The organism is Halomonas lysinitropha (genome assembly GCF_902500215.1).
Taxonomy (GTDB): domain Bacteria; phylum Pseudomonadota; class Gammaproteobacteria; order Pseudomonadales; family Halomonadaceae; genus Halomonas; species Halomonas lysinitropha.
The window spans coordinates 112284-169152 of sequence record NZ_CABVOU010000027.1 but is presented as its reverse complement, the minus strand read 5'-3'; the positions used below and the strand labels follow the sequence as shown (position 1 = coordinate 169152).

The window sequence follows — 56869 nt, the reverse complement described above, 5'->3', positions numbered from 1 at the left end:
TGCCCGCCGCACCGGGGTTGAACAGCAGCCGGTCTGCCTGCCATTCGTTAAGCGGCTTGTGGGAGTGGCCGTGGAGCACCGCATCGCAGGGAGTGGCCGGGTCGAACTCGGCCAGGATATGCACCAGGTGCAGGCGCCAGCCGTTGACGGTGAGGTCGCGGGTCATCGGCAGCGCCTCGGCCCAGGACGCGGTGTCGATGTTACCGCGCACCGCCGCCACCGGGGCCAGTGTGCCCAGCCGCTCGAGGAGGGCGGCGTCTTCCTGCTTGCTGCCCACATCGCCCAGATGCAGGATCAGCCCGCAGTCCTCCAGCAGCGTCAGCGCCTCGGGGCGCAGCAGCCCGTGGGTGTCGCTGATGACGCCGACCGGCTGCTCTATCGTGATGGCCTGCATGGCAACGGTCCTCAGGGCAAGACCTAGGCGACCGATGATAGCCGCTGGCAGCGATCACCACATCAAGAAAGCCGACAGAACGCATTGTCTGTCGGCTTTTCCGGTCACTGGCTTCAGGCCTGGCGTCTCAGAGGCTGGTCATGCTTGCATCGATCAGCGGGGTGATCCGCCGGACGCTGGCGCGTCGGTTGACCTGGCTGGGCCCCTGCGTATCCAGTTTCAGGAAGCGTTCACCATAGCCCTGCACGATCAGGTTTTCCGGAGGAATGGCGAAGTATTCGGTCAGTGCCAGGGCAACGGCCTCCGCTCGCCGATCGGACAGCCCGAGATTCATCAGGTCCGATCCAACCGCATCGGAATGGCCTTCAACCAGGAAGATTTCACTCGGATTCGCTTCGATGACCTCGGCCATGGTCCTCCCGATCAGCCTCAACGCTTCGGCCTCGGAAGACTGGATGGCCGACGAACCGGTAGCGAACTGGACAACGTCGAGATCGATACGCGGCATCATGGCGCGAACGCGAGAGCTTTCGCGTACCTGGCGGAGCGTGAAGGCCTGTTCAAACTCCTGTACCGGCGGCGCCAGCAGTGTCTCGCGCAGGACCTCCTCATCGGCACGGCGGTAATCGACCACGTAGCGATCTTCCGGCAGGTCATAGTAGACGGGAGGCAGGGATTCCTCGATGTCGACGGAAGAGGTCCAGCTATCGGCCTTGCTCGTTTCGTCGATCAGCACGATAGCGGTGTCATCGGGTAGATAGCGTGTGCGCTTGAGCACGAAGCCACCGGAATCGCGAACGGTGACGACCCGGCTGCCATTGTCGCGGGTAATGGTGGAGCGGGTGATGCCATCGTCAAACGCTTCGGTCGTCTCGGTGACCCCGGGACGACGCAGCAGGAGATTCTCGTCCTTGCGCACATGCAACTCGCCGTCGCGCTCGACGATCATGCGGTCGCCTTGATCCGCGACGACCCGTCCACCGAGTTGGGGAACCAGGACCCCGACGACGGCACCCGCCGCCGCGGCTCCCAGGTATTTCCATATCTGGTTGTCGTCATCGTCTGCTTCGTCTGAGGACGTGGCCTTGACCTCCTCGTCGCTGGTCCGGGTGGATTCCGAGGTCACGACCGTTTCGGATGACATGCTGGCTTGCTTGGTATCGAGGGCGGCGACTGCCGCCAGGGCATCCGCCTCGGCCTCGGCCAGGGCCTTCGCGTCGGCCTTGTCGCTGGCCTGCTGCTCGGCGAGGGCTTCTGCCTCGGCCTTGTCGATGGCTTCCTGCTCGGCGACGGTGTTTGCCGCGGCCTGTTCGATGGCTTCCTGCTTGGCCAGGGCGTCGGCCTCGGCCTGATCGGCGGCCTCCTGCTCGGCGAGGGCGTCAGCCTCAGCCTGGGCAACGGCTTCCTCTTCGGCCAGGGCCTCTGCCTCAGCCTTATCGGCGGCTTCCTCCTCGGCCAGGGCCTCTGCCTCGGCTTTCTCGATGGCTTCCTGCTCAGCCTGGGCGTCAGCTTCAGCCTGAGCCTCTGCCTGGGCGATAGCTTCTTGATCGGCTACGGCGTCTGCCTCAGCCTGGGCAACGGCTTCCTCTTCGGCCAGGGCCTCTGCCTCGGCTTTCTCGATAGCTTCCTGCTCAGCCTGGACGTCTGCTTCAGCCTGAGCCTCTGCCTCGGCCTGAGCGATGGCTTCCTCCTCGGCCAGGGCCTCTGCTTCGGCCTGGGCAACGGCTTCCTGCTCGGCGAGGATTTCTTCCTCTGTTTTGTCAGCAGGTTCCGTAAGCTGAGTAAGTAACATGACCTCCGTGTCGGCAGTCGACGGCAGGGACGTCTGGGCAAAGCCCGGGCTCATCAATGAGAGCGAGGCCAGAATGACCGCGGGCTTCCTGAAAAGGCGCATGCGATGTTTCATATCGATTCTCCAGAATCGGAACTGCCCGGACAAGATGCCGGCTGTCTGCCATCAACGGCGCCAGCGCAGTTTCCTTCACGATGTTGATGATTGAGGAAAACCCGGCGGGATAGCTCGTGCGCTAGCTGTTCTCGGGAATGGTTTTGGCCAGGAAGAGTGGCGTGATCCTTGTTGAACAACGCCTTATCGTTAAAGGGTCGATACGGCGAACCGTAATGGGAGGGTTCCGACTTCCCGACAGGTGACGTCAGTGTGGCCAATAACCTCCCCGCCATCTGTACGACAGCACACAGAGGCGTCCGATTTTCAGTTTTTTTGGCCTTGCTTATCGCGGAATACTGGCCGGCATGCCATGCAGGAATTCTTTGGGTACCCCGCTGCCTGCGCGGGCTTTGGCTTTCTCGGGGCTTTGGGTAAGTCTCCCGACGGGGCGTTCTGGTCAAGGCGGGCAGCCGGCAGCACCACCATGGCATCTCCGATGCAGCAATATAAGCATATACTGACAATATAACCTGGAAATAAAGTCACTTTCTTCTGAAAAACAACCAGATAAGCCTCAGGATAAAATACTCACTCCTGAATGAAATATTTAAAAAATAATCCGCTTGTGGAAAGTTTTCCCTTCAGTCAGTATGGCATCGGGCCAGCTCTCCGAAGGGTGATACGGCCTCCGACAGACTGAAGGTTTTCCCGGCTTGTCGGAACAAAAGTGTAAAGAAGAAGAAGTTAGTAAGAAAGAAAAAGGCAAACCCGCTGAAAAGCGGGGACGCAAAGTCACCGGTCTACGGGGCGTAACAACCCTAAGACAGCGGGACCGCCTACATCTCCCTAGGGTTCGAGCACGATTTCTTCATGCCTTCCCATCGCAGTGTTAACGGTTCCCCTAACTGGTTTCAAATCAAACGATTGTCGACGGTACACTACCGCGGCAATGGCTTATAGGGGATTGAAAATGAACTCATCTGCTTTCATTCGCAAGAATTTCCGCCTTACCGTACTGGCCTCCGTCGTCGCACTCGGGGCGTTCGGGGCATCCAGCAGCTTTGCTGCAAGCGCTACCACCAACGTTTCAAGCACGGTGATCGAGCCCATCGCCATCACAAAGTCGGCGGACCTGGTTTTTGGCAAGTTCGCCCCTGGTGCCGGCGGCAGCGTGACGGTTGACACAGCCGGTACCCGTTCCGCTACAGGTGCCATTCTATCAACCGTCGGTTCCTCTCCGACCGCCGCCAAGTTCGACGTCACCGGTGATAATGACGCCACCTATAGTATTACCTGGGGCGGCGTTACCGAACTGACCGATTCGGAGAGTACTGAAACCATGGCACTGACAAAAATCAGTGATCTCACCGCTGGCGGTGCCACCACGGGTGAAGTGGACGCAGGTGTTCTCAGCGCCACGGGTGCCCAATCCATCTACTTGGGCGGCACACTGACGGTGGGTGGAACTCAGGCAGCCGGGACCTATACCGGCGATGTGACGGCAACGGTAGAGTACAACTAAGCGTTAACCGACATGTCGAGCCGGGTGCTATGCCGGCGATGACCAGGGTGGAGTGATGAAAGGACCTTTCAGAGGCTCCACCCTGATTTAGCGCTGACTAATGTCAGCGCTACTTTGCGCTTCAACTAGACCCGCATTACCAGAATCCAGGGATATTGCGATGAACCATCAATGGGCAGCGATCACGGCTGGCGCCTTATTGGCCACTCTGGTGGCTTCCCATGGCTGGGCGCAGGAGATCGCGATACAGAACACCCGGGGTTTGTCATTCGGCAGCTTCGTGGCCGGCAGTGGTGGTTCGGTCGCGGTCAGCCCCAGCGGCCTGCGCAGTGCCGGCGGCGATGTGCTCTTGCTCCGCTCGGGCGAGGGCTTCGCCGCCGAATTTACGGTAACGGGCGATACCCAGGCGACCTATACGATCCAGCTGCCCGGGGACGATTTCGTGACACTGACGGGTCCGGGCAGCGGTATGGTCATCAACGCCTTTACCAGTGCCCCCTCCGGGGCCGGCGGTCAGCTCAGCGCGGGCGGGACCCAAACTCTGACGGTCGGGGGGGCACTCAATGTCGGTTCCGCACAGACACCGGGTGTTTATGCCGGCACCTTCAGCGTGATCCTGAACTACAACTGATACCTCTCGAGCGCCATGACCGGGTGGCGCTGGTCGTCTAACGTGCTCTCCGGTACCCACGAAACAAACGAACAATGGATTCCACCATGATCCCCAAGACCTTGACCCAGAAAGCGCGTGGCATGACGCTCCTCTTCCGCTCCCTCCTTTTCGCCCTGCTGTTCATGTTACCGGCGAGCCAAGCACTCGCGCAGTTGATGCTTTATCCGACCCGCGTCGTCTTCGAGGGCAACCAGCGCTCGGCCCAGCTGGAGCTGATCAATAACGGCAGCGAGAGTGCCACCTATCGCATTTCCCTGGTCAACCGTCGCATGAGTGAAACCGGTGCATTTTCTGACATCACCGCGCCTCTGCCGGGTGAACAGTTTGCCGATTCGTTGCTGCAGTACTCGCCGCGCCAGGTGACCCTCGAGCCTGGTGCCGGTCAGGCGGTGCGTATCATGGTACGCAAGCCTGCCGATCTGGCGGCCGGCGAATACCGATCGCACCTGCTGTTCGCGCAACAGCCGGATACCAGTGGACGTCGGAGCATCGAGTCTGGCTCTGCCGCCGAGGGCGAGATAGGCATTCAGCTGACGGCACTGGTCGGCGCCTCCGTTCCGGTGATCGTGCGTCATGGCGCGACAGACGCCAATGTGGCCTTGACCCAGCTCGAGCTGAAGCGAGCCTCTAACGGCGCGCCGCTGCTGGCCCTGCAGATGCAGCGTAGCGGTACCCAGTCTGTCTATGGCGATCTGACCGTCAGCTTTACCCCGCGAAGTGGCACCGAGCAGGTCATCGGCCGCGCCAACGGCGTAGCGGTCTATACGCCCAACCCCCTGCGCAACGCACGAATTGCACTGCAACCGCCGAGTGGCCTGACCCTCACCAACGGCACCCTGCATATCACCTATCGCGAACAGGCAGAGGACGGTGGCAGGCTGCTGGCCGAGTCTGAGCTATCGCTATAGCTGCCTGGTTCTACCGAACTGGTACGATATTCACTGCCAAGCACCGGTCCAGTCCGTTGGAGGTGCTGGCGTTAGGGTTCTTGCTGCTGGCCTGCGTGCTGGTCTACGCCCCGGCACTTTCGGCCCAGGAACCAGCCGGGGAACCGGAGCTGCTGATCCTGGAAGTGCGCCTGGACCAGTCGGTACTGTCAGGCGCCATTCCGGCCTATGAGGTGGGGGAGCATACCCTGCTGCCGCTGGGCGAGTTGGCCAGGCTATTGACCATCGCGATCCAGGCTCAGCCGGCAAAAGGCGTCGCCAGCGGTTTTGTCCTCAGCGAAGAGCGCGGCTTCAGCCTGAACCTGGACAATGCCAGCGTTACCCTGGCCGGGAAGACCGAGTCCTTCGATCCGGCGCTGGTGCTGGCGGAGCCGGACGATATCTATGTGGCGGTGTCCCTGCTCGAAGAGTGGCTACCGCTGGCACTCGAGATCGACCGTGCCGGCCTCTCCCTGAACGTTACTGCCCTCGAGGCACTGCCCCTGCAGGCCCGCCTGGCTCGGGAAGGCCTCGGGGATCGTGCCGGAACGCCTGGTGGCTATGAGGATCCCGGCTATCCCCACCACGAGCAGCCGTACCGGCTGTGGAGCATGCCGTTCATCGATCAGACATTGACCACCGAGCTGCAGCACAAGAATGGCCGTACCCAGGGCGACGCGGCCTATACCGCTTTCCTCACCGGGGATCTGCTGGGCATGGAGTCCTCGCTCTACTTCTCCAGCAGCCAACAGGCCCCTTCGCCGGACATACGCGCCACGCTCGGGCGCCACGACCCCGACGGAAACCTGCTGGGCCCGCTGCATGCCCGCTCTTTCCAGTTCGGCAGTCTCTCGACGCCCAGCGTCGAGAACATTTCCCGCGGTATCAGCGGCGAGGGGGTGACGTTGAGCAATCGCCCCCTGACACGGCCCACCAGCTTCGACCGCCAGACGTTCGAGGGCGACCTGCCGCCGGGATGGGACGTGGAGCTCTATTACAATGGGGCCCTGCTGGGTTTCACCCAGGCCGATGCCGATGGCCGCTATCGTTTCGAGGACCAGCCCCTGAGCTATGGCCGCAATGACTTCCGGCTGATTTTCCATGGTCCACTGGGCGAGACACGGGTAGAGCAATACAGCTTTCCCCTTGATCAATCCATGGTCCTCCCCGGCGACTTCCAGTACAGCGTGACCGAGCACCGGGACGAGGACGGGCAATCCCGAACCATCGCCCAGTTCGACCTGGGTATCGCCCGCGCGCTGACCGCCTCGGCCGGGCTGATCCGGGCACCGGTAGACGGTGACGAGACACTCTATTCCACCCTGGGGGTACGCACCTTCTGGCAGTCGCTGAGCCTCGGCGGGGGCCTTGTCCAGGCGAAGGACGGTGGCTCACTGGCCGAGTTCGATGTCCAGACCCGTATCGGCGGCGTGGCCGTGGACGCGAGTCGCCTTCTGCTGACCGACTTCACCAGCGAGCTGTTTCCTGCCAGCAGCGATCCCATTGTCACCCAGGACACGCTTCGACTCACCGGCTCCCTTCCGTTGACGTCGCGCTCCCGCATCCCCGTCACCCTCGAGGCCACGCGGGACGAACGGGAGTCCGGCAGGACCAGAACCGATGTCAGCGCCCGCGTTTCCGCTTATGTGTATCGCACCTCCCTCACCAATACACTGCGTTGGCGTGACTCCGGTGACCTCGAGCACACGACCGGCAGCCTGCAGGTCAGCCGCCGTGTTCGCGACATGAGTTTGCGCGGCCAGGTCGACTACCAGCTAGGCTCCGAGGGTGATATTTCCTCGTTGGCGCTCTCCGCCGAGAAGACCCTGACAGACGGCTATCGCGGGACCCTGGGCATCGCCCACACCTTCGCGTCCCCCGAAACCCGTTATTCCGCCGGCTTTACCAAAAACCTGGGCCGCTTCGGGCTGGGCGTTAATGCCGGCTATGCCGACACCGGCGATATCGCTCTCGGGGCACAATTGTTCATTGCCATGGGCCGGGATGACCGGCGCGCCGATTGGCGTTTCGATGCCAAACCCATGGCGAACACCGGCGCCGCTTCCGTGCGCGTGTTCCTGGACGAGGACAACGATGGCGTCATGGGCGCCAATGAGGAGCCGCTGCAGGGGGCTGGATTCACGGTCAACGGCGGCAGGCACCGGGCCCGCACGGATGCGGAAGGTATCGCCTATGTCGATCACCTGCCGGTAAAGCAGCATCTCGACATCGGGATAGACAACGCGACGCTGGCAGACCCGCAATGGGCGCCGGCGATCGCAGGCTTGAGGCTGGTGCCGCGCCCGGGCAGCGTGACCCGCCTGGAGATCCCGGTGCGCATGACCACGGAAATCGATGGCACGGTCTATCTGCAGGAGGAGGGTGTCGAGCGTGGTGTCGGTGATATCGAGCTGGAATTGCTCAACGACCAGCAAGAGATAGTGGCCCGCACGACAAGCAGCTGGGACGGTTTCTATATTGTGCCAGGCGTCATCACCGGGGATTACCGCTTGAGAATCTCGCCGGAGCAGCTGCAACGCCTGAACCTGAGCGATAGTGGCTCAATAGAGCTGAGCGTGTCGGGCGATGGCGCCTTCATCAGCGGCATCAACATGACGGTATCACCAGCATCGCCATAGCGGCGTGATAGCATGGCACCCCACCTATCTTCACCCGACAGCGGAAGTCCCCATGGAAGATCTCGGCCTGAGATGGCTGCTGGGCCAGGGCGTCAGCCTGGTGGCCCTGGCCCTCTGCCTCGTGGCCTTCGCCAGCAAGCGCGACGACAAGCTGTTCGTGCTGCTGCTGTTTGCCAATGTCGCCTTCGCTGCGCAATTCGCCCTGTTCGAGAGCTGGGTGGCGGCCGGCATCTCGGCGCTGATCGTGCTGCGCATCGCCCTGGTGCGACGCTTTCCTCGCCACCTCGTGCTCATGCTGGTCATGCTGGCCGCCACTCTGGCGGTGGCGGCGCTGACCTGGAGCGGCCTGCGGGACATCCCGGCCCTGGCAGCGGGCCTGCTGGGCACCTGGGGCATGTTCATGCTGCGCGGGATCGCCATGCGCGCCGCCCTGGCCGTGGCGGCGCTGTGCTGGGTGATCAGCAACCTCCTGGCCGGCTCGATCGGTGGCACCATCGCCGAGAGCCTGATCTTCCTGACCAACGTGATCACCATGTTGCGAATGCGCCGCGATGCTCGCCTGCGCTACATCCACGGCTGAAGCCGCAGTTCACTTCATCTCGAAGCCACGTTTGACCAGGAACTCGCGCATGTGGGGGCGCAGCTTGGTATCGAACAGCGGAGTGAGGTTCTGCGACCAATTGGTGTCCTTGGGACCGCCCTTCCGCGACTGGTAGTAGGCGCGCATGGTCTCGTCGAAATCCTCCACCAGTTCACGATCGTCGCTGTAGGTATCTTCCTTGAGGATGGCCGCCACCGGCAGGCGCGGTTTCACGTCGGGGTCGTGAGCCGGATAGCCGAGGCACATGCCGAATACCGGGAAGACGTGATCAGGCAGGCCCAGCAGGTCACTGATCTGCTGGGGGTTGTTGCGCACCCCGCCGATGTAGCAGATGCCCAGCCCTTCCGATTCCGCGGCAATCGCCACATTCTGGGCCATCAGGGCAGTATCCACGCTGGCCACCAGCAGCTGTTCGGTCATGCCGCGCACCACCCGGGCACCGGTACGCTCGGCGGCCTCGGTGGGGCGCTTCATGTCGGCGCAGAACAGCAGGAAGGCGCCGCCGGTGGCCACATACGACTGGCCGCCGGCCAGCTCGGCGATGGTCTCGCGGTTGGTGGGATTCTTGACATGAATGACCGTGTAGGCCTGGACGTGGCTGGAGGTGGCTGCAGCCTGGCCGGCCTCGATCAGCGTTTCCAGCCGTTCACGGGAAAGCGGCTGATCGGTGAACTTGCGGATGGAGCGGTGGGACTTGAGCAGTTCGATGGTGGAGTTCATGGGACCTCGTTGCAGGGTACCGGTCAGCGCTGCCAAGGCGGGCGCCGAACTTCAGAAAACGTCACATTCTCCATCACTCGGCGACGCTTTGCACCGCCCGGGGCCGCTCCCTTCGCTTCCGGGTGGCGTGTCGGTGTGGCATCGCTTCCTTCGTATCAAGCTGAGCTGTACCTTGTACGTCACCGAATCACGATGACAGGGATGACACTCCATGCTGCCGAGACACACCACGCTTCCCGACCCTCGCGTCTGGCGGTTTGCCCTTGTGCTGATCATGGCGATGCTGTTGACGGGTTGTGGCGTCAATAACATCCCCACCTATGACGAACAGGTGAAATCGGCCTGGGCTCAGGTGGAGAACCAGTACCAGCGCCGCGCAGACCTGGTCCCCAACCTGGTGGAGACGGTCAAGGGATTTGCCCGACAGGAGCAGGAGACCCTGACCGCCGTGGTGGAGGCACGGGCCAAGGCCACCTCCATCCAGATCGACGCGGAATCGCTGGACGACCCGGAAAAGATGCGCCAGTTCGAACAGGCCCAGCAGCAGCTCAGCGGGGCACTGAGCCGACTGATGGCGGTGTCCGAGCGCTATCCCGAGCTGAAGTCGAACCAGAACTTCCTGACCCTGCAGTCACAGCTGGAAGGCACGGAAAACCGCATCGCCGTGGCGCGGCGCGACTTCATCACCGCGGTCGAGCGCTACAACACCGAGATTCGTACCTTCCCGGGCCGCCTGTGGCACAGCATCCTCTACAGCGACATGCCGCTGCGCGAGACCTTCGAAGCCACGACCGAGAACGCGGACCAGGCCCCCCAGGTGGAGTTTGAATGAGCGCTTTTCTACGTATTCCGCTATTGGCGTTGCTGATGACGGCTGCCCTGGGTCTTCAGGCCCAGGAACTTGAAGCCCAAGAACGTGAAGGACAGCAACTCGACTTTCCCGAACTGACCGGTCGCGTGGTGGATCAGGCCGAACTGCTGGATGAGGCCACCGAATCCCGACTGAGCGAGAGGCTTGCAGCTCACGAAGAGGCGACCACCGAGCAACTGGTGGTGGCGACCCTGCCGGACCTGCAGGGCGTCACCATCGAGGAGTACGGCTATCAGCTGGGGCGGCACTGGGGTATCGGCCAGGCAGAGGAGGACAACGGCGCCCTGCTGATCGTCGCGCCGAATGAGCGCAAGGTACGCATCGAGGTCGGCTATGGCCTCGAGGGTCGGCTGACCGACGCCCAGTCCTCGGTGATCATCAACCAGACCCTCACCCCGGCCTTCCGCGAGGGCGACTACGCCCGTGGCATCACCGAGGGCGTGGAGGCGATGCTCCGGGTGCTGGGAGGCGAGCCCCTGGATACCAGCGCCACGTCCAGCCCCCCGGCTCGTGACCAGGGACCCGAAGGACCGGCCTCGATTCTCTTCTTCGTGATATTCGCCATCGTCATGGCGCTGGTAAGGGGCGGTCGCGGCGGCCTGCTGGCCGGCATGTTGCTGGGCGGTGCGCTCGGCGGCCGGTCGCGCGGCGGTGGCGGCTTCGGCGGCGGCGGTGGTTTCGGCGGCGGAGGCGGCGGCTTCGGTGGCGGCGGCGCGTCCGGCGGCTGGTAAGCCAGCCTTCCGACCGGTGGAGACACCGACAAGACAATCAGGATTCGGAGATCACGACCCCCATGGCTTTATTGAGTGAAGACGAGCAGCGACAGGTCGCCGAGGCGATTCATCGGGTCGAGCGCGACACCGATGCCGAGCTGGTCACCGTGCTGGCGCCGCGAGCGGACAACTATGCCTATATCCCGCTGCTCTGGGCCGGCCTGCTGGCCCTGGTGGTGCCCGGTGCGATCAATTACTTTCCCGGCTGGTTGACGGCCTGGGAACTGACACTGGTGCAGTGGGCGACTTTCATCGTGCTGGGTCTGGTGTTCCGCATACCGACGGTCACCACCCGGCTGATACCCGGGCCGGTTCGCCATTGGCGGGCAGCCAACCTCGCCCGGCGTCAGTTCCTGGAACAGGACCTGCACCACACCGAGGGAGGAACGGGGATGCTGATCTTCGTTTCCGAAGCCGAACGCTACGTGGAGATCCTGGTCGACCGAGGCATTTCACAGCGGATCAGCGACGAGACCTGGCAATCCATCGTGGCGGCCTTCACCCGGCGCGTGAAGGAAGGCGAGACCCTGCAGGGCTTCCTGGAATGCATCGAGGCCTGCGGCGAACAGCTGAAGGAGCAGGTGCCGGCCACCCACGAGCGCAACGAACTGCCCAATCATCTGATCGTGCTGGATTGACCCTTTCCTGCCCATGCACCCTGGCATGACGTACGCTTCTCTCTGCAAAGTGCGATAATCCGCACGTGCCGGCGTCCGACACGGGCTGGCCGATTCAAGGAACTGGCATGACACAAGACCGCATGACATCCGGATATCGAGGCCGGGGACTGGCCTTCAAGCTGGCGCTGGCGGGAGGCATCCTGGCGCTGCTGGCGGCACTGTCCATGGCCGGCGCAGGGCCAGCCTATCGCACCGAGCTGCTGTCGCTGGGTGATGCCTTCAGCATGCTGCGCTACGGCGCCTACACCGCCCTCGCTGCCGCCGGGCTGGGTCTGGTGGGATTGCTTATCGCCGCCTTCACCCGCCGAACTCTCGCGGCGTTGCTCGGCGGGCTGGTGATACTGACCAGCCTGATGCTGATTGCAGTGCCCTGGATGCAGCTGCAGCAAGCCCATTCGGTGCCACCCATCCACGATATCACCACCGACATGCAGGACCCGCCGGCCTTCGAGGCCCTGGTGGAGGCTCGTGAGGCCGCTCCCAATGCCGTGGAGTATCCCGGTGAGGCGACCGCACGCCAGCAGCGCGAGGCCTACCCGGCGATCCAGCCGCTGGTGCTGGATGCCCCCCTCCCCGAGGTGCTGGCCGCCGTCGAGGCCGAGGCACGCGACGCTGGCTGGGAGATCGCCGAGGTGGGCGATGCCCGTCTAGAGGCCACGGCCACCACCACCTGGTTCGGTTTCAAGGACGATGTGGTGATCCGTCTGACCGAGACATCGGACGGCGTGCGAGTCGACATGCGCTCCGCCTCACGGCTCGGCCGCAGCGATGTAGGCACCAACGCAGCGCGCATTCGGGCCTTCCTGGAGGCGCTGGAACAACGCCTGACGTCGTAATGGCAGGCCAGGCCCAGGGAGTGGGACGATCGCGCTCCCTGTTGCGTCCTCCGAAGTGCCGCGGCGGATTGATCCACGGCAAGCCCAATGGCTAATTCAGGTGAAGCGCAGGAAGGCATAGGGTAGTGTCCCACTATGGCACCCCTGGACCAGCGAGATAACACCATGTCCGATCAAGACCCATTGCCGCCCCTGGAGTGGGATCCACAGGGCGTGCAGATCCAGGGGTTCTCCGCTGGCCTCTATCAGATCGAGTGGCTGCTGGTCACCGTTGTCATCCTCTACCTGGTCATCATCGGCCTTCCCGACGAGGGGGCCCTGGGCGTGCTGGCGGCAACTTTCGGCTATTTCATTTTCAGCCTGCTGGCCAGCCGACTGCGCTTCTTCGGGGAAAGGCAGCGCTGGCTGCTGGCCCTGCACACCTGGGCCATGATCGGTTTCATCACCTGGTTTCTCTACAGCACGGATGGTGTGACCGGCCCGCTGGCGAGTCTCTACCTGCTGGCGGTGGTCACCAGCGCCCTGACCCTGGGGGTCGTGGTTACCATGCTGGAGGTGGCCGCGATCGCGGCCTGCCAGCTGCTGCTGCTCCATCTCCTGGGGACCGAGCTCCTGACCACCGCCAACCTGGCACCGGTCGGCACCAGCATCATCGCGCTGCTGATCGTCGGCTATCTCACCGCATCACTGGTCCATGCCATTCACGTCTCCAACCGCACCTTGCTCAAGATGGCCAGTCGGGATTCCTTGACCGGCCTGTACAATCGACGCGCCTTCGACGATCTGGCCAGGCCGATCCACGAAATGGCCAGGCGCTCGGGGCGTCCCTACTGCTTGATCACCATGGACATGGACGGCCTGAAGCGCATCAACGATACCGACGGACATGGCGCCGGCGATCAAGCCATCCTGGGTCTGACGGAATGGCTACAGGCTTGCAAGCGCAGCAGCGACGTCCTGGCTCGCTACGGCGGGGATGAGTTCGTGATGCTGCTTCCCGAAACCAATGCGTCCGGCGGCAAGCACATGATGGAGCGCCTCATCGATGCCGTGAAGGACGACAAGCTATCCATCAGCGTCGGCATCGCATCCTATCCCGAACAGGGCGGCTCTCTCGAAGAGCTCTTCGGCCACGCCGACAGCGCCATGTACGTCAGCAAGGCCTCTGGTGGTAATCGCGTATCGATCCAGTCCGTGGCCTGAGCAGGGTCTCGGAGCCAGAGAGCGGTGACCTGCCGCATAAGCCGCATCCAGCGACGGCAGCGGGGAACGAGAGTGCGGCAGGAATCGAGGGAGACTTTTTACGCGAAAGATATGCCATTCGATTAATGTTTCTTGACGCGCTGGATCCGCCAGGCCAGCAGGCCGATGATCCCCAGGCTCAGCGGCCCCAGCACGGCGGCAGCGACTACCGGTTCGATCACCACGCCGAGGGCATGCAGGCTCTGCAACCCCAGCTTGAACAGGCTGAAGAGATAGTAGCTGATGACGATGACCGACAGCCCCTCGACGGCCTTCTGGATCTTCAGCTGGCTGCTGGTGCGCTCGTTGAGGCTCTGCAGGATCCCGGAGTTCTGCGCCTCGATCTCCACCTGGGCACGGGTCCTCAGCAGGTCGTTGAGCCGTGCGACACTCTCCGCCAGGCTCTGCTGGCGCTGATTGATCGCGGCGCAGTAGTGCACCGTGGGCCGGAAGCGGCGCAGGATGAAGGTTCCCAGCCGAGGCCGGTCGCCGAGGCGCTCCTCGCGCAGCTCGTCGATGCGATTGAAGACGATCCGCGCATAGGCCTCGGTGGCACTGAAGCGCTGGCGCGATCGTGCACCGGAGCGCTCGAGCCGTGCCGAGAGCGCGGAGATGGCCGCCAGCAGCGGTCGGGAGTTCTCCTCCCCGCTCTCGGTATTGCGCTCCGAGAGCTCGCTGAGCTCGAGCTCATGGTCGCGCAGCTCGAGGCTCATCTGCTTGGCCACCGGCAGGGCCAGCGAGGCCATCATGCGGTAGGTCTCGATCTCCAGGAGTCGGCGGGTCATGCGTCCCAGGCGGAAGGCGTTGAGGCCGCGATTGACCAACAGCAGGCGGTTGACGCCGGCCGCCGTGAGCCGGAAATCGCTCCACACGGTGGCGTCGCCATCGCCCACACTGGACCCGGCGGGATCGCGAAAGCCGTAGCCCTCGGCGTCGCCACCCCAGGAGGCCTCGGCTTCCACCAGGATGAGGCTGGCACTGATCAGCGCCCGGCTGTGTTCGGCGGCGACCTCCGCCAATAGTGGCGGAGGCGAAGGCCAGGGCTCGCCTCGGTCGGGCCTCGGTACCACCAGGGTCAGGGTGAAGAACTCGGTGTGACGCTCCCATTTCAGGGTCTGGTCGCCGAGTTCGAGAATCTCCTGTGCCGCCTCGATGTCCGGGGTCCTGCCGGATACCTCGGCGACCCGCCCGAGGATGTCCGCGGCGATGCCGTCGTCGTCGAGGAAGGCGTAGTGGTGAAGGTGCGCCGGCTCCTCGAAGTAGATCGAGGGCCGGGCGTGGAGTTCGTTGTGCAGTCGGGCGCGTTGTGGATGCATGTCAGGGCCAGAGAAAGGGAAAGTCCCACGAGACTAGAGGCTGGCCTCGCCCGGGCCAAGTGCGCAACGTCAACGTGCTGCCTTGACGTCATGATTTATAGGCGAGCTCCGGCATGTGCGGGACATTCATGCCATAGACGCCAGCGATGAGGGTGAGAGGCAGCAAGATGTCATCGGGAAGCCGCAGACCTACCCCTGGAGACCAGCTGTCGATACAGTGCCTGCATGTCCAGGGTTGAAGACCGGGGAGGAGATAGCGATGAGTGAGCCGATCTCGCTGGTGATCGTGCCCGTCGATGGATCACCGTCGTCGCAGGCGGCGACGCGTCATGCCAGCCTGCTCGCCAGGCTGCTCGAGACGCCGCTGCAGTTGTTGCACGTGATGCCGCTGAACCCGGCGGAACTCAGCGATATCCCCGCCAACCGCAAGGCGGAAGCCGATCACGACCGGGCACGGAACCAGCACCGGGCCGCCGAGGCCTTCGCTCAGGCTCGCCAGGTGCTGGACCCGGAGCTGGCGCGGGCGCCTGACGAGATATTGCTCGAGGATTCCACCTTTGTCCGCCATCCCGACCGCGCCATTCTCGAGCATGCAGCCCGGCATGCCGGATGCCTGCTGGTGCTGGGGGCCCGACAACTGAGTGATGTCGGCAAGTTCATGCAGGGCAGCATCAGCAACGAGGTGGTACACCGGGCCCGGTGTCCTGTAACCATCGTGCATGCCGCGGCCGGCCTGTCCGACGCGTCGCGCCTGGGACAAGTGCTGCTGCCGGTGGATGGCTCCAGGCACTGCCTGAAGGCAGCCGTCCTGGCAGGCGAGCTGGCCCGCCGCGCCGACGTGCCGGTGGAGCTGGTCTTCTGCCGGGCGGACGGCAGCTCGGCGACCGTCGAGAGCGCTGACGGCAGCCCGGCCAGCGACGCCTTTCGCCGGGCCAGGGAGGCGCTGGGCGAGGTTCCTCGAGGCGTCGAGGAGATAGTGAGCGAGGGGAAACGCATCCCCGAAGCCATCGTCGCCCGAGCCAGGCATCACGGCGAGGCGGCGCCGATGGTCATCATGGGCCGCCGTGGCCTGGGCAAGTGGCAGTCATCCCTGCTGGGCAGTGTCAGCCACCGGGTCATCGACCTGGCCCCCTGCCCGGTCACCGTGGTGGCCTGAGCCCGGGCGAGGCTTGAAGCGATACCGCTGCCGCCTCAAGACCCGGCCTCGTGGGCAGCCTTCAGGCGGTAGAACTCGGCGACCACCTCGTCCATGGCCGCGGCGTCATAGTCACATAGCCCACTGACCACCAGCTTCTTGGAGCCGGTGCCAATGCTCTGGTCGCCTGCCAGGATGCGGAACTCGAGCCGTGCTTCGCCTCGCTTGCCGGTCACCTCCAGCGAGGAATCGACGAACTCCAGGCTCGGTGCCGGCGCATCCAGGCGATCCAGGCAGAAGCCCATGCTGTCGTAGATCACCAGCGGTCGGCGTGGGTTGAACATCACCCCCTTCTCCTCCATCAGCGGCTTGAGATAGTGGGGGAAATTCTTGCCCGAGAAGGCCACGTAGCTGCGGGTGAAGGCCTCCACCACCGACTCGTCATGGGTCGCCCCACCGCTGCGCTCGACCTCCAGATAGCACTTGCCGCTCTCGTCGCAGACCCGAATCTTGCCATCATCCTGCTCGCTAAAGCAGAGCGGCGTGCCGTCCCCGACCATGCTCAGGAAGCGGAAGGTCATGCGCTGCGAGAGGCCGAAGCGCGCCAGCACCAGGGCAAAGAGCAGGTCACCGGGCACGCAGAAACGTCGTGCATCGGGATTGTGGATGGGATTGTAGTCGCCAGCGATGCGCTTCGCGAACTGGCTGGCCTGCTGCGCGGAAATGCGGATACGCCCGTCCGTAAGCGTATGGAAATCATCGAGAAACATGCCCTATATGCCTGCGTCGTTGGCGGTCAGTACCCTGCCGGCGGTTGCCGGGAAGGCAGATGATGCCACAAAACCTCTCGACAACGCAGGACGACAGGCCGTGTAACATGACCCAGGACACCGCAGGTCGAGGAAGTCCCATGCAACGTCCGGTTCCCGATACCGCAAGAGGTCGTCGCCTGCCCTGGCTGATGGCCCTGCCCCTGCTGGCCCTCGCCCTCTACCTGATCGTGACGAACGGGCTGATCAACACTCCATACGCTCAGACATGGCTGGCCGAGAAGGCCGGCGTGTCGATCCGCTGGACATCGGGATGGAGCGGCTTTCCGGGGCACCTTGCTCTCGAGGGGCTGCAGGTCGAGAGTGACGACCCGCCCCTGGAGCTGGCGATGGATCGGGCCCGCCTTCGGATCTCGCTGCCGGCGCTGCTTGAACGCCGGATGGTGATTTCCAGCTTTACGGCACAGGGGCTTCGCCGCTTCGGCCTCAACGATCATCGCCTGGAGGGAGACGGTGAGGTTTCAGTGTCCAAGCTGACGCTGAACGATGGCCGGATATCGATCCAGGGCCTCGAGCTCGGCATGGAGAAGGCCCTTGTCAGGCGCGGCGAGACGGTACTGGCCAACGACATTCGCCTGTCGACCGACCTGCAGGTAGCCCCCTTCCGGCTGCATGAGCACCCGGGCCTGGCAGCGGCCGGCTTCGTCTCGGGCACGCTGTCGCTGGATGCCACGGCCGATGCCTGGGACGTCTTCAATCCCTACCTGCGCCAATTGGGTTGGCTCGACCTGGCCGGCCACGGCGAGCTGAGCGGCGAGCTGTCCCTCGAACATGGTGCAATCGCGCCGGGAAGCAGCCTCCGGCTGGATTCGCCTTCACTGCTGGTAGCACTGGACGAGCGCGTGCTGCTGACGCCGCTCGCGGAGCCGGAAGAGGGAGTTCGGCATGGCCAGGAACTGGTAGAGGCCAGGCATGACCGCCACCGCCTCAGTGGCGGCGGAAGCGTCACCGGCCGAGTGGTGGAGGGTGAAGAGGGGCCGATCATGGATCTCGGCGTGACCCTCGAGGAGATGGAAATGCAGCGGGCAGGACTGTCAGCCCCCTTCCTGACCAGCCGCCGCTTTCATCTCTCCGCCCGAGTACTCGGTACCGGCCTCGACGATGCTTCGCGGCGACTGACGTCCGCCCGACTCGAGTGGGAAGATGCCCGGCTGCCTGACGTGGGTGCCCTGACGGCTTACCTGCCCGAGGGCGGCCCGTTGACGCTGCAAAGCGGCAGTGCCCGACTCGAGGGTCACCTGGCGTACCGGGATGGCCTGTTCGAGGGCGATTTCCGCCTGGCCGGCGAGCAGGTGGCCCTGACCCTTGCCGGACGGCCGCTGCAAGGTAGCGTGACGATGGTCCTGGCCCTGCCCGAAGTCGACCCACGCCAACGGCGGCTGAATCTGTCGGGCACCCGTCTCGAGATCTCGGCGCGAGGCGAGGAAGACGAGCGGCCGTTGACCACCGAGCTCACCCTGGAAGAGGCCAGCCTGACGTCGTTGGTCCCCCTGGCGAGACTGGTCGACGGTGATGGACCGCCACCCCTGGATGGCCGAGTCGTCATCAGGGGTCATGTGGCCCGGCTCGATGTCCTCGATGACTTCCTGATCCACGCCGTCGACGGTGGCCTGACGCTGGAAGGCAGCGGCGATCTGGCGGCCAGCCTGACGCTGGCGCAGGGCCAGGTAGCGGCCGGCAGCCGCCTGGCAGTGACTACCGAGTCGTTGCTGGCCCGCTTGTTCGACCTGGAAGCCGTGGGACGGGGCAGCGTCACGGCCAGCTGGCAGGAGGCCCCGAACGGGCCCAGGGCCCGGCTGGACGCCAGTCTGGAGACGGCACGGGTATCGAGATCCTCCGATGGCGCCCTGCTGATGCGCGATGGTCGACTGGCCATGACGGCCGAGAGCGATATCTCGATAGCCGGTGACCGACTACCAAACCCGCGGCTGTCGCTCTCCTGGCAAGACGCCACGATGCCCGATGTCTCGGTACTGCAGGCCTACCTGCCCGCGGCCGTACCCGGGACGTTGCGGTCCGGACGGGCCATCACTCGCGGCCGCATCGACATCGAGAACGGGCGGGCACGTGGGCAGATCGCCCTGACCGGGCAGCGTATCGTCGGCCGACTGCTCGGCAGCGAAGTGGAGGGGGAGCTGTCACTGGACCTGGAAGTGCGCGAGGCCAACCTGGGCAACGGTCGCCTGGACCTCTCCGGGTCACGCCTGTCGATGCAGGCGGCAACGACGGCGTCGGGCCCACGCTTGCGCACCCGGGTCGTGGCACGCGAGGCCCGCCTCGGGCCGATGTCGGGGCAGGACGGGCAAGCAGCGGGACTGGATGGAGACCTGGTGCTCGAAGGAATGGTCGCCAACCTGGGCTTTCTCGACGACTTTCTGCCTGCTGCTCACGGCCTGACCCTGGCCGGTAACGGCCGTTTCAGGGCCAGCCTCCACCTCACGGATGGTCGCTTGCGTCCGGGCAGCCAGCTCCTGGTCGAGGCAGACGACCTGGCGGTCGGCTTTCTCGAGTTCACGGCCAACGGCCGAGGCCGGCTCGAGGCCGAGATAGACGGCGAGCATGAGGCGCCGGGAGCCCGGCTGCGGCTGACGCTGCCCCGTTTCAGTCTGCACCGCACCGGCGAAGCGAAAGCCTACGTCGAGGGCCGCCACTTCAGCCTCGAGACCGAGACTCCGCACTTCAGTCTCGATCCCGGGGACCGTTCGCTGCAGAACTTCACCACGCGCGTTCAGCTGCCCATCGCCGAGGTGGACGATCTTTCACGCTACAACGCTTACCTCCCGGAAGGCGCGGGGGTAGCGTTGCTGGGCGGCCGAGCCGGGCTGGAAGTCGACCTGCACCTCGAAGGAGTGCGGGCACGCGGCGACGTTACCCTGCAGGCCTTCGACACGACCATCCGGTTCGGCGCGCAGCGTCTGGATGGCGACCTGCGACTCGAGGCCCGCCTGAGGGATGGCGACCTCCTCAGCCGCCGCTTTGATGCCTCCGGATCCCTGCTGCGGCTGGACAATATCCAGCGCCAGGATGAGCAGACACGCGGCGAGGCCGGCTGGTGGGCTCGGCTCGAGATCACCGAGGGCCGGCTTGACTGGACCCGCCCCCTGCAGCTGGATGCACGGCTCGACCTGGCCATGCGCGACAGTGGTCTGCTCGCGCACCTGTTCCTGTCCCGTGCCCGAGATTGGGAGTGGCTGGGTCGGCGCCTGACGGTGAACGACATACGTGGCAGCGCCCGGCTCCACCTCGACGACGACACCCTGCAGCTGCGCGAAGCGCGCCTGACAGGCGACTCCCTGGAAATGCTCGCGGATCTGGTCTTTCGTGACGATGTGCCGAATGGCTCGCTCTATGCACGCCTGGGCATGCTCGCCGCCGGCGTTTCCCTCGAGAAGGGGCGTCCCGAGGTTCGCCTGCTGCGCCCACGCCGCTGGTATGAACGTCGCCAGGCCTCGGGGGAAGAGGACCTTCCGGAAGAGGAACTGGAGGAAGTCACCGTTGACCAGTGGCAGCAGGCTCTGGACACCCGGGCTCGGTCCTCCGGGAATACCGACTGACGTCTCTCCTGCCAAAGTATCGAGAAGAATAAATAAGTGGGCATACTGCATCGCAGCACGCTGTGATAAGATTCGACCGCTTTTTCACCCTTCCCCCACCTCCTGCCTCAGGATGATCGCAGCCATGCTGACAACCTGTCGTATATCTCTCCGGCCACGACAACCCTCCCGTTGGCCGGGCATGCTCGTGCTCGCCATGCTCGCGCTACTGGCCAGCAGCCCCGCTCTCGCCGTAACCGGCGAGCTGGACCTGACCAGCTCGTTCGTGGGCTTTCTCGCCGTCGCCGTCTTCGTGCTGGCCTATGCCCTGGTCATGGCCGAAGAGAAGATTCACATGCGCAAGTCGAAGCCGGTGCTGGTTGCGGCCGGCATCATCTGGGCGCTGATCGGTTGGGTCTATGTCAAGGCGGGCATGCCCACCGAGTCGGAGCAGGCCTTCCGCGTGACCCTGCTCGAATTCACCGAGCTGATGCTGTTCCTGCTGGTGGCGATGACCTATATCAACGCCATGGACGAACGCCGGGTATTCGATGCCCTGCGCTCCTGGATGGTCCGCAAGGGCTTCAGCTATCGCTCATTGTTCTGGATCACCGGCGTGCTGGCCTTCGTGATCTCGCCAATTGCCGACAACCTGACCACCGCCCTGCTGATGTGTGCGGTGGTCACCAAGGTCGCCGAAGGCGACAAGCGCTTCATCAACCTCTGCTGCGTCAACATCGTGGTAGCGGCAAACGCCGGCGGCGCCTTCAGCCCCTTCGGCGACATCACCACCCTGATGGTCTGGCAGGCCGGCATCGTCCAGTTCTACGAGTTCTTCGAACTGCTGATTCCGTCGTTCATCAATTTCATCATCCCGGCCGTGGTGATGAGCTTCTTCATCAAGAACCGCAAGCCGGCCAGCATGGAGGAGGACGTCTGGCTCAAGCGCGGTGCGCGTCGCATCATCGCCCTCTTCCTGCTCACCGTGGCCACCGCCGTGGCCTGCCACACCCTGCTGCATCTGCCACCGGTGCTGGGCATGATGACGGGCCTTGGCTATCTGCAGTTCTTCGGTTACTACCTGCGCCGCACCCTGCCCCACTCCCTGGAGCGCAAGCGCACCCGCTACAGCCAGCGCGGTGACTGGAAGAAGCTCGAGAGCCTGGGCAGCGTGGTGCCCTTCGACGTCTTCAACCGCGTGGCACGGGCCGAGTGGGACACCCTGCTGTTCTTCTACGGCGTGGTGATGTGCGTGGGTGGCCTCGGCTTCATGGGCTATCTGGGCCTGCTCTCCGAGGCCCTCTACACCGGCTGGAACGCCACCGGCGCCAACATTGCCCTGGGGGTGATCTCCGCGGTGGTCGACAACATCCCGGTGATGTTCGCCGTGCTCACCATGGAACCGGACATGTCCCATGGCCACTGGCTGCTGATCACCCTGACCGCCGGCGTGGGCGGCAGCCTGCTGTCGATCGGCTCAGCGGCCGGCGTCGCCCTGATGGGCCAGGCCCGCGGCAACTACACCTTCATGGGGCACCTGCGCTGGACGCCGGTGATCGCCCTGGGCTACGTCGCCAGCGTGATGGCCCACCTGTGGCTCAATGCCGAGAGCTTTCACGTCTTCAACTGACCCAGCTTTCCGGCGGCCATCGGCCGCCGGATTCTCTCCGATACGTTGATACGCCGACCTGTAAATCTCCTTAAAGTGATGTAGCGTACAAGCATGTCCCGAGTGGAAATGGCACGTTGCCCTTGTCAAGTGCCTTTCGCGAGCAACCACTGGTACGCAACGGACACAAGACAACAATGCCCCAGCGGCTGAAAGGAGAAGGCGTCATCGACCCATACACGCGAGAGAGGCAGGCCGCGCCAGCATGGCGCATGAATCTGGCGTTCATCAGACAACGGGACCATTACCCCCGATGCTACCGCTTGTCCTGACCCGCACGCCGGGGCCAGAAACCGCCCGTGTCAGCCAACCGGAGTGGGGCGCTAAATGCCTCGCCTGAAGCTCCTGGCGCTGGCGATAGCCACCGTGATGCTGGCCAGTCTCTCGCTGGCCAGTACACTGGCCATTGCCCGGGAGGTACCGATCCTGCTGGTGGCACATCCCGATGTGAATACCCGCCAACTGAAACGCGATACCACCCGCGCCATCTTCGCCATGAGACAGCGCACCTGGCCCGAGGGACAGGCCGTGCGTGTCTTTGTGCTCGACAATAGCCACCCCGTGCATGCGCGCTTTGCCAAGGAGCAACTGGCCGTCTACCCGCACCAGCTGCAGTTGGCCTGGGATCGTATGGTGTTCTCGGGCACCGGGCAGGCACCCAACCGTGTTAGCGACCAGGCGGCAATGCGTGAGCGGATCGCCACCACCCCTGGCGCCCTAGGATATCTTGAAAGGGAGTATCTGGATGATCGTGTCCAAGTCATTTCGATGGAGTGACCCCCGCTCCATCATCGCCATGGCCGCTGCACTGACTCTGGGCTTGTCTGCACAGGCCCGCAGCGACGAAGGCATAATGGATACCCTCCAGGTGCACGGCTTCTTGAGCCAGGCATTGATCATCACCGACGACAACAACTTCTTCGGCCCCAGCAGTGATGACGAAGGCAGTTTCAAGTTCACCGAGATTGGGGCCAATGCCTCTCTGCGGCCCCATGAAGACGTGCTACTGGCGGCTCAGGTGCTGAGCCGGCGCGCCGGAGGTGATGGCAGCGGTGCCACCCCGAAACTGGACTATGGGTTGATCGATTACCAGATGCTTTCCGACCAGCAGCGCACTTTCGGCATCCAACTCGGCCGGATCAAGAACCCCTTTGGATTCTACAACCAGACCCGCGATGTAGCCTTTACCCGCCCCAGCATCCTGCTTCCCCAGTCCATCTACTTTGACCGAACTCGCTCATTGGCCCTGGCCGGCGATGGCGTCACGCTCTACCACGAGGAGCGGCTCGACACCGGCGCTCTGCGACTTCAGGCAGGCTTTGGGCAGATACGCATCGAGGATGATGTGGAACGAACTCTGGGTCTTGACAGGTTTCCTGGCTCCCTTGACCCCGACACGTCTGCTATCGGACAGATTCGCTATGAGCATGACGGAGGTCGAATCGTCACAGCTCTCAGCGCTGCCAGCGCTAACGCTGAATACAACTCCACTTCCGGTGTGCCAGGAAATGGCAAATTTCACTTTGACCCCTGGGTTCTCTCGTTTCAATACAATCAGGAACTCTGGAGCCTGACCGCCGAATATGCCATCAGGAAGCTGGAGCTCGAGGGCTTCAATGCCATTGCCGATTCAGAAAGGAACGGGGAGAGCTGGTACATACAGTACACGCGCCGCTTCCAGAATGACTGGCAATGGCTGGTTCGCTACGACAGCTTGGTAAATGATCGCAGCGACCCTTCAGGGAAGAAATTTGCAGCCAGGACAGGCGGCTCGATCCCTGGACACACACAATTTGCCGATGACATCACCCTGGGACTTCAATGGACTCCTCACCCTCGGGTCATGCTGGCAGGCGAATATCACCATGTCGACGGAACTGCCTGGCTGCCGACTCAGGACAACCAGGACGCTTCCGAAACCGAGCAAAAGTGGAACATGTTGCTATTCCAGCTATCGTTGCGCTTCTAAGGTCTCCATGCTCCTAGCCAGGACACCGCAGAGATGACACTTCCCGCGTCCCTCCGGACTCGTCACCGACTCAGCCTGACATGGCGTGTCATAGCACTGAGCAGCCTGCTGCTGGTCGGTCTCGTGGCGCTGTTCACCTGGTTGGGCCATGACAACCTGACCCGCCAGTTCCAGGAGAGCCGCAACCAGCACCACGAACGCCAGCAGCGAGAGATCCGCCTGGCTCTCCAGCGCTCGGCAGAGAACCTTCGCCAGCTGGCGGGCCTGGCCGCGGCATCGCCACGCCTCGGGTCGCCCCTCGAGGCAGGTAACGCGGCAGAGGTCGAGGAGGCACTGGCATCCCAGTGGCCGACCCTGCAGCTCGAGGCTGGCATCGACGAGATACTGGTGGTGGATACACGAGGAAGACCCATGGGTCGCTGGGGCTCAAGCCAGCAGGAGGGCAGGTTGCCGATCCAGGCCTGGGTGCAGCGGATCATGGACACCGAGATGCCCATCACGGCGCTGCGCTGCACGACCGACTGCCAGCAGTATGCCGCCGTTCCAGTGCTGGTCAGCGGTGAAAGCGTCGGCCTGGTAGTGCTCTCCCGCTCATTGGCCGATGTGACCCGCCAGGCCAGAGAGGTCTCCAACGCCGAAGTGGCACTGATGGTGACCGGCTCGCTGGAAAGCGGTGACCTTTCCGAGAAACGCCATCTCACCCCCTGGAATGGCTCTCTGTTGGCCCTGACACGCCAGGAGGAGAGCCTACCCGTCCTGCAGCGGGCATCAGGACTAAGTTCCATAAGCGGCTTGCTACAAGCTCCTCTGCAGCTGCAGCACCAGGGCCGGCATCTCGAGCTCAGCGCGGTCCGCATGGACGAGGACGCGGATCGACGCAACACCGGTTACTTCCTGCTGATATCCGACATCTCGAGCCAGATCAGAGCCATCAACGAGGATACTCGAATCCTGCTGGGGGTTGGCCTGGTGGGCTGGATCGCAGCGGAACTTGTGCTGTTGCTGATACTCTTGCGCCCCATGTCACGCCTGCGCCGGATCGCCGGCTTGTTACCCACACTGGCCAGCGGCGGATTCGAGGATGTCCGGAGCGCAATTCCCTCTGTCCGCCACCGCCTGCCGGACGAGATCGACGTGCTGGAAGGCACCACACTGGAGCTCTCGCGACAGCTCGAGATGCTGGAACAGGAAGTCCAGGAACGCGGTGACCAGTTGGCGGAGCGCGTCGAGGAATTGGCCCAGGAGAGGGACTTCGTGAACAGCCTGCTGGATACCGCTAGAGTGTTCATCATCGCCCAGGACAGCAGCGGGCGAATCAGTCTAGTCAACGACTATACCCTCACGATGCTTGACCTGGATGAACCTTCGCTGCAGGGACGCCACTTCGTGGATGTGTTCGATGCCGGCAGCCCTTCTCCAATCGGTGCCTTCGATACCCCGCAGCAGGAAGAGCGAACCCTGCAGACGCCGGACCAGCACATCCACACCATCGCCTGGTACCATGCCCCCCTGCCGTCCAGCACAGAAGACAGCATGTCGCGGATCTCGGTAGGGTTGGACATAACCGAGCGCAAGGTCGCGGAGGCTCGCCTGACCTGGCTGGCCGAACGCGATCCGCTGACCGAGCTCTACAATCGGCGCTACTTCCAGGACGCCCTGCATAAGGCTCTGTGGTGTGAGTCACACGGCGCCGTGCTTCTGCTGGACCTGGACCAGTTCAAGGAAGTCAACGAGCTCAGCGGCCACCATGTCGGAGACCGGCTCCTGCAAGAAGTGGCCGAAACTCTACTGCTGAACCTGGGTCATCGCGGCGTGATCGCCCGCCTGGGCGGCGACGAGTTCTCGCTGTTGCTGGAGCATACATCCGAAGAACAGGCGATACAGGTTGCCCAGCATATCAGCCAGTTGCTCGATAGCCTGGGATTTACAGCCGCAGGACGACGCCACCGGGTCACCGCGAGCATCGGCATTGCCCTGTTCCCGATTCACGGCACTACGCCGGCCGACCTGATGGCCAGTGCCGACGTCGCCATGTACAAGGCCAAGGAGAGTGGCATCCAGCACTGGCACCTGCTCTCCAGGACCGAGAATGCCAAGGATGAGTTGCAGGAGCGGGTCTACTGGGTCGAGCGCGTGCGCAGCGCCCTGGCAGAAGACAGCTTCGAGCTGATGGTGCAGCCGATCATGCGCCTGGAGGATCGCGACGTGAAGCACTACGAGGTGCTGCTGCGAATGCGAGACTCCGATGGCAGACTGGTGGCTCCTTCCTATTTTATCCCGGTAGCGGAGCGCAGCGGCCAGATCGTGCAGATCGACCGCTGGGTGCTGCGCCATAGCCTGCGGCTACTCAGTCAACTGCAGGAGCGAGGCATCAGCCTGGCGGTCAACCTGTCCGGCCAGTCCCTGCATGATGAAGGCCTGAAACAGTATCTGGCCGACGAACTGGCTACCAGCGGTGCCGATCCCCACCATCTCATCCTTGAAGTCACCGAGACGGCCGCCGTCACCGATTTCTCCACGGCGCGTGGCGTGCTGCAGGCAGTCCGCGAGATAGGGTGTCGGACAGCACTAGACGATTTTGGGGTAGGGTTCAGCAGCTTTCATTACCTGGGACAATTGCCAGTGGATTATATCAAGATCGATGGCTCCTTCATTCGTAGCCTTCCAATCAGTCCTGACAGCCGTGTTATCGTCCGAGCCATTGCCGATATTGCCGCCGGCTTCGGCAAGCAGGCGATCGCCGAGTTTGTGGATCAGGAAAGTCTACTACCATTACTTCAATCTTATGGCATAACGTATGGTCAAGGGTTTCATTTGGGGCGCCCGAAAAGTGTTGCGGAAGTTTTCGGCAGTGACGACATGCCTACTCTCATCAGGGCTGGTTGGCAACCCGGAGGAAAACCATGATGCCACATAGCGACCGGACCATGCATAGCATCAGTGCCTCCATCACAGAGGATATCGCCAAGTTTGCAGAGCCCCTGGATCCAACTAATGCCGCTTTCAAGGACAACCTCATGAAAAAATTCATGAGAGAGTTCGAATTCAAGATTGCATCAACACAAGAGGAAATAGAAAAAGCGCTTTCACTTCGCCATGAAGTTTTTATTCAAGAGCTTGGTTACCAGATGGAAGAGAGAAACCATCAGTTAGAGTCTGATCAGTATGATGACTCCTCTGTACACTGCATATTGATTCACAAAAGCACAGGAAAGACGGCCGGCTGTTTCAGAATCGTGACCACACAAGCACCGGGCAGCGAAGAGCTTAATAAGCTTCCTGTGGAAGAACATGGCAGCGCGGGAATATCTCACCTTACGCTGCACCCTAGCATGCTCCCGAGAAAACATATTTGTGAAGCTTCCAGGCTGGCCATTTCAAAAAACTTCAGGCTGAAATCAAATGTCATTGACTCTAAAGACTCAAGCCTGGAGCAACCAGAATCGTCAGATAAGTCCAAGGAAACGTACCCGTTAATCCTTGTCAGCCTATTTCTTGCAGCTTACTCACTGGCAGAGCTTTTAGGCAACAGGCATTTGTATGCAATGATGGCCCCCACGCTTCCCCGACTCCTAAGAAAATCGGGGTTCGATTTCATCCGACTTGGAGATACAATCAATTTTCATGGAAGAAGAAACGTTTTTTATATAAATCGTTCCTTGGCAGTGTCAGGGATGCAGAATGCACTCTCACCGATTCACAACTACATCTATCAAGAGCTTGGGACACAGGTTGCCGAGTACTCAAAAACAGGAAAAATCCAATGCGCTACCTCATAGATCCATGAATTCCGGGATTAATGAATGATCGCGGTTAAGATGCTTGCCCCGTATAGAATCTATCCGGCTAACCCAGCAGCCTGGTGGCCAGCACCATTGTAGCGCTCTTCCTTGGCCAGGTTGGAGCTCCCACACTCTGACGGCACTATCCTCGTCTCGCGGTCATGGACGCCGACCCGCGACAGGAACAACACCATCCAGGTCACAAGCACGGCCGTCGTTCGCGCCTCTCCCATCAGGCAGATGTTCATTTCGTCTTCCCCCCTCGCCTGGCTCGGCCCGGCGGAATCAGCTTGACCCTGGCCTTGGCTGGCCGGGGAGGTGTCACCGCCCCCTTCTCCTGCCCGTCGTCCTCATGGCCCTGGGAGGTCGGTGACCGCTGGACCACCACCCAGGCGAACACCGGCAGGGAAAGGTGCCAGTGGATCGCCGAGAGCCGCAGTCCGAGGGTAACCACCAGCGCTGTGGCGATGGAGACAGCCAGCGGCACGGCGAGGGCCTCCAGGCCCACGAAGACCACGCCACCGGCAATCGAGGCGGTGGCATAGACCTCCTGCCGAAGCACCATCGGAATCCGCCGCGCCAGTACGTCGCGGATCATGCCGCCGGCCACGCCGGTCAGCAGGCCCATCAGTACCGCCACCACGCCGGGCGCTTCCAGCATCAGGGCCTTATGGGCCCCGATCACCGTGAACAGCGCCAGGCCGAAGGCGTCCGCCACCGGCAGGAAGCCCCGCGAGAGGCGATGGATATAATGGAAGCCGAGGATCGACAGCCCCACCGTGACCAGGATCACCCACAGGTAGGTGGGGTCGCTGACCCAGAACACCGGCCGTACCCCCAGCACCAGGTCACGCAGGGTACCACCCCCGATCCCGGTCACCGCCGCCAGCACCAGCATACCGAAGGGATCCATCCGCGTGCGGCAGGCGAGTATCACCCCCGAGAGGGCGAAGACGATCACGCCCGCCATGTCCAGCCAGTAGATCAGCCCGCTCACCGTCGCTTGTCCCCCCGGATCAACGTGGAATGGCCGCACAGCATAGCCCAATTCCAGTCGCTTTAACGTGAAGCCACCGGCAGGCATGGCTCCTTGCACGGTAACCGGTTACCCTCATGGTGGCCCTTTGCCCTCATTCTGCCCCGGCTACGGAACGCCCCATGGACTGGAACCCCGCCCTCGTCTGGCTGATCATCGCTCTGCTGCTGGGGCTGTCCGAGCTCACCACCGGCGGCCTGGTACTGCTGGCACTGGGTGTCGCTGCGGCCCTGACCGCTGCACTGGCCGGACTGGGTCTGTCACTTCCCTGGCAACTATTGGGCATGGGGGTCTTTTCCGGCGTTCTCGTACCGCTCGCAGTGTGGGTGATCCGTCCCTGGTTCTCGCCACGCGGGGTAGCCTACGGAACCACCGGTACCGGAGTCGAGAGAGGCCATACCTATACGACCCTCAAGCGCGATTTTGACGGCGCCAGCGGCATCAAGATCAATGGCGACTTCTATCGCCTGCGCGTCACCGACTCTGGTGACAGAAGCGGCGAGACAGAACTGCCGGCGGGGACTCCCGTCATCTTTCAGGCCTTCGATGGCACCACTGCCCTCGTCCGCCTAGACCCCACGGCGCCGGATTCTCGCGCCAACCACCCCATGGAGTAATACCAAATGGACCTTCCCGTCAGCCCGGGGCTGATCATCGCCCTGATCGTCGTCATTATCGGCATCCTGATCATCGCCAAGGGGCTGGTGGTCGTCCGCCAGTCGGAAGTGATGGTGATCGAACGCCTGGGGTCGTTCAATCGGCTGCTGGAGAGCGGTATCAACATCATCGTCCCCTTCATCGATCAGCCCCGCGCCATCGCCATGATCCGCTACCGCAAGATGGGCGATGAGTACAACGCTATCACCAGCCATGAAACCCGTATCGATCGCCGCGAAACGGTGATGGACTTCCCCGGCCAGCCCGTGGTGACCACCGACAACGTCACGGTAAATATCAATGGTGCCCTCTACTATCAGATCATCGACCCCAAGCGTGCCGTCTATGAAGTGGAGAACATGAGCCAGGCGGTTGAGGTGCTGGCCAAGACGACCCTGCGTTCGGTGGTCGGCAAGATGGAACTCGACAAGCTGTTCGAGTCCCGGGCCGAGGTCAACAACGAGATCCAGGCCGCCATGGAAGAAGCGGCCTCCAAGTGGGGCGTGAAGATCTCGCGGGTTGAAGTGCAGGACATCGCCATGCCCGAGGAGGTGGAGTCCGCCATGCGCCTGCAGATGGCCGCCGAGCGCAAGCGTCGTGCCACGGTGACCGAGGCCGAGGGGGAAAAGTCCGCCGCCATCGCCATGGCCCAGGGCCAGCGCGAGTCGTCAATCCTCAACGCCGAGGGCGACAAGGAGTCGGCTATCCTGCGCGCTCAGGGGGAACAGGAGTCGATCAAGCTGGTGCTGAACGCTATCGGCGACAGCGAGGAGAACAAGCGCACCGTGGTCGGCTACCTGCTCGGCCAGAGCTACATCAAGGTGCTGCCGACCATGGCCAAGGACGGTGAACGCGTCTTCGTGCCCTATGAATCGTCGGCCCTGCTCGGCTCCATGGGCATGTTCCGCGAGATGGCCGGCTCACCGGAAGATGCCGTGGCCGACCACCTCAAGGCCAAAGGCAACCAAGGCAGCCTGCGGGGCGGCGTGGTGGGCGGAGCGGCCAGCGGCGCCTGAACGAACCACACGACCGCCCTGGGCCGGTGCCTCAACCCCCAGGATATCGGTCCGCCGGATGGTGGACCGCTGTCCTTGACATGCAGCCATCTTCACTTCAGCTGGAAGGGATAGACGGCGCCGATGGCCAGGATCCGAGTCAGCTCGTCCAGCGCCGCCAGGGTCTCCTCGGCCAGCTGCGGGTCGGCCAGGTCCTTGGGGGCCAGGCGGTCGCGGTAGTGGCGCTCGACCCAGGCGGTGAGCTCGCCGTGCAGGGATTGGGTGAGCAGGACACGTCCTGACAGGGCCGCGCGCTCGGCCGCCGAAAGTACCACTCTCAGGCGCAGGCAGGCAGGTCCGCCGCCGTTGCGCATGCTCTGCTTGACGTCCTTGACCACCACTTCGGAAATCGGATTGTGGCCGGCCAACAGGAAATCCTGGATGGTGCGCCACACATTTTCGCGTTCCTGGCACTCCCCGGGCACCACCAGCGTCATGGTGCCATCCGGGTTGGAGAGCAGCTGGGAGTTGAAGAGATAGGAGGCCACGGCGTCCTCGAGGCTGACCGCCTCCTCGGGAACCCGAACCGGGACCAGAGGAGTGGCCATCTTTTCCCTCAGCGCGTCCAGGGTCCTCTGCTCGTCGAGGAAAGCCCGCTCGTGGTAGAGCAGCACCGGGCCGTTGCCCACGCTGATGACGTCGTTGTGAAAGACACCGGCGTCGATGGACTCGGGATGCTGCTGGGCGAACACCGTCTGGGACTCTGTGAGGCCGTGCTGACGCGCGATGGCCTGGCTCGCCTCCAGGGTCTGCCGCGCCGGGTAGCGCCGGGGGGCAACGCCCTCCTCCGCTCCCCAGCCGAGAGCCGCCCGACCATAAACGAAGAGATGCACGCCAGGTTCGCCGTAATCCGCGGCGAGGCGGGTATGGTTGGCCGCGCCCTCGTCGGAGAAGGCGGGGGTTGCCGGCAGCACCGGATGGTGGGCGAAGCGTGCCTCGTCGCGGAAGATCGCCGCCAGCACCCGGGCCGTGGTGACCGGCTCCAGATAGCGGTGGAAGCTCGACTGCAGGTTGGCCGGGGTGAAATGCACCCGGCCGTCCGGCGCATCCGCCGAGGGCGTCACCGTGGCGGCATTGGCGGTCCACATGCTCGAGGCCGAACAGACCGCGCGCAGGAGCTGCGGGGCCTCGCCCGCCGCCCGGGCCAGCACCTGCGCATCGCTGCCGGTAAAGCCGAGCTGGCGAAGCGCCCCGAGGTCGGGCCGCTGCTGAGGCGGCAGCACGCCCTGGGGGTAGCCCGCGTCCATCAGCGCCTTCATCTTGCCCAGGCCCTGCAGGGCAGCCTCTCGAGGGTTGGCCTCCAGGCCGCCATGGGTCATGGAAGCGACATTGCCCAGGGCCAGGCCGGCATAGTTGTGGGTCGGGCCGACCAGGCCGTCGAAATTGACCTCAAGACAGTTGACCTCGCGCACGCCCGGGGCCGGCTGGCTCATAGCGTCACCCCCGGCGGCAGCGTCTCGGGCAGTACCAGCGCCTCGCTCTCCATGGAGGCGACCGGGTAGGCGCAGTAGTCGGCAGCATAGTAGGCACTCGGCCGATGGTTGCCGCTCTCGCCCACGCCGCCGAAGGGGGCATCGCCGGAGGCGCCGGTGGTCTGGCGGTTCCAGTTGACGATACCGGCGCGGATGCGCAGCAGGAAGTCGTCCCAGTCGCCTCGCTCGCCACCGATCAGCCCGGCGGAGAGCCCATAGCGAGTGTCGTTGGCCAGGTGCAGCGCCTCGTCCCAATCGCGGTAGCGATGCACCTTGAGCAGCGGGCCGAAATGTTCCTCGTCGGGTACCGCCAGCCCGGTGACGTCGATCAGGGCGGGGCTCAGCAGGCTGGTCCCGGGCTCGACACGCGCCATGCGCGCCAGCACCGTTCCTCCCAGCGCCTCCAGATCATCCTGGGCCTTGAGCAGGCCGTCGGCGGCCGCCATGCTGACCAGGCCGGCATAGAACGGGGCAGGGTCACTGAACTGGCCGGCCACCCGCAGCCGCGAGATGGCATCGCTGAGGGCATCCAGCAGGTGGTCTCCCACTTCACCCTCGGGTACGATCAGTCGCCGGGCGCAGGTGCAGCGCTGGCCGCCGGAGAGGAAGGCCGACTGCAGGATAGTCAGCACCGCCGCCTCCTGGTCGGGGACGTCCTTCACCACCAGCGGATTGTTGCCGCCGAGTTCCAGGGCCAGGATCTTGTCCAGCTGGTCGGCGAATTGGCGATGCAGGATGCCCCCCACCCGGGCGCTGCCGGTAAACAGCAGGCCATCGATATCGGGGTTGGCCGAAAGCGCCTGGCCGGTCCCGGCCGCGCCCTGCACCAGGTTGATCACCCCGTCCGGCAGCCCTGCCTCCTGCCAGCACTGCAAGGTGAGATCCGCGGTCAAGGGGGTCTGCTCGCTGGGCTTGAACACCACGCAGTTGCCGGCCAGCAGGGCCGGCACGATATGACCGTTGGGCAAGTGGCCGGGGAAGTTGTAGGGACCGTAGACCGCCATCACCCCGTGCGGGCGATGGCGCAGCACGGCGGTGGCATCCCCCAGGTCGCGGCTGCGCTCGCCGGTGCGCTCCTGATAGGCGCGGATCGAGAGCGCCACCTTGCCGATCATCGCGCCGACCTCGGTACGTGCCTCCCAGAGGGGCTTGCCGGTCTCCTGGGCGATGGCGGTGGCCAGGTCCTCGCGGTGGCTCTCAAGCACCTCCCGGAAGTGCTCGACCAGCGCCTGGCGTTCGTCGAAACTGGTGCGCGCCCAGCCCGGAAAGGCGCTTCGTGCCGCCGCCACCGCGGCGTCGACCTGGGCCGCGGTGGCGGCGGCGCCCTCCCAGAGGCGCTCATCGGATACCGGGTCGTGCTTGGTGAAGGCCTCGCCATCACCCGCCTGCCAGGTGCCGCCGATCAGCAGCTGTTGTCTTGCCTTCATCACGCCTCCTCCTCGGTATCCAGTATGCGCAGGGTGTCGCCGGAGGCGACCTCCAGCCGACGCGCCTCGGCCTCGTCGAGCGTCACCACGCCCTTGGCATCGGGCCCGCGTCCCAGCCAGGCGGCACGGAAACCGGCCATCCCGGTGGTGGCGGCCAGCCAGCGCGGCCGCGGCGAGCGCTCGAGTGAGCCGGCCTTGACCTCCACCCGGTAGCGCCGCGACAGCCGCACGCCGCGTACGTCGTCGATGTAGGCCTCCACGGTCGGGCCACCGTCGAAGATATCGATATAGCCCTCCCAGCGCAGGCCCTCCTTCTTGAGCATGGCCAGCGCCGGGCGGGTGTGCTCGTGAACCTGGCCGATACAGGCCCGTGCCGCCTCGCTGAGAAAGGGGGTGTAGATCGGGAACTTGGGCATCAGCTCGCCGATGAAGCTCTTCTGGCCAAGCCCGGTGAGCTTGTCCGCCTCGTCGAAGTCGAGAGGAAAGAAGTGGCTGCCCAGGCACTCCCAGAAGGGGCTGCGCCCCCGGTCGTCGAAGACACCGCGCATCTCGGCGAGCACCTTGTCGGGGAAGCGGTCGCGGAACTCGGCCAGGAACAGCCAGCGCATCATCGACAGCAGTGCGCCGTTGCGTTCATGGCGCCGGTCGGCACCACGGTACTCGGGCCGCAGGAACAGCGAGGCCACCTCGGCATCACCGGTGTGATCGGAGCTCAGGAAGAGGGTGTCGATGGTGCGGTGCAAATCGAGCTGCACCGAAGAGTGGGCCAGGGTCCCCAGCCGGTAGTGGTAGAAAGGAATCTCGCGTCCTACCTGCCCCTCGATGGCGCAGCAGCCGGCCAGCCGACCGTTGAGCTCGTCCTCGAGCACGAAGAAGTAGAGCCGCTGATCCCGCGACGTGCGCTCCTCGAAGGCGGCCACCGTCGAGGCGATCTTGGCCGCCAGGAAGTCACGGTTGTCGGGCAGCGAGGTGAAGCCCACCCCGGTCTCCCGGGCCAGAGCCTGCAGCTCGTCCAGATCACCCTCGGCGATCGCTCGAATACGCATCACAGCTCTCCCTCGTCATAGCCGGGATCGTGCTCGTCGACGCTCCCGTCTCCCATACCGGGCAGCGCCAGGGGAGCGGCCAGCACGGCCCGTCCCTCCTCCACCCCCAGCCGCTCGGCATGCGACGGCGAGAGCATCAGCTGGCCGGTGGGCGACAGGGCATAGCGCGCCACCACACAGCGGAAGTCGCCAAGGCGCTGATTGGCGACCATGGCTGGCTCGGCATCGGGCAGTGCGTGAGCGGGACGGATGCGCACCGGGTGCCAGGCGGCGCGTTGGAAGCTGGCCAGGCGCTCGCGCTCGCCCTTGATCACCGGACCGGCATCGAAGATGTCCACGTGGCGCGAACGCAGGAAACCCTCGGCCAGCATCTCGGCCAGGGCCGCCTCGTGGTCGGGGTGCTCGCGCCCGATGGCTGCTCGCGCCTGGGGCGTGAGCAGCGCCAGGTAAAGCGGAAACTGTGGCATGACCTCGGCGATGAAGCTCTTGGAGCGAACCCCGGCCAGGTAGTTGATCTCCTGGTAGTCACGCACGAAGAAGTGACGTCCCACGCTGTTCCAGAAAGGCGACTCGCCCTGCTCGTCCAGGTAGCCGGGAAAGGCCATGGCCAGGATGCCGGCGAAGCGCTCCGGGTACTGGGCGATGAACATCAGCCGCGCCCGGCGCAGCAGGCTCTCGGCACTGGTGCCCTTGTAGCGGGCATCCAGCGACAGAGCGCAGAGCAGTGTCGCCTCGGAGACCTCATGGGAGAGCGACAGGATCGGTACCTCACGACGCACGTCGAGCTGCTGCGAAGCGTGGATCAGCGTTTCCTGACGATAGGTGTAGTAGGCCTCGCGGGCCCCGACCTGGGCACGAATGGTGGCGGTGCCCACTATCTCGCCGCACTCAAGGTCCTCGAGCACGAAGGTATAGTGCTCGTCGCCGGGTGCCTCGACCTCGGTGGCAAAGGCCTGGCGGGAGCGAGCGATACGCTCCTCCAGGCGATCGCGGTGGGCCGGCAGGTTGGTCAGCCGCGGCGTCGCGCTGCCGGCCAGCCGCTCCAGGGCAGGCAGGTCCGCCGGATGGACGGGGCGTATGACCAGCATGGCAGGGTCTCCGGAAGGGGGTGAGTCGTCACGCATCGGCGAACCGGGGCTCACTGCCCCGCCACCAGCCTCGCCACCGCCCGCTCCAGCCTCGCCATGCCCTCGGCGATATCGGCCTCGGGGATCACCAGCGAGGGCGCCATGCGTAGCACGTTGGGGCCGGCGATCAGCGCCATCAGCCCCTCCTCGAGGGCCAGCGGCAGAATGTCCCTGGCCCGTCCCTCGTAGGCAGGCGCCATCTCGGCACCGATCAGCAGACCCATGCCGCGGATCTCCCGGAAGACCCCATGCTGGCGATTGATCGCCTCGAGGTGCTCGCGGAAGAGATCGTGGCGGTGCTTGACGCCCTCGAGCACCTCCGGCGTGTCGATGAACTCCACGGCAGCCAGGGCCACGGCCGAGGCCAAGGGGTTGCCGCCGTAGGTGGAGCCGTGGGTGCCGATGGCAAAGGCCTTTGCCACCCGGTCGGTGGTCAGCATGGCACCTACCGGGAAGCCGCCCCCCAGCGACTTGGCGCTGGTCAGGATATCCGGGGTCACGCCATACTGCTGGTAGGCATAGAGCGAACCGGTGCGCCCCGCCCCGGTCTGCACCTCATCGAAGATCAGCAGCGCATCGAAGGCGTCGCACAGATCACGCAGCCCCTGCAGGAACTCGGGCACGGCGGGGATGATGCCACCCTCCCCCTGCATCGGCTCGACCATCACCGCGCAGGTGTCGTCGTCGATGAGGTTGCGCACGCTGTCGAGGTCGTTGTACTCGCCATGCACGATGCCACCGGGTACCGGACCGAAGCCTTGGGCATACTTGGGCTGACCGCCGACGCTGACGGTGAAGAAGGTGCGGCCGTGGAACGATTGCGAGAAGGATACGATGCGGTGCTTGTGCTCGCCATGGTGGTCATGGGCCCAGCGCCGCGCCAGCTTGAGGGCCGCCTCGTTGGCCTCCCCACCGGAGGAGCAGAGGTAGACCTTGTCGGCAAAGGTGCGCTCGACCAGGCTGCGGGCCAGGGCCAGGGCCGGCTCGTTGGTGTAGACGTTGGAAAGGTGCCAGAGCCTGTTGGCCTGGGCCGTGAGGGCCTCGACCAGCACCGGGTGACAGTGCCCCAGGCCGTTGACGGCGATGCCGCCGGCAAAATCGATGTACTCGCGGCCCTCCTGATCCCACAAGCGACTCCCCTCACCGCGCACCGGAACCGCCTGCTGGGGGGCGTAGTTGGGCACCATGTAATGGTCAAAGTCGGCGCGGGTCGGGGTCTGGCTCATGTCACTCTCCATTTCTTGCATGACGGATCAACTATCACTCGGGTCAACTATCACTCGAGTATAGGGAGGGCTGCCGCGAGAATCTTTCAGCAATGGGACGGTGAGTTGTGTAAAAGGCAGACGCCGCTCAGGTCCCGGCGCGCCGCGCGAGGGCCCGCGAGATGGCGTAGGCTGGGAAGATGGTCCCGAAAGCCCCCGTCGACAAGGAGTCCGACATGTTCAACACCACGACCTGGAACCGGATTCGCTACGGGCTCTATGCCCCGATCTACGACCTGGTGGCCGATCGTGTCTTCCGTGGCGCCCGCCGCGTGGCCCTTGGCCAGGTGGCCTGGCAGCCCGGTATGCGCGTGTTGCTGGTCGGTGCGGGCACCGGGCTCGATCTGCCCTGGCTGCCGCGGGACATCGAACTGCACGCCAGCGACCTCTCACCCGCCATGGTCAGGCGTCTCGAGCAGCGCGCCGAGTCGCTGGGTAGGGACGTCCAGGCCGAGGTCATGGACGCCGAGCGCCTCGCCTATCCCGACGACCATTTCGACGTGGTGGTAATGCATCTGATCCTCGCGGTGATGCCTGACCCTGAAAAGGGGCTCAACGAGGCCCGCCGGGTGCTGAAGCCGGATGGCCAGCTCTGCGTGATGGACAAGTTCCAGGCCGACGACCACCCGGCGGGCCTCGCCCGACGCAGCCTGAACGCCCTCACCTCGGCCATTGCCACCGACATCACCCGCCAGGCCCGGCCGCTGCTGGAGGCGGCCGGCTTCGTCATCGAGCAGGACACCCCGGTGATGATGGGCTCGCTGGTCCGCGCTCTGCTGGCCACCCAGCGGGTCGACTCACCACCTACCCGAGCCGCTCCTCACGAGGCGTAATGCCGAAGTGGTTGCGGTAGGCGGTAGAAAAGTGGGCTGCCGAGGAAAACCCGGTCTGCAGGGCGACGTCGCCGGCCGGTCGGTCGCTCTCGCGCAACAGGCGACGCGCCTGCTGCAGGCGCAGGTCCAGGTAATAGCGGCTGGGCACTGCCTGCAAGTATTTCTTGAACAGCCGCTCCAGCTGGCGACGGGAGATGCCCAGGTGTTCGGCCAATTCGTGGGTGGTCAGGGGCTCCTCGATGTTGGCCTCCATCAGCGCCACCGCGTCGGCCAGGTTCTCGGGGGCATGGCCAAGCCGCGAGCGCAGCGGCACCTGCTGGGGCTCGTCGCCCATGCGGATACGTTCCAGCACGAAGTGCTCGGAGATGCGCTCGGCCAGCCGGGGACCGTGCTGGCTGCCCACGAGGGTCATCATCATGTCCATGGCGGCGGTACCGCCGCCGCAGGTCAGGCGGTCGCGGTCGATCTCGAAGAGTTGACGGGAGAGGCGGACACGGGGAAAAGCCTCGGAGAAGGCGTCGAAACGCTGCCAGGGCAGTGTCGCCCGGTAGCCTTCCAGCACCCCGGCCCGAGCCAGCACCTCGGTGCCCCCTCCGATACCGCCCAGCAGTACGCCCGCCCCGGCCAACCGGCGCAGCCAATCGATCAGGGAAGCGGGGGCACTGCCGGAGAGCGGACCCGGTGCACACACCAGCAGCAGATCCAGGGGATCATCCACCTCGCCGAAGCGGGCCTGGGACATCAGCGTCTGGTGAGAGGCACTGACCACCGGGCCGGCGACGGTGGCAAAGGTCGTGAGCCGATAAAGGGTACGCCCCTCGAGGCGGTTCGCCACCGCCAGGGGTTCGGTGGCACAGGCCTGGGCCAGCAGGGAGAAGCCGGGCAGCACCACGATACCCACATGCCGCGTCAGTGACGCCGAATGAAGAGAAGAGGTGAACTCGGGCATGTGGATCTGACCTTGGGTCGATAGCGGAGGCGGGGAAAGGTCCCCCATCCTACCCAAGCTCGGTCGGATCCACAGCCCTGCCGCGTGAACACGGCAGCGGCGGGCAGCGAGTCGGCCTAGTTACCGTTGCCGCTCAGCAGCAACATGGCCGCCGCCAGGACCCCGAGTACCACGATGACGATGGGCAGCACTCGGTGCAGACCATGGGACGAGCTCTTCGCCTCGGGCTGCTCGACATCCGGCTCGGGGTGGTCGAAGTCCTCGGGCTGGCTGACCTCCTTGAAATGCTGCAGCTCTTCTTCCTGCGTCTTGCTTTCACGCTTATCCATGGCGCACCTCCATTGGCTTGGATCTGCTTGCCGCATTTGCCTGGGTATCCCGCGAAACGCGGCGACTTACAGGTTCACGACATCGAAGTCCGCTACCGGGTTCACGTCCGCCTCGTAGTCGACGTCGTCACGCTCGAAACCGAACAGCTTGAGGAACTCGTGCTTGTACCCAGCATAGTCGGTGATCTCGAACAGGTTCTTGGTGGTCACCTGGGGCCAGAGTTCCTTGCAGGCCTGCTGGACGTCGTCGCGCAGTTCCCAGTCATCCAGGCGCAAGCGGCCAACCTCGTCGGTACGGCAGTCGTTGCCCTGCCCTTCACGCGGATAAAGACATTCCCCGAACAGGCGGTTGAGCTGGTCGATGGTGCCCTCGTGCAGCCCCTTCTCCTTCATCACCTTGTAGACCATGGCGATATAGAGCGGCATGACCGGGATGGCGGCGCTGGCCTGGGTCACCACTGACTTGAGCACCGCCACATTGGCGCCACCTCCCGACGCCGAGAGACGCTTGTCGATCTCGCCGGCGGCGCGGTCCAGGTCCTCCTTGGCCTTGCCCAGCGCACCGTGCCAGTAGATCGGCCAGGTGATCTCGGTACCGATGTAGCTGAAGGCCACGCTGCGCGCCCCGGGCGCCAGCACACCGGCACGATCGAGAGCCTCGATCCACAGCTCCCAGTCCTCGCCACCCATCACCGCCTTGGTGTCCTCGATCTCCTGCTCGGTAGCGGGCTCGACCTCGGCCTCGATGATGGCATCCTTGTTGGTGTCAATGGCGGTGGCGCGATAGGTCTCACCGATCGGCTTGAGCGCGGAGCGCTTGAGCTCGCCGCTGTCGGGCAGCTTGCGCACCGGCGAGGCCAGCGAGTAGACCACCAGGTCGATCTGGCCCAGGTCCTGCTGGATCAGCTCGATGGCCTTGTCGCGAGCCTCGTGGGAAAAGGCGTCGCCGTTGATCGACTTGCTGTAGAGGCCCTCGGCCTTGGCGAACCGGTCGAAAGCGGCGCTGTTGTACCAGCCGGCGGTGCCGGGCTTCTTTTCGGTACCCGGCTTCTCGAAGAACACGCCCAGGGTGTCGGCGCCGAAGCCGAAGGCGGCGGTGATGCGCGCCGCCAGGCCATAGCCGCTGGAAGCACCGATCACCAGCACCTTCCTGGGCCGCTGCTCCTCGTCACCCGCTGCCTGGTGCAAGCCGCGGGCGCGCGTCGCCTCGATCTGCTCGAGAACGTTCTTCTCGCAGCCAACGGGATGGGTGGTGGTGCAGATGAAACCGCGTACCTTGGGCTTGATGATCACGTCAGACCTCGTTGTTGTCCGGCGGAGTAGGCAACCGCTACCGTCCGCATGGGGAATGAATGAGCCGAATACAGGATCAAAAGGGCAGTGAGCAACATTCTAGCGGCCGAGATGGCGGCTGTCCGCCCTTGAGGGCACTGCAGGGCTGGTGCAGGATGCTTCTCCCGGGTAACGAGTGGCAGGAGGGAACGATGGATGCGCAGACACTGGTCGACGAGCGCGGTGAGCTTTGGCTGGCACTGGCCCCGCTGTGGCTGGAACGCGAGCCGCGCGAGACCGACTACGCCAGCATGGTCGCCGTCATCCAGCGTCACGACCTGACCGTGCGTGAGCTGGAGTGGGTCTTTCGCCTGGAGCTCGCCCCGGTGCTCTCGCGCCAGCAGATGTCGGTGGCCGGCGAATGGCGCTCGTTCGATGACTACAAGCTGATGAAACAGCTGGTAGCCCACAACCTGCGGCTCAATGGCTGGCGCCGCAAGAGCTGGGCACTGTTCTCGGGATTGACCACCATGATGACTCGTCATCGCTGGAACGAGCTGATGGGGCGGGTCCTGGTCGAGCGCGGCGAGGTGCCCTGACAACCCTTCGGGATGCCCCGGCGCGACCGTCGGGCTGGAACGGGCGCACGGGCATAGTTCCGGACGACAGGCCCCCTTGCCTGGCGTACTCAGGTCTCGTCCAGGGCACGCTCCAGTGCCTCGCGCAACTCGGCTTCACCCTCCCGTGGCGAAAAGCGGCGGATCACCCTGCCGTCCCGCCCCACCAGAAACTTGGTGAAATTCCACTTGATCATGCCGGTTCCCAACACCCCGGGCACCTCGCGCTTGAGCTCGGCGAAAAGCGGATGGGCACCGCGTCCGTTGACCTTCACCTTCTCCATCAGCGGGAAACTGACCTGGTACTCACGGGCACTGAAGGTGCAGAAATCCAGTGCCGACTCCGGCGACTGACGGGCGAACTGGTTGCAAGGGAAACCGATGACCATGAACCCTCGATCGCGATAGCGGCGGTAGAGGCGTTCGAGCTCACGCAGCTGGGGCGTGAAGCCACAGTGGCTGGCGACGTTGACGATGAGCAGCACCTGGCCGCGCAGCGCGCCGAAGTTGAAGGGTTCGCCCTGGGCGGTGCGGCACTGATGGTCGTGAATGGACATGCGCGCGCCTTCATGATCGTTGTGCTTCACGATGCCACGCCGCCCGCGGCGGCGCTACCCCTCAGCGCCCGGGACGGCCCAGGCGCCGACGGACCTCGGCCACCCGGCTGGCCAGCCGGCGCCGACGCTGGTGCCGCTCGGCCTCCTCGAGGGGCGCATAGGTCAGCCGCTCGAGATCCTGAGCACACTCCTCGAGCGCCCGCCCCGCCGGTCCGGCCTGGGGGGCAATGCGACGCAGGTGGGTAGCAGGGGACTCCCCGGGCCGTGCCGCCAAACGGTGACGAGCCAGCCAGCTCTGCAGATTGCCCACCAGCCACTGCGGATCACGCTGCCGCCGCCGATGTCGCCAGCCCCGACGAGCCAGCAGGGCCAGGCCCCCTGCCACGACCAGCACCGCCATCAGGCCCAAGGTGGTGGACAAGGCCCCCCGACCGGGCAACAGCGCATCCAGCCGGTCCCAGGCCTCGCGCCACCAGCCAACCAGCTGCGCCATCATGGAGCGGCGAGACTCGCGCTGGTAGCCGATCACCGCCCGCTGCCACTGGTACTCCAGCCGCTCCCACTCCAGACGCATGCGGTTGGCCCAGCCCACCTCGCGCATGCGCAGCGGCGAAAAGCGAGCATCGGCCAGGAAGGCCTCGGCGCCGTCGTCGACCGCCCGGGCACCCTGCTCGATGCGCTCCGGAGCGATCACTGCGGTGGGATCCAGGCGTCGCCAGGCATCATCGCGCCACACCTCCACCCAGGCATGGGCATCGTAATCACGTACCGTGAAGTGGCCATCCGGATTCCGCTCGCCGCCCAGGAAGCCCGCCACCACCCGCGCCGGAATGCCGGCCATGCGAGCCATCACGGCAGCCGCTGAAGCGTAATAGGTACAGTAACCGGCCTGGCTGTCGAACAGGAAGTCATCGACGCGGTGCTCGCCGACCAGTCGCGGCGGCGAGAGCGTATAGCGATAGGGGGCCTCACCGAAGCGCGCCATCATCGCCTCGAGATAGACATCCGGGTCGCCACCACTCTCACGCCACAGCCGCTCGGCCAGGGCCCGGGTGCGGGGATTGGCGCTCTCGGGCAGCAGGCGGTGCCAGCGCTCTCCGGCGGCGGGCGGGCTGGTCGGCGGCGCCCCGCTGCTGGAAAGGTTCATCAGGCTGCGCGAGCTCAGCGGGGTGAGCCCTTCCAGGGTGCCATCGGCCAGGTAGCGCTGACGCTCGCCACTGGCCAGCGGCGTACCCAATGTGGGGCGCCAGGGGCGGCTGTCAGGCTCCAGCAACAGCTCGGCGCTGAAACGCGCTCCTTCCTGCGACTGCCACGGGGAGCGCGCCGCCTCGCGGACAAAGGCATCGACCGGGCGCTCCAGAGTCGCCGCCAGTTGCTCGGGGGTGGCTCGCGACCAGCGGATGCCATCGAAGTGCGACAGGGTGTAGACCCGCCAATAGCGCTCATCGGGGGCGGGTTCGCGGCCCTCGAAACTGGCCCGGAAGGCCCGCGCATCACTGCGCGAGAGTTCAGCGATGTCCCCCGGCGAGATTTCGTCGGTCAGGCCGGTGGAGGCACGGTCCATCTGGGGCATGCTCCACAACGGCCCCAGGCGTGGAAAAATGACGAACAGCACGATCATCAGCGGGGCCGACAGCACCAGCAGCCAGACCGTCTCCCGCCAGGCCTGGCGCAGGCCAGTGGCACCGGCGAGCCACACCAGCGATTGCAGCAACCAGGCCACCGCCAGCAGGGCACCCGCGGCCATGGGGATCCCCTGGTCGTGCAGGAAGGCCACGGTGGTAGCCACCAGGCCGATCACCACCACCACCCGGGCGTCGCGCCGATCGTGGGTCTCGAGCAGCTTGAGCAGATAGACGCCAAGCAGCAAACCGACCAGCCCATCCATGGTCCCCAGGGTGCCGAACTGCAGCCAGAGCGCCAGCAACAGGCCGCCCACGGCAGCCAGCCGCAGCAGGATACCGGCGCGCGGCAGGCCGCGGCGCAGTTGCACAAGCCGGTAGCCGGCCACCAGCAGGGCGAGCCCCACCAGCCAGGCCGGCATCCAGGCCAGGTGCAGGGCCAGCACCAGGCACTGGCCGATGAACAGCTGGCGCAACATCCCACCGCTCAGCCCCCGACCATCTGCCAGCACGGCCGGCGCCACCAGCCTGGCGGGTCGCGAGATACTCATGCCACCCCCGCGGGCCGGGTCGCCGAGAAGCGCGCCAGGGCATCCAGTGCCCGGCGTCGCTGGGCGTCACCCTCGCCCTGTGCCAGGGTGACGCCCGGCAGCCGAAGACCATAGCGATCGCCGGCACGGTGGTGGGCCAGCACCCGTGCACAGAGCACCGAGAGGCGTCGCTCGGGATCGCCACGACAGGCCTCGTAATCCAGCCATAGCTGCTGGCGCGGGGGGATGCTGAAGACCTTGGTGGCCAGCACGCCCGTGCGGCTCCACTGCTTCCAGGCCACCCGGCCGGGGCTGTCGCCAAGCTGGAAGCGGCGCAGCCCCGCGAAATCGACGGCTTCCAGGCCCGTACCGCCCTGGGGCGCGACCACATCGTCCTCCTCCACCGGGTGCGGCCAGACCAGCAGCTCGCTATCGTGGCGGACCCAAGCTACCACGCGAACCAGTCCCAGCGGCCAGCGGGTCTCGACCCGCAACCAGGGCAGCACCTGGACACCACGCCGGGGCGTCGACAACGCCAGTCGGGTCTCGCCGAGGCCCTCGACGATATCCACCCGACCACGGGCGCCATCACAGCGGAGTTCCAGGGCCGTTCGGTCGCGTCGCGCCCTCAGCACCACCCCCAGACGCGCCTCGCCGCCGGCAAAGGCTTCACGGGGCAAGCGCAACGCCGGGGTGACGCCGAGCAGGTTGAGCCAGCCGCGCAGCAGCACCACCACGCCGACGCTGAACAGCCAGAAGGCCAGCCCGTAGGCCAGGCTGTTCTGGTAGTTGATGCCGAACAGCAACAGCACCACCACCAGCACCGCCCAGCCCAGGCCGAAGCGGGTGGGTATCAGGAACAGTCGTCGCTGGGGAAGAGGATGCTCCATCGAGGCGGCCAGACGGCGCAGCCACCAGTGACGCAGCCGTTCACGGTGACCGGATCCGACAGTGGCCGCGCCAGCCACACTCACCCCACCACCGCCACGCGGGTCAACAGGTGACGGGCCAACGCCTCGCCCTCCTCCCGGGGACCGCTGCTCAGTCGGTGACCCGTCACCGGAACCCAGACTGCCTGGATGTCCTCCGGCAGCACATGGTCGCGCCCCTCGAGCAGTGCCCAGCCCCGGGCCGCTCGCAACAGGGCCAGGATGCCCCGAGTAGAAAGCCCCCAGGCCAGCTCGGGATGCTCACGGCTGGCCGCCGCCAAGGCCTGGACGTAGTCGAGCAACGCATCGGCCACATGAATCCCGTCCAGCCGTAGCTGCCAATGGCGCAGGCGCTCGGCATCGAGCAGGGGCATCAGCGCATCGAGTTTCACTCGCCCAGCCCGGCCGCGCAGGATCTCGCGCTCGGCGCGTGGGGCCGGGTAGCCCAGCGAGAGGCGCATCAGGAAACGGTCGAGCTGCGACTCGGGCAGGGGAAAGGTCCCGGCCTGCTCCTGGGGATTCTGGGTGGCGATCACGAAGAAGGGGTCGGGCAGCGCCCGGGTCTCACCCTCCACGGTCACCTGTCCCTCCTCCATCGCCTCGAGCAGCGCACTCTGAGTCTTGGGCGTGGCCCGATTGATCTCGTCGGCCAACACAAGGCCGTGGAAGATGGGGCCGGGATGAAAATGGAAGCGTGCCTCTCGCGGGTCGAAGACCGAGACTCCCAGCACGTCGGCAGGCAGCAGGTCGCTGGTGAACTGCAGGCGCTGCATGTCCAGGTGGGTGACCCGGGCCAGCGCCTGGGCCAGGGTGGTCTTGCCAAGCCCCGGGAGGTCCTCGATCAGCAGGTGTCCGCGGGCGAGCAGGCAGCAGAGCGCCAGACGAACCTCCCGGGACTTGCCGAGCACCACCCCCTCCAGGGCGGCCAGTACCGCTTCCAGGTCCGGCAGTCGTTCAGGCCGGTTCATCGTCCCGCCTCCGCGGCCCGCATGGCCTGCACGGCCTGGCGGGTATCCGGGGTCACGCCGTCCAGTTCCAGGGCCTCGTCGACCGGCAGCCAGAAGGCCTCGGCCACCTCCTCGGCCTGCAGCGTCAGCGGACCATCGTGCTCGACCAGGAAGAGACTGCCAAAGATGTGGTTGCCGCCCGCATCGTGCACGAACTCGCCCAGATGGCGCAGCGGCACACGCTGGATGCCGAGCTCCTCGGCCAGCTCACGGCGCGCCGCCACGTGAACCGCCTCGCCGGCCCCCACCACGCCGCCGGCGGCGAGGTCCAGGCCGCCGGGGAAGACCTCCTTGGTCAGGGTGCGACGCTGCACGCAGAGCTCGCCGCGGCCGTTTCGCACCACCACATAGGTGGCCCGGTGCCAGAACCGCAGGCGACGCATGGCGGCCCGGGGCGCGCTGCCGCAGGGACGATTGCGCGCATCCACCAGCTGGATCTGCTCGTCGGCAACATGCGGCGCGGGCAGCGATTCGGGCAGGGAAGCGTGGGCGCTCATGAAGGACTCCGGGAGAAATGCCTTCAGCCTACCCAGTCACGGCGGCAGCGTCACGCCATGCGTTGACCGCGCCCGTGTCGACGACCATGCTCAAGACAGGCCTCACCTGCGGAGCACCACCATGTCCGACCCCGCTCCCCGCACCCGGCTGGCCACCCACGAGGTGACCAACCAGCCCTCGCCGCCGGCGGACCGCGACCTGCTCGCCGGGGATGCCCCGCTGCAGGAAGCCCTGACCCGGGAGGCCCCGGAGTGGGTGACCAGACGCCTCGTCCCGCTGGGACGCGAGGTCGGCAGCGCTCGAGTCCAGGCCCTCGGGGAAGCGGCCAACCGCCACCCACCCGAGCTGCGGCTCTTCGACCGTCATGGCCGACGGCTGGACGAAGTGGTCTACCACCCCGCCTACCACGAGCTGATGCAGCTGGCCATCGAACACGGCTGGCATGCAGTGGCCTGGCAGGAAGAGGGGCGCGGCGGCCACCAGGCCCATGTCGCCGCCCTCTACCTGCTGACTCAGGCCGAGCCCGGCTTCTGCTGCCCCATCACCATGACCCATGCCGCCATGCCGGTGCTGCGCCAGACGCCTGCCGTCGAGGCACACTGGGCACCGGGGCTGCTGGCCTGGGCCTACGACCCGCGCGTGCTGCCCGCGGGAGAGAAGACCGGGCTGACCTTCGGCATGGCGATGACCGAGAAGCAGGGCGGCAGCGACGTTCGCACCAATTCCACGCGAGCCGAGAGCACGGGGGACGGCTGGCGGCTGACCGGCCACAAGTGGTTCTGCAGCGCTCCCATGTCCGACGCCTTCCTGACCCTGGCCCGTACCGACGAGGGTCTATCCTGCTTCCTGGTACCGCGCTTCACGCCGGAGGGCGAGCGCAACGCCATCGAGCTGCAGCGTCTCAAGGAGAAGTGCGGTAACCGCGCCAATGCCTCGGCGGAGATCGAGTATCGTGGCGCTCTAGCCGAGCCGGTGGGCGAGCCCGGACGCGGCATCGCCACCATTCTCGAGATGGTCCAGCAGACCCGGCTCGATGCCGCCACGGCCCCGGTGGGCATGATGCGCCAGGCCCTGGTGGAGGCCTGGCAGCATGTCCGGGAGCGCCATGCCTTCGGCCGGGCGCTGGCCGAGCAGCCGCTGATGCGGGTGCTGCTGGCCGACATGGCTCTGGAAGTGGAGGCCGGCCTGGCGCTGGGGATGCGGGCCGCCCGGGCCTTCGATGGCGCCGCCCGTGGCGATGCCGATGAGCGGGCCCTGTCACGGCTGCTGCCGACCCTGGCCAAGTACTGGCACAACAAGCGCACGCCGGGCTTCATGGCCGAAGCCATGGAGTGCCTGGGCGGAATCGGCTATGTGGAGGAAGCACCATTGGCGCGGCTCTACCGCGAAGCGCCGGTCAACTCGATCTGGGAGGGGTCGGGCAACGTGATCTGCCTGGACCTGCTGCGCGTACTGGGCCGCCATCCCGAAGCACTGGCGGCGCTGCAGGCCGAATTGACCGCGGTACGTGGGCAGCAGGCCGAGCTCGACGGCGCCCTCGCTCGGCTGGACGCCGAACTTGCCGCGCCGCCCGAGGCGCTGGAGCCGCGTGCCCGCTGGCTGGCCCAGCGGCTGACCCAGTGCCTGCAGGCCGCCCTTCTGCTGCGCCATGCCCCACCAGAAGTGGCCGAGACCTTCTGCCGCTCACGGCTGGGTGACGAGGCCGGACCGGCCTACGGGGTGTTATCCGCGGGCGCGCCGATCGAAGCACTGCTGGCGCGGATCGGGGATTGAGCATTGGCCAACGCCAGGATATCCCCAGCGGGCATGGGCCGCGCCAGGCCGAAGCCCTGCACATGGGTACAGCCGTAGCGTTCCAGGCTGGCCAGACAGGCGAGGTCCTCGATCCCCTCGGCCACCACCCGGATGCCAAGCCGACGCCCCAGCAGGGCCACTGCCTCGACGATGGCGGCATCCTGGGCATCCTCGAGCAGGCGGCTGACAAAGCTGCGATCGACCTTGAGCTCACTGATCGGCAGCAGCTGCAGCCGGGCCAGCGACGAGAAGCCCACCCCGAAGTCATCCACCGAGACCTCCAGGCCACCAAGGTGCAGCCGAGCCGCGACTTCGCTGCCGAGCAGCTCGTCCTCCATGGCGGCCGTCTCGGTGATCTCCAGGACCACGGGAGTGTCACCCGCCGAACATCGCGCCTCGCTGATCAGGGAGAGCAGCTCCGGCGACATCAGATCATCGGCAGTGACATTGACCGACAGTGACAGGGAGAGACCGTCCCGGCGCCAACGGGCGGCATCTTCCAGCGCCAGCTGGAGCACGCGGCGGGTCAGGTGGCGGTTCTGGTCGGGCGTGAGCAGCGGCAGGAAGCGACCGGGCACCAGCAGTCCCGCCTCGGGGTGAGCCCAGCGGACCAGTGCCTCCACACCGCTGATGCGGCCGCTGGCCAGCTCGAACTGGGGCTGGTAATGGAGAGTGATTTCCTGGCGCGCGAAGGCCCGATCGAGCTCCTCTATGCGACAAGGGGGGGTGGCGGTGCAGGCATCATCCGACGGATGGCCCATGGCCAGGGCCTCGAGGCATTCACGCAACTCCATGAGCCGCATCGGCTTGTCCAACGAGGGCAGCATCTGCAATCCCAGGGCCTGGCCGAGCCGTTCGGCAATGCGCGCGATCTTGCGCTCAACGCCGCTGAGCAGCAGCACCCGGCCGCGGTAACCACATTCGGCCAGCAGGCGCAGCATGGAAATGCCATCCTGCTGGCCGAATTCCAGGGCCATGATGACCAGTTGAGGGCGACGCGCCACGACCTCGCCGATCAGGTGCTGGCCGTGCCGGCAGTAGCGGGATTCCATCCCCAGCGTGCGCAACTGCAGCGACAGGGTCGCGGCGGCATCGGAATCCTCCTCGAGTACCACCGCCAGTCGTGGGGATTGCATCGTCAGGTCATTCATCCAGGGAATTTCCACCAGGGCGCTGAGCTTCAGCGTATCAGCAAAACGCCTGGGGCCCAGGAAGACCTCATGATATGCGTCAACGCAAGCGATCAGGCGATGGGCCCTGCCACTACCCGCAGTGCCAGGGCCAACAGCAGTACGCCGGTGATGCGGTTGAGCCAGTGAGCCCGGGCCTGCAGCCAGGGCAACACCCGCGAGTGGGACAGGCCCACCGCCACCAGCACGTACCAGCCGCCATCGATGACCATCGCCGTGAGTACCACCAGTGCCTTGGCAGCGAGGCTCATATCGGGGGTCACGAACTGGCTGAGCAGGGCGATGAAGAAGAGGATCAGCTTGGGGTTGCCCAGCGCCACCAGCATGCCCTCGCGCGCCGCCTGACGACGGCTGGTGACCATGGCGGCGGCATCCAGGGCACCGCCACGCCCGGCGCGCAGGGCCTTGATCCCCAACCAGGCCAGGTAGGCCGCACCACCCCAGGTGATCGCCTGGAACAGCATCGGAAAGCGCACGATCAGCGCCCCCAGCCCCCAGACCGTGAGCAGCGCATAGAAGCCCACGCCCAGGGCATGGGCGAGGGCCGCCGCGACGCCCGGCAGGCGCCCTCCCCCCAGGGTATGGCGCAGCACCAGGGCCAGGCTGGGACCGGGTGACATGGCCCCCATGGCACAGACAGCGGCCAGGGATAGCCAGAGCGAGAAGGGCATGCGGAACCTCCTGGGCACCGTCAACGAAAACAGCCCTCCACCCGAATTCGGGAGAAGGACCGTGTTGAAGCCACTTTACGCCATCTCGGGACACGGCAACAGCCCCGGGGCTGCATGGCCCTCTGCTACGACGCTACAATGTTGATCCACCTCGATAGAGACGCTGCTCATGACGGTCCGAACTTTCGCCATTGTCCTGCTGATCATCGGTGCCCTGCTGCCCATCATCGGCTGGTGGGCCTCGAGCCCGGTTGCCTTCGTGGGGCCGGCACTGCTGCTGCTCGGCGCCCTGCTGCTCTGGACCCGGAGGCAGCATGGCCGGTGACACCGGCGACCCCCCGGAGCAGTCACCGCTGACCGACCTGCTGGCAAGGGTCCAGCAGGCCGGTCAGCACAGGGAGAGCGTCAGCCTCGGCGCCATCCTCGACCACGTGGGGCGCCGCTCCTTCGCCCCCTTCCTGCTGGTCGCCGGGCTGATCACCCTGGCCCCGCTGGTCGGTGACATTCCCGGTGTGCCCACCTTGATGGCCATCCTGGTGGTTCTCTCCTCCGTCCAACTGCTGATGAACCGTCAACATATCTGGCTACCGGCCTGGCTGCTGGAACGACGGGTCTCGCGGGAACGTTTCGCAAAAGCCACACACTGGATGGAGCGTCCTGCCCGCTGGGCCGACCGTCTGCTCAAGAGGCGCCTCGTTCAGCTCACACGGCCTCCGGCCCATCTCCCCATCGCCCTGACCTGCCTGCTGATCGCCCTGGCCATGCCTCCCATGGAGGTGGTGCCCTTCACCGCCAATGGCGCGGGCCTGGCCCTGACGCTCTTCGCCCTGGCACTGCTCGCCAACGACGGTCTGCTGGCTCTGCTGGGCTATGTCCTGACCGGCGGCACCCTGGCACTGGTGATTCTCAACCTGATCTGAACGGCGACAGGTTCCTGCCCCAGAAGCGTGACACCAAGCGCTAGAAGGGGCCCGGATTATTAGCAAAGTGCGTGAAATGCCCCGCACCTTTTGTGCGAGTATGGTTGTGCGGGATGGATAGCGCCGGCCGCAAAGCGGCTCTTACTGAAGGGGGGCTGCTGCTCGATATGATGCTGAACCAGCGAGGTCGGAGCATCATCAACCGGACCAGTTCAGCCTTTTATATTGCATGTACGCCATCGGCAGTTCCTGTCACCACCCGATCCCGCCCCAGGGACTTGGCCTCGTAGAGGCGCTGGTCACCGATGCGCATCAGCGAATCCATGTCACTGCCATCAAGCCCCATCTGCGCGCAGCCCACGCTGACCGTGACCTTGACCACCGTATCGCACAGCCTGATCTCAAGCTCGTGAAGGGTCGCGCGAATGCGTTCGGCAACCTCGCCCGCCTGCCGAATATCGGAATCCGGCAGCAGAACCTGGAATTCCTCACCCCCCATCCGGGCCAGCAGGTCGCTGGGCCTCAGGTTCTGTTCCATGGTCGAGGCCACCTGCGTGAGCACCTGGTCCCCGACCTGGTGGCCATGGACGTCGTTGATCGCCTTGAAGTGGTCGAGGTCCAGGCAGATGAGCGAGAGCGTTGTGCCATTGCGCTGGGCCCGGGCGAGCTCACGTTTTGCCTGTCTCATGAACTGGCGTCGATTGGCGACGCCGGTGAGTGGGTCGGTTGCGGCGATCCGTTCCAGCCGGCGGTTGGCCTCCTGAAGGGCTTCCGTGCGTTCCGCCACACGGCGTTCCAGCTTTTCTTCCAAGTGCTTGAGTTCGGTCAGGTCGTGCAGCACGCCCACGAAGTGGGTAACCCGGCCACGGGAATCGCCTACCGGGGCCAGGCTCAGCTGGATCCACAGTGGCTGGCCGTCGCGGCGGTAGTTGCGTACCAGGGTCTTTACCGGCTGCTTGAGGCGCAAGGCATCACGGGCCTTCCTTACGCCGTCCTGGTCCTCTTCGCCATGCTGCAGGAGGCGGCAATTCCGGCCAATGACCTCGTCGCGCGAATACCCGAAAAGGGTTTCGAAGGTATCGTTGACCCAGATGATGGGATCATCGCGGCGCCGTGCATCGGTAATGATGACCGCGTCGTTGGTGGACTCCATCGTGCGTTCGAACAGGTGCAGCCGCATGCGCTGGGCCTCGATCTCGTGCAGCAGCAGGCCGACGCCAATCCCCACGGTCGCCGTGACCGCAAGAAATTCCTGCAGGGCAAGAATGGCGCCATTCGGGTCCTCGCCATGCAACGGCCAGGCCCCATACAGGGTCCGGGCGATGGCGGTAGCCGTCACCAGCGCCACCAGCGCCGCCGCACCGGGCACACCAAAGCGCGCCGCCGCCCAGAGTACCAGCGGCAGCAACAGCACCAGCGACAGCGGATGACCGCCGTCCTCCACCCCTGCCGTGGCCATGAGCACCATGCCCATCACGCCAAGCAGCAACAGCAGTGCACTCGCCTCGAGCAGACGCCAGCGGGTCCAGGCGTGGAGCATTTCGCGCCACTGGCGTGCAAAGATGACCACCAGCGGCGTCAGCAGCAAAAGTCCCAGGGCATCGCCGAACCACCACATCTGCCAGTGGGCAAGATACTCAGCCTCCTCTCCGGCCAGCCCGCGATACACCCCCGCTCCCAAGAGCGCGGCGGTCCCGGCCGCCAGCAAGGGGCCGAACAGCAGGAAATAGCCGCCCCGGGCGAGGCTGTCAAAATCGAAACGGGGACCGGTGAACCAGCGGACCAGCGAGGCCGCGAGGAAGACCTCGAACAGGTTGACCAGGCCGAAGGACACTGCCGCCCACAGCGGAAAGGCGGGGATATCCGCGATGATCTCCGCGGCCATCACCGCCGGGATAATCCACGCCCAGCGGTGTACGGGCAGCAGTAACAGCGCCGCCAGGGCCACGGCATTGGGAGGCCAGATGATGGCCTGACCATCGGGTGAGATGGTCTGGGTCACGCCCAGCCAGGCTCCGGCGAAATAGCCCAGCCCGACCACGGTCATGATGACCAGTCCGATCAGCCATTGCGGCCGTTGTGTCTGCTGCCTGGTGGGAATAGGCATGGATGTCCTGCAGGGATACCCGGTCGATGCCGCCACCGCTGGGGATCTTGAAATTCAGGCCGCTTCAAAGGGCCGTTGATATCAGGCAGTGTGCACCCCTTTTTCGCAGCCAGCTATTCCCCAAACGGTTGGTTTGAAGTGTGACTCCGAATATCGCCTATGCAAACGGCCGCTGATCCTCCAACGGCGGGCTGTTCAAGGACATCGATCTCATCCCGCTCACCGTCGAGCAGATCCAGCTGCTGATCGACGCCGCCAAGGCCGATTGGCGCTTCGTCGAGCCGGCCGTCTTCGGCACTCTGCTGGAACGCGCCCTGGACCCGCGCGAGCGCCACAAGCTGGGCGCCCACTACACCCCGCGGGCCTATGTCGAGCGCCTGGTGATGCCGACCCTGATCGAGCCGATCCTGCGCGACTTCAAGAACATCGAGTGTCGCGATGCGCTGATCGAGTACGACAGCCGGGATCCGGAGCTGGACGAGCACGGCGCGCCAGTGACGATCTGGGACGGTATCAGCATGAAGGTGAGCCCCACCACCGGCGAGCTGATCCCCGACGAGACTGGCCGGGCCATTGTCTATCGCTACCACAACCCACGTCGCGCCGAGTGGCCGGAGGCCCAAGATATCGTCGACAACCCCCGTTCATTGGTGGCTGGAAGACGCGTTCTGCCTTGGGAGGCGGCTACGTCAATGGCTACCGATCAGGAGGATGCATCGAAGGCTGCGGCAACCCCCGCCAAGGGCAAGGCCACCTTCCCCAAGGCCATGCCCGAGCAGCTGCGCGTGTTGCGCGAGGCCCTGGCGAAGCGCCCCCATACCGTCGAGAGCCTGGCGAAGCTGTTCAAGTGCCAGCCGCGCAAGGCCGTCGAGGACGGGCTGCTGTCGCTCGTCGCCGTGGGTCGCGCCGAGTACCAAGAGGAAACCGGTACCTGGTACGCGGCGGCGTAATGCTCAGAAGGCGCGATTGAGACCGACCCGACGGCTTTCGTGCAGTACCCATGACGACCCGAGCTCGGAGGCTTGCCCAGCACCCTGCCGGCCCTGGTGGTGTGTCAGCTTCGCCTCCATACAATCAACCCGCCTTATTCACCGGGCTGAGATAGAAAAGAAGATGGCGAGCAGTTTCTCTTGTAGAATCAAGATGTTCCTGCCAGAACACGATTCAAGAGGACTACTCGCCATGGGTGAAAGCTTATCCACCTGGACTCCCTCCTGCAACGGGTCCATCCGCGTCGAAATGAGCGGTCAGCGCACCACCAGCGACAGCGGTGCTCTGCTGCTGCGCGAGGCCCTCGACAACAGCGGTGTGATCGACGCGCTGGAGGACAACCTGGTCGACCGTCGCGACCCCCAACGCGTCCGTCATTCACTGGCCAGCCAAGTTCGTACCGTGGTCCTGCAACGGGCCATGGGCTGGATTGATCTCAGTGATACCACCACGCTGCGCCGCGATCCGGTCTGGCAGCTGGCCTGCAGCGATGCGCGGGGGACAACGCCATTGGCACAGAGCCGACCGTCTCAAGCCACGCTGTCGCGGCTGCTGACGTGCCTTGGACACAACGACAACATCGATGCCGTGCACGAAGGCCTGCTGCGACTGGTGGTCTGGCGTCTGACCTCGCTGAAGAACGGCGAGCGCCCCAAGCACCTGACGCTGGATATTGACGGCCTGCCGATCGAGGTACACGGCCATCAGGGCGGGTCGGCCTACCATGGTCATGTTGGCACACGGATATACTCGCCGCTGGTCGCTTCGCTGGCCGAGACCGGCGACATGGTCGGTGGCCTACTGCGTGAGGGCAACGCCGGCCCGGCCGAGAATGCCGACACCTGGATTCCGCACCTGGTGCGTCGGCTCAACGAGAGCACCGGCGCCCGTGTTCGGGTGCGCATTGATGCGGGCTTCACCGACAACGACACGCTGGAGGCCCTGGAAGAGCGCGGCATCGAATACCTGGGACGGCTGCGCAGTCACTCAGGCCTCCAGACGCTGGCGGCACCGTACCTGAAGCGGCCACGAGGCCGCCCGCCCGAGCAGCCTCGAGAGTGGTGCCACGATCTTGAGTACCAAGCCGGTTCCTGGCCGGCGCCACGCCGCGTGGTGCTGGTGGTGCAGGAACGCCCCGATGACCTGCTGCTGCATGCCTTCTTCCTGGTCACCAACCTCGGCAAGTTCGACTGGCCGCCAGAGAAGGTCCTGGCACTCTACCGCAAGCGCGGCAGCGCCGAGGCGCACATGGGCGAGGTGAAATCGGCGCTCGACGTGCACCTCTCCTCGACGGATCGCGGTGCCTCTACCGTCCAGGACGTGATGGCCCGCAACGAAGTGAGCCTGCTATTGAGCCTCTGCGCCTACCAGGTCCTGCATGGGCTGCGGCGCCTGCTGGAGAGCCGGACGCACCAGGGCTGGAGCCTGATGCGGATGCGCGAGCAGGTGCTCAAGGTCGCGGCGACGTTGTCGCTGCACGCCCGGCGCATCACGGTTCACCTCGGCGATGCCGCCGACAAATGGTGGCCCACCTTATTGAAAGGGCTACCTCGATTGACGGCCCTGGTCTGACCCCCGGCGTCACCACGATCCACGCAGCAGGCAAAGCGGCCACAACGGAGGTCGGCGGGCACGGCTGCGCCGGCAGCAGGCATCGATTTCTATTAGTTATGAAAAGGCTGGATGAAAGTCGAATCGGGCATAGGTCAACTGACTACCAAGCGGTCGAATGACGTTGAAGTGGGTCGATGCCAGCAATCACTCGGTTCAACACCCTCGTTCGGCACCCTGATGAATGAGGTGGGATCAATAGCGCACATAGTGAAGGTTTCGATGCTGCTTTATTGCTTCGCAATTGACCTTAAAACGAACCCTCCTGGGTTTTTATAGGAGCATTTCTCCTCTTTATGTACACTACCGTACGGACCAGTGATGAGGGGAATGCTACTCTCGACGATGTCGCCGACGGAAAAACATCGTTATTTCCCGATCGGTTCCTGACATCGGATTTTCACATGATTTTTCCATGTGCCGATGGCAATTATTCACGCCAGGAGCCGCCACATGGATATCACCACTTCCCCTTCATATAGCAATCGACTTCTCGACAGCCTGCCTGAAGAAGACAGACAACATTTCCTCGCCGATTGCGAAACCGTGGAGCTGGAGTTCGGCCAGAGGTTGGCCGAACCCGGCGACAGCATCACCCATGCCCTCTTCCCCCTTGACTGCTTCGTTTCCCTGGTTGCCACTCTGGAGAGCGGTGGCCGGCTGGAGGTCTCCATGGCCGGCAACGAAGGCATGGTGGGGGGTTCCCTGGTGCTCGGGGGGCGAGTCACCTCGCTCCAGGAAGTGGTGCAAGGGGCCGGGACGGCGCTGCGCATGTCGTCAACCTGCTTCCAGGACCACCTGGAAAGGCGCCCTGCCCTGGAGAGTCTGATGAAGCGCTATCTGAATGTCCTGATGAGCCAGATATCCCAATCCGCAGCCTGCTCCCATTTCCATGACGTGGAGGCGCGCCTGGCGCGCCGGCTGTTGATGACCCACGACCGGACTCACGGTGACCCGTTGCATATTACCCACGAATTTCTTTCCGGAATGCTGGGCGTAAGGCGGGCGAGCGTCACCAGGGCGGCCAAGGCACTGCAGCTGCGCGGACTGATCGACTACCAACGGGGTAGGGTCAGCGTGCATGATCGCCCCGGCCTCGAGGCAGCCTCCTGTCGCTGCTACGCCACCGATCGCGAAATCTACGCCCAGATGATCGAACGGGTAGCGTGATCGTCGTGCTTAGCGAGCGAACACAATGTTGCGGAATAAGCTGAATCGCGTGTTAATGAAGCATTATGGCCTGATGATATACTCTTGATCAGCAGGTTTCTGGTCATGTTTCCGGCGAAGCGCTCGCCATATTGCGCAGCTGCCAGTAACGGCGTAGCACGGCATCGTTGATGGCCTGTTCCAGCTCAA

At 64.8% G+C, this 56869-nt stretch carries 51 protein-coding genes and 1 riboswitch (2 of these 52 only partly in view); of the genes, 27 read left to right on the top strand and 24 right to left on the bottom strand.

Annotation, left to right across the window (positions count from 1 at the left end; translation table 11 throughout):
* Positions 1-394: the 5' portion of a metallophosphoesterase family protein gene (locus tag HALO32_RS05315; RefSeq protein ID WP_151442740.1), read on the bottom strand. Its footprint begins 89 nt before the window's first position; 394 of the gene's 483 nt are visible here — the first part of the coding sequence; it begins with the start codon at positions 392-394; its stop codon lies off the left edge, out of view.
* 127 nt (positions 395-521) lie between these two features.
* Positions 522-2300, bottom strand: coding sequence for an OmpA family protein (locus tag HALO32_RS05310; RefSeq protein ID WP_151442739.1), 1779 nt, complete (start codon positions 2298-2300; stop codon positions 522-524).
* A gap of 733 nt (positions 2301-3033) precedes the next feature.
* Positions 3034-3122, top strand: a riboswitch (cyclic di-GMP riboswitch).
* A gap of 130 nt (positions 3123-3252) precedes the next feature.
* On the opposite strand from HALO32_RS05310, the gene HALO32_RS05305 reads away from it, so the two are divergent.
* The 5 genes from HALO32_RS05305 to HALO32_RS05285 all read left to right on the top strand — a co-directional run bounded on the left by HALO32_RS05305 (position 3253) and on the right by HALO32_RS05285 (position 8622).
* Positions 3253-3804, top strand: coding sequence for a DUF4402 domain-containing protein (locus HALO32_RS05305; RefSeq protein ID WP_192576443.1), 552 nt, complete (start codon positions 3253-3255; stop codon positions 3802-3804).
* Positions 3805-3964: 160 nt separating this feature from the next.
* A complete protein-coding gene (locus HALO32_RS05300; RefSeq protein ID WP_192576442.1) occupies positions 3965-4435 on the top strand; it encodes a DUF4402 domain-containing protein in 471 nt (156 codons plus the stop codon).
* Between the two features lie 86 nt (positions 4436-4521).
* Complete coding sequence (locus HALO32_RS05295) at positions 4522-5385, top strand: fimbrial biogenesis chaperone (RefSeq protein WP_225809764.1); 864 nt, start codon at positions 4522-4524, stop codon at positions 5383-5385.
* Between the two features lie 80 nt (positions 5386-5465).
* A complete protein-coding gene (locus HALO32_RS05290; protein WP_151442736.1) occupies positions 5466-8042 on the top strand; it encodes a hypothetical protein in 2577 nt (858 codons plus the stop codon).
* A gap of 52 nt (positions 8043-8094) precedes the next feature.
* The gene (locus HALO32_RS05285; protein ID WP_151442735.1) at positions 8095-8622 is read left to right on the top strand and encodes a YgjV family protein; all 528 of its coding nucleotides are present in this window, start codon (positions 8095-8097) and stop codon (positions 8620-8622) included.
* A 9-nt stretch (positions 8623-8631) separates the two neighbouring features.
* Here the strand turns inward: HALO32_RS05285 and nfsA are convergent, their stop codons facing one another.
* Entirely contained in the window at positions 8632-9363 is a 732-nt protein-coding gene (gene nfsA / locus HALO32_RS05280; protein WP_151442734.1) for an oxygen-insensitive NADPH nitroreductase, read from the bottom strand.
* A gap of 211 nt (positions 9364-9574) precedes the next feature.
* On the opposite strand from nfsA, the gene HALO32_RS05275 reads away from it, so the two are divergent.
* From HALO32_RS05275 to HALO32_RS05255, 5 genes are all read left to right on the top strand, one after another.
* Positions 9575-10195 (top strand): LemA family protein, encoded by a 621-nt coding sequence (locus HALO32_RS05275; protein ID WP_151442733.1) that lies wholly within the window; start codon positions 9575-9577, stop codon positions 10193-10195.
* The gene (locus tag HALO32_RS05270; protein WP_151442732.1) at positions 10192-10965 is read left to right on the top strand and encodes a TPM domain-containing protein; all 774 of its coding nucleotides are present in this window, start codon (positions 10192-10194) and stop codon (positions 10963-10965) included. Before HALO32_RS05275 ends, HALO32_RS05270 begins: the two co-directional genes overlap by 4 nt.
* A 62-nt stretch (positions 10966-11027) precedes the next feature.
* The gene (locus tag HALO32_RS05265; RefSeq protein WP_151442731.1) at positions 11028-11645 is read left to right on the top strand and encodes a TPM domain-containing protein; all 618 of its coding nucleotides are present in this window, start codon (positions 11028-11030) and stop codon (positions 11643-11645) included.
* 107 nt (positions 11646-11752) lie between these two features.
* Complete coding sequence (locus HALO32_RS05260) at positions 11753-12523, top strand: DUF1499 domain-containing protein (protein WP_151442730.1); 771 nt, start codon at positions 11753-11755, stop codon at positions 12521-12523.
* 165 nt (positions 12524-12688) lie between these two features.
* Positions 12689-13726 carry a GGDEF domain-containing protein gene (locus HALO32_RS05255; protein WP_192576441.1) on the top strand — a complete coding sequence of 346 codons (1038 nt, stop codon included), beginning with the start codon at positions 12689-12691 and terminating at the stop codon, positions 13724-13726.
* Positions 13727-13848: 122 nt separating this feature from the next.
* On the opposite strand, the gene HALO32_RS05250 is transcribed toward HALO32_RS05255, so the two are convergent.
* Together HALO32_RS05250 and HALO32_RS18280 are read right to left on the bottom strand one after the other, a co-directional pair.
* Positions 13849-15081 carry a DUF3422 domain-containing protein gene (locus tag HALO32_RS05250; RefSeq protein WP_151442728.1) on the bottom strand — a complete coding sequence of 411 codons (1233 nt, stop codon included), beginning with the start codon at positions 15079-15081 and terminating at the stop codon, positions 13849-13851.
* A gap of 88 nt (positions 15082-15169) precedes the next feature.
* Entirely contained in the window at positions 15170-15247 is a 78-nt protein-coding gene (locus HALO32_RS18280; RefSeq protein ID WP_225809814.1) for a CorA family divalent cation transporter, read from the bottom strand.
* Between the two features lie 93 nt (positions 15248-15340).
* Here HALO32_RS18280 and HALO32_RS05240 point away from each other — a divergent pair, with 93 nt between their 5' ends.
* Entirely contained in the window at positions 15341-16237 is an 897-nt protein-coding gene (locus HALO32_RS05240; protein ID WP_151442727.1) for a universal stress protein, read from the top strand.
* Positions 16238-16272: 35 nt separating this feature from the next.
* Here the strand turns inward: HALO32_RS05240 and HALO32_RS05235 are convergent, their stop codons facing one another.
* A complete protein-coding gene (locus HALO32_RS05235; RefSeq protein ID WP_151442726.1) occupies positions 16273-16986 on the bottom strand; it encodes a DUF3581 domain-containing protein in 714 nt (237 codons plus the stop codon).
* A gap of 140 nt (positions 16987-17126) precedes the next feature.
* Here HALO32_RS05235 and HALO32_RS05230 point away from each other — a divergent pair, with 140 nt between their 5' ends.
* The 6 genes from HALO32_RS05230 to HALO32_RS05205 all read left to right on the top strand — a co-directional run bounded on the left by HALO32_RS05230 (position 17127) and on the right by HALO32_RS05205 (position 27996).
* Positions 17127-20600, top strand: coding sequence for a hypothetical protein (locus tag HALO32_RS05230; RefSeq protein ID WP_151442725.1), 3474 nt, complete (start codon positions 17127-17129; stop codon positions 20598-20600).
* 124 nt (positions 20601-20724) lie between these two features.
* Entirely contained in the window at positions 20725-22209 is a 1485-nt protein-coding gene (gene nhaD / locus HALO32_RS05225; RefSeq protein WP_151442724.1) for a sodium:proton antiporter NhaD, read from the top strand.
* Positions 22210-22575: 366 nt separating this feature from the next.
* The gene (locus HALO32_RS05220) at positions 22576-23025 is read left to right on the top strand and encodes a hypothetical protein (RefSeq protein WP_225809759.1); all 450 of its coding nucleotides are present in this window, start codon (positions 22576-22578) and stop codon (positions 23023-23025) included.
* Positions 22994-24217, top strand: coding sequence for an OprO/OprP family phosphate-selective porin (locus HALO32_RS05215; protein WP_225809757.1), 1224 nt, complete (start codon positions 22994-22996; stop codon positions 24215-24217). The genes HALO32_RS05220 and HALO32_RS05215 overlap by 32 nt, the downstream gene beginning before the upstream one ends.
* 33 nt (positions 24218-24250) lie before the next feature.
* A complete protein-coding gene (locus HALO32_RS05210; protein ID WP_151442723.1) occupies positions 24251-27124 on the top strand; it encodes a bifunctional diguanylate cyclase/phosphodiesterase in 2874 nt (957 codons plus the stop codon).
* Positions 27121-27996: a PEP-CTERM/exosortase system-associated acyltransferase gene (locus tag HALO32_RS05205; RefSeq protein WP_151442722.1), complete on the top strand. Its 876-nt coding sequence runs from the start codon at positions 27121-27123 to the stop codon at positions 27994-27996. The genes HALO32_RS05210 and HALO32_RS05205 overlap by 4 nt, the downstream gene beginning before the upstream one ends.
* A 247-nt stretch (positions 27997-28243) precedes the next feature.
* On the opposite strand, the gene HALO32_RS05200 is transcribed toward HALO32_RS05205, so the two are convergent.
* Positions 28244-28996: a trimeric intracellular cation channel family protein gene (locus HALO32_RS05200; RefSeq protein WP_151442721.1), complete on the bottom strand. Its 753-nt coding sequence runs from the start codon at positions 28994-28996 to the stop codon at positions 28244-28246.
* 161 nt (positions 28997-29157) lie between these two features.
* Here HALO32_RS05200 and HALO32_RS05195 point away from each other — a divergent pair, with 161 nt between their 5' ends.
* Both HALO32_RS05195 and HALO32_RS05190 read left to right on the top strand, forming a co-directional pair.
* Entirely contained in the window at positions 29158-29652 is a 495-nt protein-coding gene (locus HALO32_RS05195; RefSeq protein WP_151442720.1) for an NfeD family protein, read from the top strand.
* Between the two features lie 6 nt (positions 29653-29658).
* A complete protein-coding gene (locus HALO32_RS05190; RefSeq protein WP_151442719.1) occupies positions 29659-30708 on the top strand; it encodes an SPFH domain-containing protein in 1050 nt (349 codons plus the stop codon).
* 92 nt (positions 30709-30800) lie between these two features.
* On the opposite strand, the gene astB is transcribed toward HALO32_RS05190, so the two are convergent.
* The 5 genes from astB to HALO32_RS05165 are packed head-to-tail and all read right to left on the bottom strand — an operon-like array spanning position 30801 to position 37045.
* Complete coding sequence (gene astB / locus HALO32_RS05185; RefSeq protein WP_151442718.1) at positions 30801-32180, bottom strand: N-succinylarginine dihydrolase; 1380 nt, start codon at positions 32178-32180, stop codon at positions 30801-30803.
* Positions 32177-33646 (bottom strand): succinylglutamate-semialdehyde dehydrogenase, encoded by a 1470-nt coding sequence (gene astD / locus HALO32_RS05180; protein ID WP_151442717.1) that lies wholly within the window; start codon positions 33644-33646, stop codon positions 32177-32179. The genes astB and astD overlap by 4 nt, the downstream gene beginning before the upstream one ends.
* Positions 33646-34692 carry an arginine N-succinyltransferase gene (gene astA, locus HALO32_RS05175; RefSeq protein ID WP_151442716.1) on the bottom strand — a complete coding sequence of 349 codons (1047 nt, stop codon included), beginning with the start codon at positions 34690-34692 and terminating at the stop codon, positions 33646-33648. The genes astD and astA overlap by 1 nt, the downstream gene beginning before the upstream one ends.
* Positions 34692-35780, bottom strand: a complete 1089-nt coding sequence (locus tag HALO32_RS05170; RefSeq protein ID WP_151442715.1) for an arginine N-succinyltransferase — start codon at positions 35778-35780, stop codon at positions 34692-34694. Before HALO32_RS05170 ends, astA begins: the two co-directional genes overlap by 1 nt.
* A 50-nt stretch (positions 35781-35830) precedes the next feature.
* A complete protein-coding gene (locus tag HALO32_RS05165) occupies positions 35831-37045 on the bottom strand; it encodes an aspartate aminotransferase family protein (RefSeq protein WP_151442714.1) in 1215 nt (404 codons plus the stop codon).
* Between the two features lie 215 nt (positions 37046-37260).
* On the opposite strand from HALO32_RS05165, the gene HALO32_RS05160 reads away from it, so the two are divergent.
* Positions 37261-37917: a class I SAM-dependent methyltransferase gene (locus tag HALO32_RS05160; protein ID WP_151442713.1), complete on the top strand. Its 657-nt coding sequence runs from the start codon at positions 37261-37263 to the stop codon at positions 37915-37917.
* Here HALO32_RS05160 and HALO32_RS05155 read toward each other — a convergent pair.
* The 3 genes from HALO32_RS05155 to fabV all read right to left on the bottom strand — a co-directional run bounded on the left by HALO32_RS05155 (position 37889) and on the right by fabV (position 40488).
* Positions 37889-38866, bottom strand: a complete 978-nt coding sequence (locus tag HALO32_RS05155; protein ID WP_192576440.1) for a GlxA family transcriptional regulator — start codon at positions 38864-38866, stop codon at positions 37889-37891. The two genes, HALO32_RS05160 and HALO32_RS05155, sit on opposite strands and share 29 nt — an antisense overlap.
* Positions 38867-38982: 116 nt before the next feature.
* On the bottom strand, positions 38983-39195 hold the full coding sequence (locus tag HALO32_RS05150) for a hypothetical protein (RefSeq protein WP_151442712.1): 213 nt from the start codon (positions 39193-39195) through the stop codon (positions 38983-38985).
* A 66-nt stretch (positions 39196-39261) separates the two neighbouring features.
* Complete coding sequence (gene fabV, locus HALO32_RS05145) at positions 39262-40488, bottom strand: enoyl-ACP reductase FabV (RefSeq protein ID WP_151442711.1); 1227 nt, start codon at positions 40486-40488, stop codon at positions 39262-39264.
* A 191-nt stretch (positions 40489-40679) separates the two neighbouring features.
* Here fabV and HALO32_RS05140 point away from each other — a divergent pair, with 191 nt between their 5' ends.
* On the top strand, positions 40680-41066 hold the full coding sequence (locus HALO32_RS05140; protein WP_151442710.1) for a DUF7079 family protein: 387 nt from the start codon (positions 40680-40682) through the stop codon (positions 41064-41066).
* 89 nt (positions 41067-41155) lie between these two features.
* Here the strand turns inward: HALO32_RS05140 and HALO32_RS05135 are convergent, their stop codons facing one another.
* The 5 genes from HALO32_RS05135 to HALO32_RS05115 all read right to left on the bottom strand — a co-directional run bounded on the left by HALO32_RS05135 (position 41156) and on the right by HALO32_RS05115 (position 46226).
* A complete protein-coding gene (locus tag HALO32_RS05135; RefSeq protein WP_151442709.1) occupies positions 41156-41641 on the bottom strand; it encodes a glutathione peroxidase in 486 nt (161 codons plus the stop codon).
* 61 nt (positions 41642-41702) lie between these two features.
* Entirely contained in the window at positions 41703-43814 is a 2112-nt protein-coding gene (locus HALO32_RS05130; RefSeq protein WP_151442708.1) for a transglutaminase family protein, read from the bottom strand.
* Positions 43811-44767: a DUF58 domain-containing protein gene (locus HALO32_RS05125; protein ID WP_151442707.1), complete on the bottom strand. Its 957-nt coding sequence runs from the start codon at positions 44765-44767 to the stop codon at positions 43811-43813. The genes HALO32_RS05130 and HALO32_RS05125 overlap by 4 nt, the downstream gene beginning before the upstream one ends.
* Positions 44764-45690 (bottom strand): AAA family ATPase, encoded by a 927-nt coding sequence (locus HALO32_RS05120; RefSeq protein ID WP_151442706.1) that lies wholly within the window; start codon positions 45688-45690, stop codon positions 44764-44766. The genes HALO32_RS05125 and HALO32_RS05120 overlap by 4 nt, the downstream gene beginning before the upstream one ends.
* Entirely contained in the window at positions 45687-46226 is a 540-nt protein-coding gene (locus tag HALO32_RS05115) for an NUDIX hydrolase (RefSeq protein ID WP_151442705.1), read from the bottom strand. The genes HALO32_RS05120 and HALO32_RS05115 overlap by 4 nt, the downstream gene beginning before the upstream one ends.
* Before the next feature lie 121 nt (positions 46227-46347).
* Between HALO32_RS05115 and HALO32_RS05110 the strand changes: the two genes are divergently transcribed.
* Positions 46348-48000 (top strand): acyl-CoA dehydrogenase family protein, encoded by a 1653-nt coding sequence (locus HALO32_RS05110; protein WP_151442704.1) that lies wholly within the window; start codon positions 46348-46350, stop codon positions 47998-48000.
* Here the strand turns inward: HALO32_RS05110 and HALO32_RS05105 are convergent.
* Together HALO32_RS05105 and HALO32_RS05100 are read right to left on the bottom strand one after the other, a co-directional pair.
* Positions 47940-49172, bottom strand: a complete 1233-nt coding sequence (locus HALO32_RS05105) for an EAL domain-containing response regulator (RefSeq protein WP_151442703.1) — start codon at positions 49170-49172, stop codon at positions 47940-47942. The genes HALO32_RS05110 and HALO32_RS05105 overlap by 61 nt on opposite strands.
* Before the next feature lie 92 nt (positions 49173-49264).
* Positions 49265-49882 (bottom strand): LysE family translocator, encoded by a 618-nt coding sequence (locus HALO32_RS05100; protein WP_151442702.1) that lies wholly within the window; start codon positions 49880-49882, stop codon positions 49265-49267.
* Positions 49883-50051: 169 nt separating this feature from the next.
* Between HALO32_RS05100 and HALO32_RS17935 the strand changes: the two genes are divergently transcribed.
* Both HALO32_RS17935 and HALO32_RS05095 read left to right on the top strand, forming a co-directional pair.
* Entirely contained in the window at positions 50052-50207 is a 156-nt protein-coding gene (locus HALO32_RS17935; RefSeq protein WP_192576439.1) for a hypothetical protein, read from the top strand.
* The gene (locus tag HALO32_RS05095; protein ID WP_151442701.1) at positions 50197-50802 is read left to right on the top strand and encodes an exopolysaccharide biosynthesis protein; all 606 of its coding nucleotides are present in this window, start codon (positions 50197-50199) and stop codon (positions 50800-50802) included. The genes HALO32_RS17935 and HALO32_RS05095 overlap by 11 nt, the downstream gene beginning before the upstream one ends.
* A 220-nt stretch (positions 50803-51022) precedes the next feature.
* On the opposite strand, the gene HALO32_RS05090 is transcribed toward HALO32_RS05095, so the two are convergent.
* Entirely contained in the window at positions 51023-52909 is a 1887-nt protein-coding gene (locus tag HALO32_RS05090; protein WP_151442700.1) for a sensor domain-containing diguanylate cyclase, read from the bottom strand.
* 383 nt (positions 52910-53292) lie between these two features.
* Here HALO32_RS05090 and HALO32_RS18080 point away from each other — a divergent pair, with 383 nt between their 5' ends.
* The 3 genes from HALO32_RS18080 to HALO32_RS05070 all read left to right on the top strand — a co-directional run bounded on the left by HALO32_RS18080 (position 53293) and on the right by HALO32_RS05070 (position 56680).
* Positions 53293-53859, top strand: a complete 567-nt coding sequence (locus HALO32_RS18080; RefSeq protein ID WP_225809755.1) for a hypothetical protein — start codon at positions 53293-53295, stop codon at positions 53857-53859.
* 193 nt (positions 53860-54052) lie between these two features.
* Entirely contained in the window at positions 54053-55471 is a 1419-nt protein-coding gene (locus tag HALO32_RS05075; protein WP_151442698.1) for an IS1380 family transposase, read from the top strand.
* Positions 55472-55963: 492 nt separating this feature from the next.
* Positions 55964-56680: a Crp/Fnr family transcriptional regulator gene (locus tag HALO32_RS05070; RefSeq protein WP_151442697.1), complete on the top strand. Its 717-nt coding sequence runs from the start codon at positions 55964-55966 to the stop codon at positions 56678-56680.
* Between the two features lie 103 nt (positions 56681-56783).
* Here HALO32_RS05070 and HALO32_RS05065 read toward each other — a convergent pair whose 3' ends face one another.
* A protein-coding gene (locus HALO32_RS05065; protein ID WP_151442696.1) for a mechanosensitive ion channel family protein crosses the window boundary here: on the bottom strand, positions 56784-56869 show its 3' end. The gene runs 769 nt beyond the window's last position; the window shows 86 of its 855 coding nt (coding positions 770-855); its start codon lies beyond the right edge, outside the window; its stop codon occupies positions 56784-56786.

Coding starts and splice junctions, on each gene's coding strand:
- HALO32_RS05115 (WP_151442705.1), bottom strand. CDS start 46,226: ATGAGCGCCCACGCTTCCCTGCCCGAATCGCTGCCCGCGCCGCATGTT.
- HALO32_RS05300 (WP_192576442.1), top strand. CDS start 3,965: ATGAACCATCAATGGGCAGCGATCACGGCTGGCGCCTTATTGGCCACT.
- HALO32_RS05100 (WP_151442702.1), bottom strand. CDS start 49,882: ATGCCCTTCTCGCTCTGGCTATCCCTGGCCGCTGTCTGTGCCATGGGG.
- HALO32_RS05305 (WP_192576443.1), top strand. CDS start 3,253: ATGAACTCATCTGCTTTCATTCGCAAGAATTTCCGCCTTACCGTACTG.
- HALO32_RS05255 (WP_192576441.1), top strand. CDS start 12,689: ATGTCCGATCAAGACCCATTGCCGCCCCTGGAGTGGGATCCACAGGGC.
- HALO32_RS05150 (WP_151442712.1), bottom strand. CDS start 39,195: ATGGATAAGCGTGAAAGCAAGACGCAGGAAGAAGAGCTGCAGCATTTC.
- HALO32_RS05265 (WP_151442731.1), top strand. CDS start 11,028: ATGGCTTTATTGAGTGAAGACGAGCAGCGACAGGTCGCCGAGGCGATT.
- HALO32_RS05155 (WP_192576440.1), bottom strand. CDS start 38,866: ATGCCCGAGTTCACCTCTTCTCTTCATTCGGCGTCACTGACGCGGCAT.
- HALO32_RS05275 (WP_151442733.1), top strand. CDS start 9,575: ATGCTGCCGAGACACACCACGCTTCCCGACCCTCGCGTCTGGCGGTTT.
- HALO32_RS05105 (WP_151442703.1), bottom strand. CDS start 49,172: ATGAATGACCTGACGATGCAATCCCCACGACTGGCGGTGGTACTCGAG.
- HALO32_RS05205 (WP_151442722.1), top strand. CDS start 27,121: ATGATGCCACATAGCGACCGGACCATGCATAGCATCAGTGCCTCCATC.
- nhaD (WP_151442724.1), top strand. CDS start 20,725: ATGCTGACAACCTGTCGTATATCTCTCCGGCCACGACAACCCTCCCGT.
- HALO32_RS05095 (WP_151442701.1), top strand. CDS start 50,197: ATGGCCGGTGACACCGGCGACCCCCCGGAGCAGTCACCGCTGACCGAC.
- HALO32_RS05135 (WP_151442709.1), bottom strand. CDS start 41,641: ATGTCCATTCACGACCATCAGTGCCGCACCGCCCAGGGCGAACCCTTC.
- HALO32_RS18080 (WP_225809755.1), top strand. CDS start 53,293: ATGCCGACCCTGATCGAGCCGATCCTGCGCGACTTCAAGAACATCGAG.
- HALO32_RS05170 (WP_151442715.1), bottom strand. CDS start 35,780: ATGCTGGTCATACGCCCCGTCCATCCGGCGGACCTGCCTGCCCTGGAG.
- HALO32_RS05165 (WP_151442714.1), bottom strand. CDS start 37,045: ATGAGCCAGACCCCGACCCGCGCCGACTTTGACCATTACATGGTGCCC.
- astB (WP_151442718.1), bottom strand. CDS start 32,180: ATGAGCCAGCCGGCCCCGGGCGTGCGCGAGGTCAACTGTCTTGAGGTC.
- nfsA (WP_151442734.1), bottom strand. CDS start 9,363: ATGAACTCCACCATCGAACTGCTCAAGTCCCACCGCTCCATCCGCAAG.
- HALO32_RS05210 (WP_151442723.1), top strand. CDS start 24,251: ATGACACTTCCCGCGTCCCTCCGGACTCGTCACCGACTCAGCCTGACA.
- HALO32_RS05110 (WP_151442704.1), top strand. CDS start 46,348: ATGTCCGACCCCGCTCCCCGCACCCGGCTGGCCACCCACGAGGTGACC.
- HALO32_RS05295 (WP_225809764.1), top strand. CDS start 4,522: ATGATCCCCAAGACCTTGACCCAGAAAGCGCGTGGCATGACGCTCCTC.
- HALO32_RS05235 (WP_151442726.1), bottom strand. CDS start 16,986: ATGTTTCTCGATGATTTCCATACGCTTACGGACGGGCGTATCCGCATT.
- HALO32_RS05140 (WP_151442710.1), top strand. CDS start 40,680: ATGGATGCGCAGACACTGGTCGACGAGCGCGGTGAGCTTTGGCTGGCA.
- HALO32_RS05260 (WP_151442730.1), top strand. CDS start 11,753: ATGACACAAGACCGCATGACATCCGGATATCGAGGCCGGGGACTGGCC.
- HALO32_RS05120 (WP_151442706.1), bottom strand. CDS start 45,690: ATGAACCGGCCTGAACGACTGCCGGACCTGGAAGCGGTACTGGCCGCC.
- HALO32_RS05070 (WP_151442697.1), top strand. CDS start 55,964: ATGGATATCACCACTTCCCCTTCATATAGCAATCGACTTCTCGACAGC.
- HALO32_RS05130 (WP_151442708.1), bottom strand. CDS start 43,814: ATGAGTATCTCGCGACCCGCCAGGCTGGTGGCGCCGGCCGTGCTGGCA.
- HALO32_RS05160 (WP_151442713.1), top strand. CDS start 37,261: ATGTTCAACACCACGACCTGGAACCGGATTCGCTACGGGCTCTATGCC.
- HALO32_RS05075 (WP_151442698.1), top strand. CDS start 54,053: ATGTTCCTGCCAGAACACGATTCAAGAGGACTACTCGCCATGGGTGAA.
- HALO32_RS05240 (WP_151442727.1), top strand. CDS start 15,341: ATGAGTGAGCCGATCTCGCTGGTGATCGTGCCCGTCGATGGATCACCG.
- HALO32_RS05250 (WP_151442728.1), bottom strand. CDS start 15,081: ATGCATCCACAACGCGCCCGACTGCACAACGAACTCCACGCCCGGCCC.
- HALO32_RS05195 (WP_151442720.1), top strand. CDS start 29,158: ATGGACTGGAACCCCGCCCTCGTCTGGCTGATCATCGCTCTGCTGCTG.
- HALO32_RS05090 (WP_151442700.1), bottom strand. CDS start 52,909: ATGCCTATTCCCACCAGGCAGCAGACACAACGGCCGCAATGGCTGATC.
- HALO32_RS05215 (WP_225809757.1), top strand. CDS start 22,994: ATGATCGTGTCCAAGTCATTTCGATGGAGTGACCCCCGCTCCATCATC.
- HALO32_RS05220 (WP_225809759.1), top strand. CDS start 22,576: ATGCCTCGCCTGAAGCTCCTGGCGCTGGCGATAGCCACCGTGATGCTG.
- HALO32_RS05285 (WP_151442735.1), top strand. CDS start 8,095: ATGGAAGATCTCGGCCTGAGATGGCTGCTGGGCCAGGGCGTCAGCCTG.
- HALO32_RS05270 (WP_151442732.1), top strand. CDS start 10,192: ATGAGCGCTTTTCTACGTATTCCGCTATTGGCGTTGCTGATGACGGCT.
- astD (WP_151442717.1), bottom strand. CDS start 33,646: ATGAAGGCAAGACAACAGCTGCTGATCGGCGGCACCTGGCAGGCGGGT.
- astA (WP_151442716.1), bottom strand. CDS start 34,692: ATGCGTATTCGAGCGATCGCCGAGGGTGATCTGGACGAGCTGCAGGCT.
- HALO32_RS05190 (WP_151442719.1), top strand. CDS start 29,659: ATGGACCTTCCCGTCAGCCCGGGGCTGATCATCGCCCTGATCGTCGTC.
- HALO32_RS17935 (WP_192576439.1), top strand. CDS start 50,052: ATGACGGTCCGAACTTTCGCCATTGTCCTGCTGATCATCGGTGCCCTG.
- HALO32_RS05230 (WP_151442725.1), top strand. CDS start 17,127: ATGCAACGTCCGGTTCCCGATACCGCAAGAGGTCGTCGCCTGCCCTGG.
- HALO32_RS05310 (WP_151442739.1), bottom strand. CDS start 2,300: ATGAAACATCGCATGCGCCTTTTCAGGAAGCCCGCGGTCATTCTGGCC.